The 55708-nt window shown below is 72.6% G+C and carries 50 protein-coding genes and 2 pseudogenes (2 of these 52 only partly in view); 32 read left to right on the top strand and 20 right to left on the bottom strand.

From position 1 onward, the window contains the following. The 4 genes from ACFVWY_RS00775 to ACFVWY_RS00760 form a co-directional block, all read right to left on the bottom strand. Window positions 1-687: the beginning of an NAD-binding protein gene (locus ACFVWY_RS00775; RefSeq protein ID WP_389865709.1), read on the bottom strand. 1350 nt of this gene lie to the left of the window's left edge; the window shows 687 of its 2037 coding nt (coding positions 1-687); the start codon lies at window positions 685-687; its stop codon lies off the left edge, out of view. A 44-nt stretch (window positions 688-731) separates the two neighbouring features. Then, on the bottom strand, window positions 732-5672 hold the full coding sequence (locus ACFVWY_RS00770) for a DNA repair ATPase (RefSeq protein ID WP_389865706.1): 4941 nt from the start codon (window positions 5670-5672) through the stop codon (window positions 732-734). Between the two features lie 238 nt (window positions 5673-5910). After that, the gene (locus ACFVWY_RS00765) at window positions 5911-8043 is read right to left on the bottom strand and encodes a flotillin family protein (RefSeq protein WP_389865705.1); all 2133 of its coding nucleotides are present in this window, start codon (window positions 8041-8043) and stop codon (window positions 5911-5913) included. Window positions 8044-8236: 193 nt separating this feature from the next. Next, window positions 8237-8890 (bottom strand): hypothetical protein, encoded by a 654-nt coding sequence (locus ACFVWY_RS00760; RefSeq protein WP_389865702.1) that lies wholly within the window; start codon window positions 8888-8890, stop codon window positions 8237-8239. Between the two features lie 264 nt (window positions 8891-9154). Between ACFVWY_RS00760 and ACFVWY_RS00755 the strand changes: the two genes are divergently transcribed. Further along, window positions 9155-10225 (top strand): PucR family transcriptional regulator, encoded by a 1071-nt coding sequence (locus ACFVWY_RS00755; protein WP_389865701.1) that lies wholly within the window; start codon window positions 9155-9157, stop codon window positions 10223-10225. A 243-nt stretch (window positions 10226-10468) separates the two neighbouring features. On the opposite strand, the gene ACFVWY_RS00750 is transcribed toward ACFVWY_RS00755, so the two are convergent. Next, a complete protein-coding gene (locus ACFVWY_RS00750) occupies window positions 10469-10924 on the bottom strand; it encodes a tellurite resistance TerB family protein (protein WP_389865699.1) in 456 nt (151 codons plus the stop codon). A gap of 229 nt (window positions 10925-11153) precedes the next feature. On the opposite strand from ACFVWY_RS00750, the gene ACFVWY_RS00745 reads away from it, so the two are divergent. Then, on the top strand, window positions 11154-11684 hold the full coding sequence (locus ACFVWY_RS00745; RefSeq protein WP_389865697.1) for a BlaI/MecI/CopY family transcriptional regulator: 531 nt from the start codon (window positions 11154-11156) through the stop codon (window positions 11682-11684). A gap of 7 nt (window positions 11685-11691) precedes the next feature. Beyond that, on the top strand, window positions 11692-12639 hold the full coding sequence (locus ACFVWY_RS00740; RefSeq protein ID WP_389865696.1) for a M56 family metallopeptidase: 948 nt from the start codon (window positions 11692-11694) through the stop codon (window positions 12637-12639). A gap of 112 nt (window positions 12640-12751) precedes the next feature. Here the strand turns inward: ACFVWY_RS00740 and ACFVWY_RS00735 are convergent, their stop codons facing one another. Further along, window positions 12752-14068, bottom strand: coding sequence for a cation:proton antiporter (locus ACFVWY_RS00735; RefSeq protein WP_389865694.1), 1317 nt, complete (start codon window positions 14066-14068; stop codon window positions 12752-12754). Between the two features lie 2 nt (window positions 14069-14070). Continuing rightward, on the bottom strand, window positions 14071-14541 hold the full coding sequence (locus ACFVWY_RS00730) for a cation:proton antiporter regulatory subunit (RefSeq protein ID WP_389865692.1): 471 nt from the start codon (window positions 14539-14541) through the stop codon (window positions 14071-14073). A gap of 235 nt (window positions 14542-14776) precedes the next feature. On the opposite strand from ACFVWY_RS00730, the pseudogene ACFVWY_RS00725 reads away from it, so the two are divergent. The 3 genes and pseudogenes from ACFVWY_RS00725 to ACFVWY_RS00715 all read left to right on the top strand — a co-directional run. Further along, window positions 14777-14959: pseudogene (locus ACFVWY_RS00725) on the top strand (SUKH-4 family immunity protein); the annotation flags it as partial. A gap of 184 nt (window positions 14960-15143) precedes the next feature. Beyond that, window positions 15144-15650 carry an NUDIX hydrolase gene (locus ACFVWY_RS00720; protein WP_389865691.1) on the top strand — a complete coding sequence of 169 codons (507 nt, stop codon included), beginning with the start codon at window positions 15144-15146 and terminating at the stop codon, window positions 15648-15650. Between the two features lie 21 nt (window positions 15651-15671). Continuing rightward, on the top strand, window positions 15672-16169 hold the full coding sequence (locus ACFVWY_RS00715) for a hypothetical protein (protein ID WP_389865688.1): 498 nt from the start codon (window positions 15672-15674) through the stop codon (window positions 16167-16169). 13 nt (window positions 16170-16182) lie between these two features. Here ACFVWY_RS00715 and ACFVWY_RS00710 read toward each other — a convergent pair whose 3' ends face one another. The 3 genes from ACFVWY_RS00710 to ACFVWY_RS00700 all read right to left on the bottom strand — a co-directional run bounded on the left by ACFVWY_RS00710 (window position 16183) and on the right by ACFVWY_RS00700 (window position 18945). Further along, window positions 16183-16962 (bottom strand): polysaccharide deacetylase family protein, encoded by a 780-nt coding sequence (locus ACFVWY_RS00710; protein WP_389865686.1) that lies wholly within the window; start codon window positions 16960-16962, stop codon window positions 16183-16185. A 162-nt stretch (window positions 16963-17124) separates the two neighbouring features. After that, window positions 17125-17940, bottom strand: a complete 816-nt coding sequence (locus ACFVWY_RS00705) for a calcium-binding protein (protein WP_389866302.1) — start codon at window positions 17938-17940, stop codon at window positions 17125-17127. A gap of 69 nt (window positions 17941-18009) precedes the next feature. Then, complete coding sequence (locus tag ACFVWY_RS00700; protein ID WP_389865684.1) at window positions 18010-18945, bottom strand: alpha/beta fold hydrolase; 936 nt, start codon at window positions 18943-18945, stop codon at window positions 18010-18012. Window positions 18946-19101: 156 nt separating this feature from the next. On the opposite strand from ACFVWY_RS00700, the gene ACFVWY_RS00695 reads away from it, so the two are divergent. After that, the gene (locus ACFVWY_RS00695; protein ID WP_389865682.1) at window positions 19102-19719 is read left to right on the top strand and encodes a TetR/AcrR family transcriptional regulator; all 618 of its coding nucleotides are present in this window, start codon (window positions 19102-19104) and stop codon (window positions 19717-19719) included. Here ACFVWY_RS00695 and ACFVWY_RS00690 read toward each other — a convergent pair. Next, window positions 19716-20294 (bottom strand): hypothetical protein, encoded by a 579-nt coding sequence (locus ACFVWY_RS00690; RefSeq protein ID WP_389865679.1) that lies wholly within the window; start codon window positions 20292-20294, stop codon window positions 19716-19718. The two genes, ACFVWY_RS00695 and ACFVWY_RS00690, sit on opposite strands and share 4 nt — an antisense overlap. Before the next feature lie 326 nt (window positions 20295-20620). Between ACFVWY_RS00690 and ACFVWY_RS00685 the strand changes: the two genes are divergently transcribed. The 12 genes and pseudogenes from ACFVWY_RS00685 to ACFVWY_RS00630 form a co-directional block, all read left to right on the top strand. Beyond that, window positions 20621-21898 (top strand): ATP-binding protein, encoded by a 1278-nt coding sequence (locus tag ACFVWY_RS00685; RefSeq protein WP_389865677.1) that lies wholly within the window; start codon window positions 20621-20623, stop codon window positions 21896-21898. Then, a complete protein-coding gene (locus ACFVWY_RS00680) occupies window positions 21895-22317 on the top strand; it encodes a roadblock/LC7 domain-containing protein (protein ID WP_389865674.1) in 423 nt (140 codons plus the stop codon). Before ACFVWY_RS00685 ends, ACFVWY_RS00680 begins: the two co-directional genes overlap by 4 nt. Beyond that, window positions 22314-22688, top strand: a complete 375-nt coding sequence (locus ACFVWY_RS00675) for a DUF742 domain-containing protein (RefSeq protein ID WP_389865672.1) — start codon at window positions 22314-22316, stop codon at window positions 22686-22688. The genes ACFVWY_RS00680 and ACFVWY_RS00675 overlap by 4 nt, the downstream gene beginning before the upstream one ends. After that, window positions 22663-23253, top strand: a complete 591-nt coding sequence (locus ACFVWY_RS00670; RefSeq protein ID WP_389865670.1) for an ATP/GTP-binding protein — start codon at window positions 22663-22665, stop codon at window positions 23251-23253. Before ACFVWY_RS00675 ends, ACFVWY_RS00670 begins: the two co-directional genes overlap by 26 nt. Window positions 23254-23405: 152 nt before the next feature. Next, the gene (locus ACFVWY_RS00665; protein ID WP_389865668.1) at window positions 23406-24803 is read left to right on the top strand and encodes a cytochrome P450; all 1398 of its coding nucleotides are present in this window, start codon (window positions 23406-23408) and stop codon (window positions 24801-24803) included. Between the two features lie 527 nt (window positions 24804-25330). Then, window positions 25331-26461 carry a cytochrome P450 gene (locus ACFVWY_RS00660; protein ID WP_389866300.1) on the top strand — a complete coding sequence of 377 codons (1131 nt, stop codon included), beginning with the start codon at window positions 25331-25333 and terminating at the stop codon, window positions 26459-26461. After that, the gene (locus ACFVWY_RS00655) at window positions 26458-27249 is read left to right on the top strand and encodes an enoyl-CoA hydratase/isomerase family protein (RefSeq protein WP_389865666.1); all 792 of its coding nucleotides are present in this window, start codon (window positions 26458-26460) and stop codon (window positions 27247-27249) included. Before ACFVWY_RS00660 ends, ACFVWY_RS00655 begins: the two co-directional genes overlap by 4 nt. Window positions 27250-27528: 279 nt before the next feature. Then, entirely contained in the window at window positions 27529-29724 is a 2196-nt protein-coding gene (locus tag ACFVWY_RS00650) for an MMPL family transporter (protein ID WP_389865663.1), read from the top strand. A 92-nt stretch (window positions 29725-29816) separates the two neighbouring features. Next, window positions 29817-31115: a sensor histidine kinase gene (locus tag ACFVWY_RS00645; RefSeq protein ID WP_389865661.1), complete on the top strand. Its 1299-nt coding sequence runs from the start codon at window positions 29817-29819 to the stop codon at window positions 31113-31115. After that, window positions 31112-31792, top strand: coding sequence for a response regulator (locus ACFVWY_RS00640; RefSeq protein ID WP_389865659.1), 681 nt, complete (start codon window positions 31112-31114; stop codon window positions 31790-31792). Before ACFVWY_RS00645 ends, ACFVWY_RS00640 begins: the two co-directional genes overlap by 4 nt. 88 nt (window positions 31793-31880) lie before the next feature. Next, window positions 31881-32678 (top strand): VOC family protein, encoded by a 798-nt coding sequence (locus tag ACFVWY_RS00635; RefSeq protein ID WP_389865657.1) that lies wholly within the window; start codon window positions 31881-31883, stop codon window positions 32676-32678. A gap of 5 nt (window positions 32679-32683) precedes the next feature. Then, window positions 32684-33319, top strand: a pseudogene (locus ACFVWY_RS00630) (phosphoribosyltransferase); the annotation flags it as partial. Window positions 33320-33468: 149 nt separating this feature from the next. Here ACFVWY_RS00630 and ACFVWY_RS00625 read toward each other — a convergent pair. Then, on the bottom strand, window positions 33469-34974 hold the full coding sequence (locus ACFVWY_RS00625) for an alpha/beta hydrolase (protein WP_389865655.1): 1506 nt from the start codon (window positions 34972-34974) through the stop codon (window positions 33469-33471). A gap of 302 nt (window positions 34975-35276) precedes the next feature. Here ACFVWY_RS00625 and crcB (ACFVWY_RS00620) point away from each other — a divergent pair, with 302 nt between their 5' ends. The 4 genes from crcB (ACFVWY_RS00620) (at window position 35277) to ACFVWY_RS00605 (ending at window position 38228) form a co-directional block, all read left to right on the top strand. Next, entirely contained in the window at window positions 35277-35690 is a 414-nt protein-coding gene (gene crcB / locus ACFVWY_RS00620; RefSeq protein WP_389865653.1) for a fluoride efflux transporter CrcB, read from the top strand. Continuing rightward, complete coding sequence (locus tag ACFVWY_RS00615; protein WP_389865650.1) at window positions 35687-36145, top strand: DUF190 domain-containing protein; 459 nt, start codon at window positions 35687-35689, stop codon at window positions 36143-36145. The genes crcB (ACFVWY_RS00620) and ACFVWY_RS00615 overlap by 4 nt, the downstream gene beginning before the upstream one ends. Next, window positions 36142-36516 (top strand): fluoride efflux transporter CrcB, encoded by a 375-nt coding sequence (gene crcB / locus ACFVWY_RS00610; protein WP_389865647.1) that lies wholly within the window; start codon window positions 36142-36144, stop codon window positions 36514-36516. The genes ACFVWY_RS00615 and crcB (ACFVWY_RS00610) overlap by 4 nt, the downstream gene beginning before the upstream one ends. A gap of 947 nt (window positions 36517-37463) precedes the next feature. Next, on the top strand, window positions 37464-38228 hold the full coding sequence (locus tag ACFVWY_RS00605) for an SDR family NAD(P)-dependent oxidoreductase (protein ID WP_389865645.1): 765 nt from the start codon (window positions 37464-37466) through the stop codon (window positions 38226-38228). 27 nt (window positions 38229-38255) lie between these two features. Here the strand turns inward: ACFVWY_RS00605 and ACFVWY_RS00600 are convergent, their stop codons facing one another. Next, entirely contained in the window at window positions 38256-39692 is a 1437-nt protein-coding gene (locus ACFVWY_RS00600; RefSeq protein WP_389865642.1) for a DEAD/DEAH box helicase, read from the bottom strand. Between the two features lie 890 nt (window positions 39693-40582). Here ACFVWY_RS00600 and ACFVWY_RS00595 point away from each other — a divergent pair. The 5 genes from ACFVWY_RS00595 to ACFVWY_RS00575 all read left to right on the top strand — a co-directional run bounded on the left by ACFVWY_RS00595 (window position 40583) and on the right by ACFVWY_RS00575 (window position 44672). Further along, on the top strand, window positions 40583-41068 hold the full coding sequence (locus ACFVWY_RS00595) for a hypothetical protein (RefSeq protein ID WP_389865639.1): 486 nt from the start codon (window positions 40583-40585) through the stop codon (window positions 41066-41068). A gap of 6 nt (window positions 41069-41074) precedes the next feature. After that, window positions 41075-41719: a toxin gene (locus ACFVWY_RS00590; protein WP_389865638.1), complete on the top strand. Its 645-nt coding sequence runs from the start codon at window positions 41075-41077 to the stop codon at window positions 41717-41719. A 98-nt stretch (window positions 41720-41817) separates the two neighbouring features. Next, window positions 41818-43107, top strand: a complete 1290-nt coding sequence (locus ACFVWY_RS00585; RefSeq protein ID WP_389865635.1) for an MAB_1171c family putative transporter — start codon at window positions 41818-41820, stop codon at window positions 43105-43107. 14 nt (window positions 43108-43121) lie between these two features. Beyond that, window positions 43122-43784 (top strand): hypothetical protein, encoded by a 663-nt coding sequence (locus ACFVWY_RS00580; protein ID WP_389866298.1) that lies wholly within the window; start codon window positions 43122-43124, stop codon window positions 43782-43784. Window positions 43785-43826: 42 nt separating this feature from the next. Beyond that, on the top strand, window positions 43827-44672 hold the full coding sequence (locus ACFVWY_RS00575; RefSeq protein WP_389865633.1) for a GNAT family N-acetyltransferase: 846 nt from the start codon (window positions 43827-43829) through the stop codon (window positions 44670-44672). A 92-nt stretch (window positions 44673-44764) separates the two neighbouring features. Here ACFVWY_RS00575 and ACFVWY_RS00570 read toward each other — a convergent pair whose 3' ends face one another. After that, complete coding sequence (locus tag ACFVWY_RS00570) at window positions 44765-46435, bottom strand: SpoIIE family protein phosphatase (RefSeq protein WP_389865631.1); 1671 nt, start codon at window positions 46433-46435, stop codon at window positions 44765-44767. Window positions 46436-46548: 113 nt separating this feature from the next. Then, window positions 46549-46821, bottom strand: coding sequence for a DUF1876 domain-containing protein (locus ACFVWY_RS00565; protein ID WP_389865628.1), 273 nt, complete (start codon window positions 46819-46821; stop codon window positions 46549-46551). A gap of 246 nt (window positions 46822-47067) precedes the next feature. Between ACFVWY_RS00565 and ACFVWY_RS00560 the strand changes: the two genes are divergently transcribed. Together ACFVWY_RS00560 and ACFVWY_RS00555 are read left to right on the top strand one after the other, a co-directional pair. After that, on the top strand, window positions 47068-47577 hold the full coding sequence (locus tag ACFVWY_RS00560; RefSeq protein WP_389865627.1) for a hypothetical protein: 510 nt from the start codon (window positions 47068-47070) through the stop codon (window positions 47575-47577). A gap of 126 nt (window positions 47578-47703) precedes the next feature. After that, window positions 47704-49137 (top strand): flotillin family protein, encoded by a 1434-nt coding sequence (locus ACFVWY_RS00555; RefSeq protein WP_389865625.1) that lies wholly within the window; start codon window positions 47704-47706, stop codon window positions 49135-49137. Between the two features lie 140 nt (window positions 49138-49277). On the opposite strand, the gene ACFVWY_RS00550 is transcribed toward ACFVWY_RS00555, so the two are convergent. From ACFVWY_RS00550 to ACFVWY_RS00540, 3 genes are all read right to left on the bottom strand, one after another. Next, entirely contained in the window at window positions 49278-50063 is a 786-nt protein-coding gene (locus ACFVWY_RS00550) for a DUF5707 domain-containing protein (RefSeq protein WP_389865623.1), read from the bottom strand. Window positions 50064-50274: 211 nt separating this feature from the next. Continuing rightward, the gene (locus tag ACFVWY_RS00545; RefSeq protein ID WP_389865622.1) at window positions 50275-50670 is read right to left on the bottom strand and encodes a nitroreductase/quinone reductase family protein; all 396 of its coding nucleotides are present in this window, start codon (window positions 50668-50670) and stop codon (window positions 50275-50277) included. Between the two features lie 34 nt (window positions 50671-50704). Continuing rightward, window positions 50705-51682, bottom strand: a complete 978-nt coding sequence (locus ACFVWY_RS00540; protein WP_389865619.1) for a hypothetical protein — start codon at window positions 51680-51682, stop codon at window positions 50705-50707. Between the two features lie 408 nt (window positions 51683-52090). On the opposite strand from ACFVWY_RS00540, the gene ACFVWY_RS00535 reads away from it, so the two are divergent. Together ACFVWY_RS00535 and ACFVWY_RS00530 are read left to right on the top strand one after the other, a co-directional pair. Beyond that, complete coding sequence (locus tag ACFVWY_RS00535) at window positions 52091-52303, top strand: hypothetical protein (protein ID WP_389865618.1); 213 nt, start codon at window positions 52091-52093, stop codon at window positions 52301-52303. A gap of 56 nt (window positions 52304-52359) precedes the next feature. Continuing rightward, complete coding sequence (locus ACFVWY_RS00530) at window positions 52360-53952, top strand: oleate hydratase (protein WP_389865616.1); 1593 nt, start codon at window positions 52360-52362, stop codon at window positions 53950-53952. A gap of 115 nt (window positions 53953-54067) precedes the next feature. On the opposite strand, the gene ACFVWY_RS00525 is transcribed toward ACFVWY_RS00530, so the two are convergent. Both ACFVWY_RS00525 and sigJ read right to left on the bottom strand, forming a co-directional pair. Next, window positions 54068-55270, bottom strand: coding sequence for an NAD(P)/FAD-dependent oxidoreductase (locus tag ACFVWY_RS00525; RefSeq protein ID WP_389865614.1), 1203 nt, complete (start codon window positions 55268-55270; stop codon window positions 54068-54070). A gap of 113 nt (window positions 55271-55383) precedes the next feature. Then, window positions 55384-55708: the 3' end of an RNA polymerase sigma factor SigJ gene (sigJ, locus tag ACFVWY_RS00520; protein ID WP_389865613.1), read on the bottom strand. The gene runs 620 nt beyond the window's last position; the window shows 325 of its 945 coding nt (coding positions 621-945); its start codon lies off the right edge, out of view; it ends in the stop codon at window positions 55384-55386.

The following is a 55708-nucleotide window of genomic DNA, read 5'->3' as shown; positions in this document are numbered from 1 at the left end:
GACCTTGCTGGAGCCGGTCAGGACGGTGGCCGCGAGGGCGGGGGCGGCGGTGTCGGCGTCGGACAGCACGGTGGTGGAGGCGTCCAGGGCGGCCCGGTCCAGGCCCGGTGCGGCGACGGCGGCGGCCTGGTCGAGCAGGGTCTCCAGGTGCTGGCCCAGCTTGCGGTTGTAGAGCCGGATGACCAGGCGGAGCCGGGGGTTGATGCGGCGGGCGGTCAGCGCGGCCCGGATGTTGCGTTCGTCGTCGTCGTAGACCAGGGCCAGCGCGGTGGCCGTTCCCACGCCCGCTTCCTCGAAGGCCTCGTCGGACGGCTCGGGGGCCTCCAGGATGCGGACGGGGTCGACCCCGGCGTTGGTGTCGTCGCCGAGCCGGGACGCGCCGCTCTGGGAGTCCGTGTCGTCCGGGCCGCCCGAACCGGCGGCGCCATGGGCGCCGTTCGCGCCGTTGCGGTTCATCGCCGAGGAGACCCGCCCCAGCAGCGTGGCCAGACCCCGCCCGGCGAGGGGCAGTTCGGGGCGGCGCGCGTCGCGGCCGGGCGGCAGGACGAGGGTGACCCGCTCTCCGTACACGTAGCGCAGCTCGACGGCGAGCCGCCGGGCCAGCGCGTCGTCACCGCAGACGACCATGTGTCCGCTGAACGGGGAGCGTTGGGGCTGTTGGGGAAGTGGGGGCACGCGTCCCAGCATGCCTTGCTCCTTCGCTCCGTGGGGGGTTGGCCGGACGGAAGGTTCTACTCCTGTGGCGGGGCCGCGTGCCGGGCCGAGGGGTTGGCCAGGGCGTGGCGGGGCCCGGTGACGCGGACGATCGCCGTCTCGACCGCCGCGATCCGGTCCGCGAGCAGCCCGAGTGCGGCGACGGCCCGGGTCATCGGGTCGCCGTCCGGGCCGCCGAGGGCCTGGGCGCGGACGTAGGAGGCGGTGATCGCGGCCCAGCGCTCGGACTGCCCGGGGGTGAGCCGTCCGCGCAGTGCGGCCAGCTTGAGCAGGTTCGACTCGGCGCCGCTGGTCAGCGTCTGGGCCTCGCCCGCGTAGTGGTCGTCGACGACGGCGCGGAGCTCCGCCTCGTTCATCACCGGCACGATCCGCTCGGCGATCTTGTTCATGTCGCGGTACGAGCCCTGGAGCCGGAACGGCGGCTCGGTGCGCGTCGCGTCGGTCCGCGCCGCCGAGGCGATGTACGCGGAGTTCACGGCCAGCACCGTGTCCCGGGCGGTCAGCAGATGGCGCAGCACCGCCGTGATCCGGTCCGTCTCGGCGGGCGTGTACGGGTGCTCCAGCCGGTCCGCTCGCGCCGAGGGGTCACCGGAGGCGAGCCGGACGAACAGGGCGAGGTCCTCGCGGGAGCGCCCGGCGAGCGGGGCCAGTACCGGGTTGGCGGTCAGCGCGTTCTCCACGAAGCTCAGCGCGAAGACGTCCTCCCGGCCGGTCAGCACCTCGCCCAGGTTCCAGACGTCGGCCCGGTTGGCGAGCATGTCGGGGATGCGGAACCGCTCGCCCGACTCGGTGTACGGGTTGCCCGCCATGCAGACCGCGAACCGCTTGCCCCGCAGGTCGTGGCTGCGCGGTTCGCCGTCGCGGACGCCCTCGATGCGGCGGGTGGCGTCGCAGAGCGGGATGAACTTCTGGAGCAGCTCCGGCGAGGTGTGCTGGATGTCGTCCAGGTAGAGGAGCGTGTTGTTGCCGGACTCCAGCGCGAAGTTGATCTTCTCGATCTCCCGGCGGGCGGTCGCGGTACGGGCCTGGGCGGGGTCGAGCGAGGTCACGTCGTGGCCCAGGTTCGGCCCGCTGACCTTGACGAGGACCAGGCCGAGCCGGTCGGCGACGTACTCCATCAGCGTCGTCTTGCCGTAGCCGGGCGGGGACACCAGCAGGAGCAGGCCCTGCGCGTCGGTGCGCCGGCCGGCGTCGGCGGTGCCGAGCTGCTTGGCCAGGCTGTCGCCGATCAGCGGCAGATAGACCTCGTCCAGCAGCCGGTTGCGGACGAACGCCGACATGACGCGCGGCCGGTGGTCGTCCAGCCGCAGCCGGGACCGCTCGGCGTTCACCAGGGCGGTGCGGCGGCGCTGGTAGGCCCGGAAGCCGGGGACCGTCACGGCACGGAACTCGGCGGTACGGGCGAGGAGTTCGTCGATCCGGACGGTCAGGGTGCCCCGGTCGATGCGGGGGTGGGCGGCGAGCAGGCCGTCCACCCGGGCGGTCAGCGGGGCCTCGTGGTCGTAGCGGTCGAGGACCCCGGCCGGGCACAGCTCCACGGCGACGGCCTCCGCGAGGTCGCCCGCGTCGGTCCCGGCACCGCTCGCGGCGGCGTACGCGCCGAGCCAGCCCTCCACGAGCTGGCGGCGGGCCGGCAGGTCGTCCCCGAGCGCGGCGAGGTCGTCGTCGTACGCCGACGTGCCGGTCGTACGGCGGAACTTGTCCAGGAAGGTGCGGACGGACGCGCTGGTGACGAACCCGTCCGGGCCGCTGGTCAGCTCCTCGAAGAGGTACGCGGCGACGGCCGCCGGGTCCGCGCCCGCCTCCTCGCCGGAGAGCTCCGCAGCCCACTGCTGGCGCAGGGCGTCCACCGCCGTGGCGAGCCCGAAGGTCTCCCGGGCGCGGGCCAGCGAACGGGCCCGCCGGGTCCACGAGACACGCCGCGCCTCGTTCGCCCCGTACGCCCAGAAGAGCTGGGCCGCCGCCCGCACGGTGGGCGGGAAGCGCAGCAGCCCGGCCCCGGAGCGCAGCCGCAGCAGGGTGGCGAGGATCGCGGTGGCGTCCTCGTCGTGGACGCCCCGCTGATACCCCTCGTCGTACGAGGCTGCCGCCGACTCCCGTACGAGCGCGGCGAGTCCGGCCGGGTCCAGGGCGGCCAGGGTGTCCGCCCCGTGCTCGTCGAGCAGCCGGGCCGCCAGGTGTTCGCCCCGGTAGACCAGGGGCGACTCCGAGGGCAGGGTCTGCTCCCAGTACGGGCGGGTCGCCTCGAACTCCGGATCGGCGACCGGGGCCCGGTAGTCCGTGCCGGTCAGCGCGAAGGCGAGCCGGTCCCCGTGCGGGACGAGTGTCAGGTCGAAGGGCTGGGTGTTCACCGCGAACCGGTGACGTCCCAGCCGGATCGTGGCGCCGCCGTCCGCGTACAGCTCGCCCCGGTCGCGCAGCGCCCGGCCGGCTTCCTGACGGGCGGCGAGCAGCCGGCCGTCCAGCTCCTCGGCCCGCACCGGGTCACCGAGTCCGCGCAGTTCGTCGGCGGTGCGGCGGATCTTGGCGACCATCGGGTCGGAGGCGAAGTAGGTGTGGACGGCGTCGGTGTCCTCCAGCGCGAGCAGCCGCCGGGAGACCGTCTCCAGGACCCGGGCCGCCGAGTCCGCCAGCCGCTCGGCGCGCCGGGCGCGGGCGTCCTGGAGGGTCTGCTTACGGGCCGAGAACGCCTCGTACACCTCGGTGCGGCGCTCGGCCAGCTCGGCGAGGAAGTCGTCGAACTCCGCGAACCGTGACTCCAGGTTCTCCAGCTGGAGCAGCAGCCGGGACAGCTGCTCGTCGCAGGCGTCCGGGGTGTCGGCGGCGGCGAGCGCCCCGGTGACGGCCTGCCCGAGCAGCGCGAACTCGGCGGCGAACTCGGCCCGCCCCTCGTGGTCGAGGAGTGCGCGGCGGCGCGCTTCGAGGGTGGCGCGGGCCCGGTTGACGCCGCCGAGGACCTCGGCGATCCGCTCCAGGATGCCGGTGCGGACGGTGGTGTCGCCGATGTCGAGCCCGGTGACGACGTCCGTGACGGTGCTCAGCCCGTCCGTCATCCCGCCCAGCCGCTCGCCCAGGGCCGTCGCGTCGGCGACGGTGGCGAGGCCGGACGCCTCGGTGGTGAGGCGGTCGATGTCCTGGTGGTAGGCGGTGAACGCGTCGTCCCGGCCGAGGAAGGCGACGGCGCGCTGGCCGGCCGATTCGAGGTCGGCGGTGGCCTGGGCGGACAGCTCGGCGAGCCGGTCGGTGTCGGCGTACCGCATCTCGGCGAGGGTGGCCAGATGGCCGTGCGCGCGGCGCAGCGCGGTGAGCTGTTCCACCCAGGCGGCGGCCGAGCGGGGCGCCTCGCCACGGACCCGGCGGACCAGGGCGGTGAGGTCGTCGTCGGCGGCGGCGAGCGCCTCGGCGGCCTGCCGGGTCAGCTCCCGTACCGTCTCGAACTCGACGACGACCTGCTCGGCGGTGGCCCGCAGCTCTTCCAGCGGCTCCTCCAGCGCGCCGAGTTCGGGATCGGCGAGCCAGTGGTAGCGGTCGGTGGCACGGGTGCAGTCGGCGACCAGGCGCGCGTACACGGCGGCGGTCGGTGTCGTGTCGGCGGCGCTGTGTGCCAGGGCCAGGCAGTCGGAGATCCCGCGCACCAGATCGGCGTTGCCGACCCGGGCGAGCGGGCCGGTCCCGGCGGGGCGGGAGGCCGCGTAGGTGTCGGAGACGTACGGGGTGCGCCAGCGCTGCACGGCGTGGACCCGGGCCGGTTCGTCGCCGGTGCGCAGCAGGACGAGGGTGCCGTCGTCGAGCAGGGCGTGGCCCCGGCCCTGGAGCGGGGTGGCGACCTCCTGCCGGATCAGGTTGTACGGCAGGAGCAGGGCGCGGCCGTCGTCGGGGGAGCGGAAGACGTAGAGGACGTCCTCGCCGTTCGGGGAGCGCAGGGCGCCCTCGAAGACCGGGGTGGTGAGCGGTTCGGCGATGTCGAAGGTCTTGGCGGTGCCGGTGGTGAGGTAGTAGCCGCCGGGGAAGATGATCCCCTGGTCCTCGGGGAGGCGGTGACAGGCCGGTCCGATGCCGTCCAGCCGTCGTACGGTGCCGAGCAGCGAGTTGAAGACCAGGTACCGCCAGGTCTCCTCGTTGTACGGGCGGACCCGGAGCAGGATCAGCGGCCCGATCGTGGCGTGCCCGACCTCGGCGTCGGCCAGCGACTGGAGCGGTTCGGCGACCGGTTCCCGGTAGATCCCCTCGGGGGTGTCCGTGTCGTTGACCGCTTTGACGGTGAGGTGGCCGCCGAGCGTGTCGACGAAGAGCGGGGCGTGGTCCGGGCTGTCCCCGCCGACCGCGATGTGCGGGTGGCGGCCGGGCACGTGGGCCTCGCGGCCCGCGACGGTCCAGGTGAAGTCGTGCGAGGGCGGGAAGACGTGGTCGCGGTCGCCGCGCGCGTCGAGGAAGTCCCCCGGCGCACCGTCCGGACCGAGCGCCCAGCGCAGCACGCGGACACCGTCCGCGCTTTCCCCGGTGCGGAAGACGGCGAGCAGTCTGCCATCGGCCCGGCGCAGCCGCAGCAGGCGGGCGTCGCGGTAGTAGCGGTGCAGGGCGGTGAACTCGCGGACGAAGCCGGTGTCGGCGAGCGGTCCGTCCGTGTCCGGTGACCCCAGCTCCGGGCCGTAGCGGGCGAAGACCTCGGCCACCTCGGCCGGGTCGGCCGCCGCTGGTCCGCGTGCGAAGCCGAACAGCAGCCGCCCGCCGACGGCCACCAGGTCGCGGGCGACGGCGGCGTGGGCGGTGCGGATCTGCTCGGTGCCGGTGAGCCGGAGCGCGGTGGAGCCGAACTCCTCGGTGCGCCGGGTGTTCAACCGCTCCGCGCGGCGGGCCAGTTCGGCGGCCCGCTCGCCGAGCCGTCGGCGCAGCACGTCGTACGTCCCCGCGTCCACGGGGCCGCCGGCGGGCGCTGCGGTCGCGGTGTCGGTGTCCATGCGTACGGCTCTCCCTGCGAGGTGGGTGGTGCGGTGCGGTGCGTCGCGTCGCGGTGTCCGGCCGGGGGCCGGTCACGTCGCGCGTGCGGGTTCCGCGCGGGCCCGGAGCGGCTGGGCCGGGCGTGGCCCGGAGCGGTCCGTGGCACGTGCGGACCGGACGCGTCCTGGCGTACGCGCGGGTCCTGTCGCGTCCCGGTGCCGGGCCCGTCCGGTGGTGGGCGGGCCCGGCACGGGCGGGTCAGACGGCCGGGGCCGATCCGTTCCGCGCGGTGGGGACGGGGACGGGGGCGGCCTCCGGGGCGCCGGTGAGCGCGGAGGCCGGGAGGTCGGCGAGGCCCGCTTCCCGGGCGGCGGTCAGCAGCTGCTGGACCTGCCCGGCGGTGGCCCCGGCGCCCGGCGACTTCATCATCCGCATCAGCAGCGCGGACACGGTCAGGTCGCGCACGTCGCCGGTGGAGACCGAGCCGAGCACCCGGGTCAGGTCGTCGGTGAACGACGAGGTGCCGTCCAGCCACGGCCCGGCGAGGGCCTTCGCGGTGTCCGAGTTCGCCATGAACCCATCGAAGCTCTTGCCCATCGAGACCGCCGAGACCAGCCGGTCGAAGAAGACCGACTCCCCGCCGACGATGTCGATGTCGGCGTTCTCCAGGCCGGTGGCCAGCACCGTCGCCTGGGCCTCGGCCACCTGTCGCTGCACGTCGAGACCGGCCAGCCGGATCTCCTTCTCGGCGGCGAGCCGCAGCCGGTACTCCTCGTGGCCGCGCGAGGCGTCGTCCAGCGCCGCCATCGCGGCGGCCTTCTCGGTGAGCCCGGCCGCCTCGGCCTTCAGCTTCTCGCCGATCGCCGCCGCGTCGGCGGTGGCCTGTGCGTGGGTGCCCTCGGCGGTGGCGAGAGCCTTGAGCCGGGCGCCCTCGGCCTCCGCCCTGAGCCGGGCGGACGTGGCCTCGGCCTCGGCGCGACCGGCCTTCTCGATGACGTCGGCCTCTGCTTCGCGCACCTGTATCCCGGCGAGGCCGGGGGCGGCGGTCTCGGCCCGGACGCCCTCGGCGAGCCGCAGCTTGGCCTGCGCGTCCAGCTCCGCGGTCTTCAGCCGGGCCTCGGCGAGCGTCAGCTGCTCGGCGGCCAGGTGGGTGGCGGCGGCCTCGGCGGCCTCGGCCGCCTTGATGTCCTTGACCAGCTTCTCCTGGGCCTCCGCCTCGGCGGCGATGATGACCGAACGGCGGGTGCGCTCGGACTCCTCGACGGCCCGCAGCGTCCTGATGGACTCCTCCTGCTCGGCGACCGTGCGGTCCACCGCGATCCGCTCCCGGATCACATCGGCGACCTCGCGGCGCTCGGCCTCGACCTCCTTGGTCGCGGCGATCCGGTCCAGCTCGGTCTGCCGCTCGCGGCCGATGACCTCGATCAGCCGGTCCTTCTCGATCCGCTCGTTCTCCACGGCGATGACCCGCTCACGGTTCTTCTGCGCGACCGCGATCTCCCGGGCCTGGTTCTCCCGCTGGATGCCCAGCTGCTCCTCGGTACGGATGAACGCGGCCTGGGCGCCGAGCCGCTCCTCCTCCTGGACCTTGGCGGTGGCGGCCTCCTCACGGGCCCGCAGCGTCTCGACCTCGCGGCGCTGCTTGATCTCGGCCTCGGCCTGGCGGCGCTCCAGCTCCAGGATGGTCTCCCGGGCGTCGACGTCCTGCCGGGTGATCTCCTTCTGCTCGCTGCGCTGGAACTCGTTGGTGCGGACGTGCTCGATCGCGGTCAGCTCGGTGATCTTCCGGATGCCCTGCGCGTCCAGGATGTTGGCGCCGTCGAGCTGCTTCATCGGCGTCTGCTCAAGGAAGTCGATCGCCGCGTCGTCGAGGTGGTAGCCGTTCAGGTCGGTGCCGATGACCCGGATGATCCGGTCCCGGAACTCCTCGCGCTTGGTGTAGAGGTCGACGAAGTCCAGCTGCTTGCCGACGGTCTTCAGCGCCTCGGCGAACTTCGCGCCGAAGAACTCCTGGATCGCCGCCTCGTCGCTGGCCCGCCCGGTACCGATGGACTGGGCGACCTTGATGACGTCCTCGACGGTCTTGTTGACCCGGACGAAGAACGTGATGTGGATGTCGGCGCGGATGTTGTCCTGGCAGATCAGCCCCTCGCGCCCGGTGCGGCGGATCTCGATGGTCTTCACCGAGATGTCCATGGTCTCGGCCTTGTGCAGCACCGGGAGGACGACGGCGCCGGTGAAGGTGACATCGACCTTCTTGGTCTTGGAGATGATCAGCGCCTTGCCCTGCTCGACCTTGCGGAAGAGCCGGGTGAGGACGAGGAGCAGCGCTACGGCGATGAGCAGGACGACGGCGACGAGCACACCGAAGCCCAGGGTGATGGCATCCATGACAGTCCTTGACGGCTGGTGAGGAAGGAAGGGGTGAGGGGCGCGACGGCCCCGGCGGCGGCATCCTGCCGCCCGCGCGGCGGGACGGCGGCAGCGACGGCGGCCCGACAGCGGTGACAGCGGTGACGACGGTGATGACGGTGGTGGCGAAGGCGAACGGCGGCCCGGCCCGGCACGTGTGCGGCGCGGACGGTCAGCCGGTGCGGCGCTTCGCCCCGCGTGGTCGGGGCGTCGGCGGGCCCGGGTCCAGGGCCTTGTCGTAGGGCGAGACCCAGAAGAACTCGCCCTCCTCGTCGTACGCGTACAGCAGCCCGGCGCTGCCCGCGGTCAGGGCCGCGGGGTCCGCCGCAGCGAGCAGCCTGACCTGGACGATCGCGGTGGAGCCGTCGTCCGCGGCGACCTCGGCCTGCCCGAAGTCATCGCTGACCGAGCCGGTACGGACCGTGCACACCCGCCCCAGGAAGTCCTGGCGCGATGGCGGAGGCTCGTCCGGGAAGCGGCGGCGGAAGAGGCGCACCAGCACCCGCAGGACGATCAGCCCGAGCAGCAGCGCCCCGACGAGCACGGCACCGGCCAGCACGGCCCGGGTGAGGCCCGTGGCGGTGGAGCGGTGCAGCAGGACCGTACCGGTGAGCGCGGCGAACCAGCCGACGGCCGTGATCACGGACACCGAGACGGTGACCGGCACCCCGCCGGCCCCGGCCAGATCGGTGTCGAGGTCGCCGTCGAAGGAGTGGTGGTCGGCCGTGCCGGCCAGGACCAGGAGCCAGAAGGCGACGACGACGGCGAGGGCGGCACCGAACAGCACGGCGGGAAAGGAAGTTGCCGCGTTCAGGAACTCCCGCATCTTTCGGCCCCCTTGACTGGCGGGGTGGCCGGTGCGGGCCCGGATGCCGCGGCGCAGCCTGAAACAACGCCGCAGCAGCCGGGTCTTCCCCCGTGTCCCCCCGTGTTTCCCCCGGTTGGTGCTGACCGGATCGTGTCATGGGGGGCGAGCCAAAACATTGCCGGAATCCGGCAATATTTACTCCTCGTTGATGCCGGGCACCGGCACCGGAGGGTATGCGTTGAACAGGTGTGTCAATGCCGTGTCAGGACTGGAGGAGAGTGCGTGCAGGAGCCGGTGATTCCTGATGGGGTTCTGGGGGACTATGCCCGCATCCTGGCTGATGTGGCGGCCACCGGCCGCCGTCTGACGCGGGACGAGCTGGAGGGCCACCGGCTGCTGGGCAAGGGGGCCGCGGAGGACGGCTTCCAGCTGCGGGCCCTGGTCTCGCGTCATCTGGTGGAGACCCGCGCCGCCTGGCCGCTCGGTCCCGGGGCCGGTGCCGCGTCCACGGACTCGGTGCTGGCGGCGGTCGAGCAGGCGGTGGACGCCTTCGCGGAGGGCTTCGAGCGGGCCCAGCGGATGACGGTGCGCCGCGAGGAGGCGGCCCGCCGCGAGTTCATCGACGACCTGCTGTACGGGCGGAGCGACCTGGGGCGGCTCGCCGAGCGGGCCACCCGGTTCGGGCTGCGGCTCTCGCGCGCCCACGCGGTCGCGGTGGCGACGGGCCCGGAGGCGTACACGGAGACCGACTCCGTGCCGCGTACGGTCGAGACGGCGCTGCTCACCCGCTTCAGCGGCCGCAAGATCCTGCTCACGACGAAGGACGGGCGGCTGGTCTGCATCGCACCGGGCAGCCAGCCCGACGTGCTGCGGTACTTCGCCAAGCAGTCGCACGCGGCGACGGACGGCGGACGGGTCGCGGTGGGCCGCCCGCACCACGGTCCCGGCGGGGTGGTCCACTCCTACGACGAGGCGCTGGAGGCGCTGGACCTCGCGGAGCGTATGGATCTGGAGGACCCCGTGCTGTACGCGGCGGACCTGCTGGTCTACCCGGTGCTGACCCGTGACCGGCAGGCGATGGCGGACCTGGTGCGCAGCGAGCTGGGTCCGCTCCAGAAGGCCCGGGGCGGCGCGGAGCCGCTGCTGAAGACGCTCAACGTCTACTTCGACGCGGGATGTGTGGCCGCCGAGACGGCCCGTCGGCTCTCGCTGAGCGTGCGGGCGCTGACGTACCGGCTGGAGCGCATCCACCAGCTGACCGGCTCCGACCCCGCCGACCCGATGCACCGCTACGCCCTCCAGACGGCGGTCATCGGCGCCCGGCTGCTGGACTGGCCGACCAACGAGCTCTGAACGACGGACCCGGCGGAAGGGAAGGCCCGGCAGAACTGCAGGCCCGGCAGGGCAACGGGCCCGAGGCCCGGCAGAACGAAAGGTGGCCGGGGACGCGCAGGGGGGAGTCGCGCGTCCCCGGCCTGCCGGGCGCGGACCGATGGTCAGTCGGCCGCGCTTGCTCCGGCGATCCGGGGCCGGACTCGGCGACGGGCCGGTCCGGCGGACGGAAGGAGAAACGGAAGGGGGCGGGTGGGCCGGGGCCTACAGGTCGAACTCGTGCGGAGGGAGGTCGAGCGCGAAGCACGCCTCGCGCACGACGGCCTGCTCCGACTTGTCGAAGTCGCCGTCGGCGCCGCCGATGACGATGCCGATCTGGATGACGGCGCGGGCCTCGGCGGGCTTCTTCTTCGCCTTGCCGATCTCCTGGAGAACGCTGACCTTACCGAAGGCGAAGTCGGCGGTGAGCTTGTCGACGTACTCGTTGAAGCGGCGCTGGAGGTCGTCGGCCGGGAAGTTCCGCAGGACCTCGTTGCCCGCGATCAGGGAGGCGACGCGCTGGCGCTCGGAGGGGTCGACGGAACCGTCGGCCGCGGCGACAAGGGCGCACATGGCCATGCTCGCGTCGCGGAACGCCCCGCTCTTCAGGTCGTTCTTCTTCGCTTCCAGCTGCGACTGCATCGACGAAGCGGATTCCTTGATCCGGTCCCACAGTGCCATGTCGTCTCCATACGTTGCGTTGCGGCTCGCCTTGCGGCGCGGTGCCGGACGGGAGTCCAACTCTACAGACGTGTAGAAGTTAGCAGCAGATGTACCCGCTGTGTTCCCTGACCGGTGGTCAGTAGGATGCTGCGACACCGCGGTGAACGCGGCAGCGCAGAAGGGCGGACCCCCGATGGACTCGGCCAGGCCCGGCCACCCTCCGGACAACGAACCACGACCCGGCCGAGTGCCCGGAGCCCCGCACGGGCTTCCCGGCGCCGCTGGCCGCCTCCCCGCCACCCCGCCCCGGCTCCCCGCCGACGCGAAGCCGCCCCGGCGCGGCCAGGGCGAACTGGAGGCCCAGGTCCTCGCCGTGCTGCGGTCCGCGAACGGACCCGCGACGGCCGGCTGGGTCCAGGAACGCCTGGACGGTGACCTCGCCTACACCACCGTCATCACGATCCTCTCCCGCCTCTACGCGAAGAAGGCCGTGACCCGGACCCGCGAGGGCCGTTCCTACACCTGGACGTCCGCCTCCGACGAGGCCGGTCTCGCGGCCCTGCGGATGCGCCGGGTGCTGGACGGAGAACGGGACCGCGGTGCCGTGCTCGCCCGCTTCGTCTCGGCCCTCTCCCCGGGCGACGAGGAACGCCTGCGCGCGCTGCTCGCGAGGGCAGCCGCCCCCGACGAACCCTCCGCCCCCGACGATCTGCCGGGGCCGGGCGATCTGCCGGGGCCGGACGATCCGTCCGGCCCCCGCGACACGGAAGGCCTGTAGCCCGCCGATGGGTGTCTTCGTCTGTCTGCCGCTGGTGCTGCCGCTGACCGCGCTGCCGATCGCGCGCCTGGCCGAACAGCATCTGCACCCGCGCATCGCGACCCGGCTGCTGGCCGTCGTCGGCGCGCTGCTCGCCCTGTGCAGCACGCTCTGCCTGGGCCTGCTGATGGTGGTGGGCACCGCCCAGCTGCCGGGCAACCCGCTGCCGGACAGCTGGTCGGACCCGGAGGTGCGGGAGGCGGTGCCGTACGAGGAGAAGGCGGGCGTCGTCGCGATCGGGGCGCTGGCCGTGGTGCTGGTGGCCTGCGGACGGACGGTGGTCCGCCATGTGCGGCTGCGGGTGCGGGCGGGCCGGGCGCTGGCCGCCGCGCCCTCCGTCGTCAGGGACGGTGTCGCGGTGCTCCCGGACCCGGAGCCGTACGCCTACGCGCTGCCGGGCGGTCCGGGCCGGGTCGTCGTCTCGACCGCGATGGCCGCGTGCCTGGACGCCCGGGAGCGGCGCGCCCTGATCGCCCACGAGCGGGCCCACCTCGCGGCCGGGCACCACCGCTATCTGCTGGCCGTCCAACTGGCGGCGCGCGCTCATCCGTTCCTGCGGCCGTTGCGCACCGCGGTGTCGTTCAGCACCGAGCGGTGGGCGGACGAGGAAGCCGCCTGCGCGGTCGGTGACCGGCGGGTGGTGGCGATCGCGGTGGGCAAGGCGGCGCTGTACTCCCACCGGGGGCCGGACGTCTCCGCGGGGTTCGCCGCCTTCGCGTCCCCGGCGGGCCCGGTGCCGCGCCGGGTCGCGGCGCTGCTCGCCCCGGTGGAGCCGGTCCGGCTGTGGCCGCCGTCCTCCGCCCATGTCGCCCTCGCGGCGCTGATCGCGACGGTGGGCACGGCGGTCTCGGCGCTGTCCTCGCTGAACGCGGCCGTGACTCTGGTGGGCATCCTGCGCGCGGCGACCCCGCTCTGAACCGTACGGAGACGTACGGCTCGCGGCGGGGTCGCGGCGATGACGCGGGCATCAGACGCCGGGAATCCGGGTCGGGAATCCGGCGGAGAGAGTCCGGCTTCGGTGCCAGGGGTCAGGCCTGGTCGGCGGCGGGAGCGAGATCTCCCTGCGCGGCGACGGGCTCCGGGCGTACGCTCCCCGCCTCGACGCCGGAGTCGCCGGAGCCACCGGAGTCGCCGGAGCCACCGGAACGACCAGAACCCGCGCGGTCCTTCCCCGCGGCCCGTGCCTTCCCGGCGCGCCACGCCTCGATCCGGGCCGCGACCGGCTGGGTCCAGCGGGCCGTGAGCGGTCCGGCGATGACCAGGATGAGGACGTAGGCGGTGGCGATGGGCCCGATCCGGGGCTCGGTCGCCACGGCGAGACCGGCGATGACGATGGAGAACTCACCGCGCGCGACGAGCGTTCCACCGGCCCGCCAACGGCCGCGCGAACCGATTCCGGCCCGCTTGGCCGCGTACCACCCCGTGGCTATCTTGGTGAAGACGGTGGTGATCGCGAGCAGCGCGGCGGGGAGCAGCACCGGCGGGATCTCGGCCGGGTTGGTGGAGAGTCCGAAGAAGACGAAGAAGACGGCGGCGAACAGGTCGCGCAGCGGCGTCAGCAGCTTGCGGGCCCCCTCGGCGACCTCGCCGGAGAGCGCGATCCCGACCAGGAAGGCGCCGACCGCGGCGGACACCTTCAGCTCCTGCGCGACCCCGGCGACCAGCACGGTCAGCCCGAGCACCACCAGCAGCAGCATCTCCGGGTTGTCCGAGGACACCGCCCGGCTGATCAGCCGTCCGTGCCGCAGCGCCAGGTAGAGCACCAGCCCGACCGTGCCGAGCGCGATGAGCAGCGCGACGCTGCCCCCGGCGAAGCCCACGCCCGCCACCATCGCGGTGAGCAGCGGCAGGTAGACGGCCATCGAAAGGTCCTCGATGACGAGCACACCGAGGATGACGGGCGTCTCCCGGTTGCCGAGCCGTCCGAGGTCGGTGAGCACCTTGGCGATGACCCCGGACGACGAGATCCAGGTGACCCCGGCCAGGGCGACCGCCCCCACCGGACCCCAGCCGAGCAGCAGGGCGGCCACCGCTCCCGGGGTCGCGTTGAGTACGAAGTCCACGGCCCCGGAGGGGTACTGGGTCTTGAGGCTGGTGACCAGTTCCGACGCGCTGTACTCCAGTCCGAGCAGGAGCAGCAGCAGGATGACGCCTATCTCGGCGCCGACGGCGGTGAATTCCTCACTGGCCCCCAGCGGCAGGAGCCCGCCTTCGCCGAAGGCGAGCCCGGCCAGCAGGTAGAGCGGGATCGGGGAGAGGCCGACGCGTCCGGCGAACCTCCCGATCAGTCCGAGCCCCAGAATGACGGAGCCCAGCTCCACCAGCAGTGCGGTCGTGTCGTGCACGGTCAGCCCTCCGCGATGATCTCGGAGAGCGTGTCGACGCCCTCACGTGTTCCGACGACTACAAGCGTGTCCCCGATGGCCAGCCGGAAGTCCGGCCCGGGGGACGGGTGCGCGCTGTGGGTCCTCAGCACGGCCACGATCGAGGCGCCCGTCCTGGTGCGCGCCTTGGTTTCCCCGAGCAGCCGGCCGCCGTACGGGGACCGCGTGCCGAGCGGGATGTGCTCGGTGACCAGGTCGATGCCCTCGGTCCGTACGGCGTCGATGGGCGCCGAGTCGATGAGGTGGGCGAGGCCGGTGGCCTCCTGAGGTGTCAGCGGTACCGAGAGCAGGCACGAATCAGGATCGTCCTGGTCGTAGAAGCCGATGAACCGGCGCCCGTCGTGGTGGACGACGACGGAGATGTGCTGGCCCGACTCGGTCGTGTAGTCGTACTGCACACCGACTCCGGGCAGCGTGGTGCGGTGGGTTCCCATGGCTTCCTCCCGAGGGTGCGGCGGCTCTTGACGCACTTGGTGATCTCTTTATCCGCCCATTACCCTATCCGGAGGGTTCCGCCGCCTAAGGGGTGTGGGTCGTACGATCCCGTGTACGGCGGGTTCCATGAGCGTCGCCGGGGCCGGGGCCGGGGCCGTAGCCATAGCCGTGACGGTCGCTGTCGGCGCCGTCGAGTCCGGAGTTCCGGAGTTCCGGAGTTCCGGAGTTCTGCCCGTGCTGTTCGAGGTCACCCGCGGCGAGCTCGTCGGCCTCTTCGGTGAGGACCGTCTTGTGACCCTGCCCGCCACCGCCTTCCCGCCCGCCGCCGCGGACACCGAGGGCGTCCGCCTCCTGCGGACCGTGGGCGTCCCCGCCGGGACGCTCCACCTGCGCGACAGCCCAGGAGCGCGCCCGCTCTGAGGCGGGCCGGGCCGGGCCTGCCCGGCGGGCTCGGGGGCGCGGATCAGCGTGTGCCGCCCCGGGAGGTTCACGCGCCCATCAACTCACTGCTGTACCAATGGACTTGCCTGTTCCCGCTTCCTCCGAACCGCCAGGTCCGCGCGCCCTTTGGTTCGCCGCCTCGCCCGGATACGCTGCCGTCATGTCTGACGGGGGAAGCTATCGCCGAGAATCCGCCCGCGTTCTCCTGACCGACGAACGGGACCGCCTGCTCCTGCTGAAGTTCTGGGTCGACCCGGACGTCCCCGGGGGCGGCCACGGATGGTGCGCGCCCGGGGGCGGCGTCGAGGCCGGGGAGAGCCTGGCGGAGACGGCGGCCCGCGAGCTGCGCGAGGAGACAGGTCTGTCCGTGGAGCCGGGGACGCTGGGCGCGGTGGTCGCGGAGACCTCCGGATACGCGGACCTCGGATGGGCCGAAGGGATCTTCCGGGACGTCTTCTTCCACCTGCGCGTCAGGAGCCACCGGGTCGATGTGTCCGGCCTGGAGGAGGACGAGCGCACGTACCACGCCGGGTACCGCTGGTGGCCGGTCGCCGACCTGGCGGCGACCGATGAGACGGTCTATCCCCTCGGTCTGGCCGGACTCACGGCCGGGCTCGTGGCCGGGCGGATACCGGTGAGTCCGGTCCGACTGCCCTGGCACCACTGAGGGAAGGCTGGTCCGGTCGGCATGGAGTGGGTATCGCCGGTCAGTACGGCGCTCGGTGCGGTGATCGGGGTCGGTTCCACGCTGGTCACCGACCGGTTGAGATGGCGCAGGGACCGGGCCGGGCAGAGCCTCGACGTACGGCGCCAGATGTACGGCGACTACACCGCGGCACTCTCGCGGATACGGACCGCGCTCAACGAGTGCGCGCAGACGGGCGTCCCCGCGCGGGAGCGTCCGCAGCGGGTGCGGGAGCTCTTCCTGGCACCGGGGGCGTACGAGATCCGTCATCAGATGGCCATCGTCGCGCCGCGGGAGGTCGTGGACGCGGCGCGCTCCGCGTTCCTGGTGCTGCGGGACACGCGGGACCTGCTGGCCGAGGGAGTGGACGGGGCGGAAGGCCCGGTGGCTGGCAGCCCCGCCTACCGGGAACTGGAGGGCCGGTTCGACGTCGCGCTGGCCGAGCTTCGCGCCGTGATGCGCCAGGACCTCGGCGCGGCCGATTCGATCACCCGGCGATGAGGCCGGGGTCCGGTCATCGGACCGGGAAGCCGTAGGAGTAGCCCTGCTGCCGCAGCCAGGGGAGGATCTCGCGGAGGGCGGCCACGGTCTGGGAGCGTTCGCCGCCCGCGTCGTGGAAGAGGACCGTCGGGCCGTTGGGTATCTCGCGCTTGACGGTGGCGACCATGACGTCCGCGCCGGGGTGCTCGAAGTCCTTGGTGTCGACGTTCCAGCCCAGCGGGCGCATGCCCCGGGACGCGGCGAGCTGGCGGCTGTACGGGGTGAAGGCGCCGCCCGGGGCGCGGTAGTACTCGGGGCGGACACCGCCGGACGCCTTGGTGATCATGCGCTCGGCGTCCAGGATCTCCTGGGACTGGTACGCCTCGGACTTACGGTCCATCGAGGTGTCGTGCGAGACCGTGTGGTTGCACAGCCGGTGGCCTTCCGCCACGACCCGCTTGACCAGGTCCGGGTACGCCTGGGCCTGCGTGCCCACCATGCAGAACGTGGCCTTCACGTGGTTGTCCTTGAGCAGCTGGAGCACCTGCGGCGTCCAGTTCGGGTCCGGGCCGTCGTCGATGGTGATGTTGACGCCCTTGGCACCCTTGTCCGAGGCGTGCGCGATGTCGGCCGCCACCTTGGCGGGCTGGCCCTGGTGCCGGGCGTCCGGGGACGAGACGCTCGCGTCCGGCTTCTGCCCTGCGGCGGAGTCGGCCTGTGCGGTCCATACCGACGTGGCGGCGGCCAGTGCCGTGACTCCGAGCGCGGCCCCGAAAAGCCGGCCGTGCCATCCCCGTCCCTTGTGCTTCGCCATGTCGCCCGCCCCTTTTTGCTTTCTGTCTCCGCCGGTGCCCTGCACCCATGAAGACATACGAACGCCCGTGCGGGCTCCGCTGTTACCGATCGCGGACGATTCCGCAGGGGATCGGCGACAGTCGGAGCCCGCACGGGACCGTTCGGGACGTGCCGGAGGGACTCAGCGGACGTCGACGAAGTCACCCGCGGCGTTGACGGCCGGGGTGGTGGACGTGCCGGCGAAGCTGTAGCGCCAGTAGCCGTCGGCCGCGGCCTTGACCGTGGTCTTCAGCGCACCGGTGCTGCTGGTCCTGATGGTCTTGACGGTGGTGTAGGTGGAGCTGTTCTTCTTGCGGAACTGGAGCTTCACCGACTGGGTGGCGTAACCGTGGTACGCGTTGTCCTCCCAGTTGGCCCGGGAGAGCTTGCCGGTGACGGTGAGGGTCTTGCCCTTCTTCACCGGCTCCGGCGAGGCGTTGACCGTCAGCTTCGAGAAGCGCTGGACCTTGAACCGGGCCGCCGCGGCCCGGTGGATGTAGTTGGCGTCGTTGGCGGACACCAGAACGCCGAGGTTCCAGGTGGCCGCCGCCTTGTTGTTGACGAAGCCGGTCGACGCCTGCGGGTCGAACGTCAGCGTGCCGGAGCAGGTCGACGTGGTGGCGCTCACCTTGACGCAGGTGATCTCGTCGTCCCAGATCTGCGCGTAGTTGGGGTTCGGGCCGAAGGCGCTGAAGTACGTGGTCTTCGCGATGCCCGAGTTGTCGGACGCGGTCACGGAGACCTTCGCGGACACCGTCTTGGTGGTGCCGACCACGACCGGCTTGCCGCCGTTGACGACGACCTTGTCGATCGTGATGTCGCCCGAGCCGCCGTCCGCCGCCTGGGCGGCGGTGGCGCTGATGCCGGTGACGGCCAGGGCGATGCTGGTGCCGAGCAGGGCGAGCCGGGTGGCTCTGCCGGTGGTGCGGACGGTGCGGGTGTGGTGCGAATCGCGCATGAATCCCCCCAGGAAATTCTTGATCACTCAGGGGGAGCGTACGGTGTTGGCCAAAACTTTGACGCGTAGTTATTGAACCGTGGTCTTCCTCTCTTCCTCGGCGGCGCGGAAGAAGGTGAGCATGCTCGCGTTGACCAGGTCGGGGTGGTCGATCTGGGGTCCGTGGCCGGTCGCGGCGATGATCTCGGCGCGGGCGCCGGGGATCAGACGGGGTACGCGCTCCAGCTGCCGCTGCGGGTGGACGAGCAGGCTGCGGCGTCCCATGACCAGGTAGAACGGCGTCCGGATGGTCGCCAGCTGACCGTCGGTCAGGGGGAGGGGCGCGGGGCGCCTGATGCGGAAGGCCCGTACGCCGGACTGGATCATCGCGCGCAGTTCCGGCACCACCAGGACCGGCTGCTCCAGCCAGGCGGCCAGCCGGGGGCGCAGCGCCTTCGGGGCGAAGGTGGCGAACAGGCTGGCGAAGATCCAGACGAAGAAGCGCAGCCCCACCTTCTCCAGCCCGCCCGGGTCCAGCGCGGTCACCGAGGCGAGCCGGCCGGGCCGGAGGTGGGCCTGGTTGATGACGAGCCAGCCGCCGTAGGAGGAGCCGGCCAGGTGGACCCGGTCCAGGCCCAGCGCGTCCAGGGTCTCGTCCATCCACCGGGCCGCGCGCTCGGGCTGCCACATGGGCTCCCGCTGCACGCTGCGGCCCGGGTCGCCGGGGGTGTCGAGGGCGTAGACGGGGCGTTCGGCGGCGAGCGCCCGGGTGTTGGGGTACCACTGCGCGGAGCAGCCGCCCGACCCGTGGATCAGGACGACCGGGGTGCGGGAGGCGGCGGCCGGGTCGTCGGGACCGTACCGGTAGACGTGCGTGGTGCCGAAGCTGGTCTCGACGTCCGTCTCGGCGACGGCCGGGGCGCCCAGTGCGTACACGGCGTCGCAGGCCGCGAAGTAGCGGTCGCGCAGCCTCTCGTTGACGTAGCGGCCGATGTCGCGGCGGGCGCGGGTGGTGGTCTCGGGCACAGCGGCACCTCCGGTGAGGTTCGTCGGGAAGGGGGGCCGGGACCACCCCCTCGCTTTGGTGATACGACCGTACCATTATGTTGGTACGGCGGTACCATGAAGGCGTCGGGCGGGGTGGAGTACGCGGCACGAGCGATGAGGTGGAGGCACGGGAGCATGCCGAAGCGTGTGGACCACGAGGAGCGGCGGGGCGAGATCGCCGAGGCGCTCGTCCGGGTCGCCGGGCGGCGCGGGCTGCACGCGGTCGGCATGCGCGACGTGGCGGCCGAGGCGGGGGTGTCGCTCCGGCTCGTGCAGTACTACTTCGGGACCAAGGAGAAGCTGCTGCTCTACGGGCTGCGCCATCTCACCGACCGGTTCTCCGCGCGGGTGGCCGAGCGCCTGAGGGCCCAGGGCCCGGACCCCGGTCCGCGGGCGACGGCCGAGGCGCTGCTGCTGACCTCGCTCCCGACCGATCCGGAGAGCCGTACCTTCCACCTCCTCTACACCTCGTACGCGGTGCTGTCCGTGACCGACGAGGCGCTGGCCGCCCAGCCGTTCACCGACCGGCCCGACGCCGCCGAGGACGCCCTGGCCGGGCTGGTGCGCGGGGCCCAGGACGCCGGGCTGGCCGATCCCGGCGTGGACGCGCGCACGGAGGCCATCGGCCTGCTCGCGATGGCGGCGGCCATGGGCACCAGCATCCTGGTCGGCCAGCGCGAGCCGGAGTCGGCCGTCGCGGTCCTGCGCCACCACCTGGACCGCGTCTTCGCGCCGCCGGAGGACCCGTCCTAGAGGACGGCGTACGGGCGCTCGCGCACCCGGTCGTAGATCGCGCGCAGCCACGGCAGGCGCACGGCGGGAAGCCGGGCCAGCGTGTACAGGAACACCTCCGCGCCGGGCCGGAACGGCCCCCAGGGGTGCGGGGGCGGCGGGTCGTCGCGGCAGACCTCGCGGGGCAGCCCGCCCGTCGCCGGGACGGACAGCCGGTCGTCGTGGAACGCCAGGTACGTCCAGACGTCGGCGGGCAGCGGGACGGGCTTCGCGGCGCCCGGCGGCTGCCAGGTCCCGCCCGTACGCGGGTGGACCGGGACCAGGGCGATACCGGGGGCCGGGCCGGGACCGGTCAGGCCGGGACCGGCCAGGACCGCGAACACGCCACGGGCCGCCGCGGCCTCTGCCCCGATCTCGTCCCAGGGCTTCCACGGAGGCCCCGAGGGCTCCGGGGCGACGGCGTACGTGCCCTGCTCCATGAGCGCGGGCAGCAGTTCGTGGCCGTAGCGCTGGTGAACGTGAACGGGCAGCGCGACCCGGGACAGCGCGGCGGTGAGCGCCGCGCCGCACCCCGCGCACACGAAGGTTTCGGCCATCCGCGCTCTCCTCCCCTTGCGCTCCGGATGCCCGGAGCCGTACCAAGGTGCGTCGCGCAGGGCCCGTGGGGTGGTTGTGAATATTCGCGTCGGGATCGCAACTGGCGTGTTGGTCTTGACAATTGCCGGACCGACCGATGTTAAGATCATCTTACTTCCAGTGGGCTGATGGCATATGGGGGCATTCCGGGAGGGATGAATTCCTCGGCTCCACATCCGGAGGGGCTTTCCCCGGGTGGCGCAAGGCGTGGCTGGACCGGCCCGGCAGGCGTGACCCGAAGGAGCGTCAAGCCGTATCCATAGCCATGGCACTTGAAGTGAGTCTCATGACATTTACACAGGGCCCTCTTTTCTGGGCGCTGGTTGTCGTCGCGTTGGTCGCCGTGGGTGCCGTTCTGCGGGCTCGTACGACCAACATCCGGCTGCGCAGACAGAACGCCGAACTGCACCAGCAGCGCGATCTGCTGCAAAGACAGCGGGACGAACTCCACGTCGCCCACACCGGCCTGACGCACCAGCACTCCGCCGAGCTCGCCGAGGTCCGCCGGGACGCGGAGGAGGAGACCAAGGCGGTCCTCAAGGCCGCCGTGCGTACCCTCCAGAGCCTCGCGGACGAGCAGCAGGTGGTCATCGAGAACGCCCAGCAGAAGTACGGCGACGACCCCGCGATCCTCGCCGACCTGATGGCGGTCGACCACGCCAACAGCCAGTTCGGGCGCCGGGCGCAGGGCATCGCGGTGCTGTGCGGCGGCTGGCTCGGGCGGCGCGAGACCGTCGCGTCCGTCTATGACGTGGCCCGCAGCGCCCAGGGCCGCATCCGGCACTTCGACCGGGTCCGGGTCAACGGGCAGGTGAACTTCTCGGTCGTCAGCCGGGCCGTGGAACCCGTCGCGGTGGTCCTCGCCGAGCTGCTGGCCAACGCCACCAACTACTCCGCCCCCGGCACGCCCGTGGAGATCAACATCCAGGCCGTGCCGACGGGTGTCTGCCTGATCGTCGACGACGCGGGTCTGGGCATGGGCCAGGAGGAGAAGGACCGCGCTGCGGCCCTGCTCGCTCCCCGGGCCGCGATCAGCGTCTCCAGCCTCGGCATCCCCCCGCAGTTCGGCTTCGCCGTGTCCGGGGTGCTGGCCGCCCGGTACGGCTTCAAGGTCTCGGTGGACTCGGTGTCCCCGTACGGAGGTGTGCGCGCGGTGGTGCTGCTGCCCGACGAGCTGCTGACCAACGATCTGCCCGCCCCGGCCGCCGTTCCGGCCCCTGCACCGGTCGCCGTCGAGCGGTACGACGCGGAGATCGCGGCGCTGCCCCGGCGCCACGCGCCCGCCCCCGTACCCGCCCCGGCCCCCGCGCCGGTGCCGCCGTCCCCGACCCCGCTGTTCCCCCCGGCCGCGCACTCCGGCGGCGCCCCGCAGCCCTTTGGCCCTCCCACCACCGCGGGCGGCCTGCCCAAGCGTCGTCGCAAGAGTCCGGTGTCGGTGGTGCCGCCGACCGAGGACGGGCCGGTGCGCAGCAATGAGGAGACCGCCTCCCGTCTGGGCGCGTTCCAGCGCGGAACGCGGTCCGGGCGAGACATGACGACGACGGAAGGACCCGAGTTCCAGTGAACCCCGATCTGTCCTGGGTACTCAACGATCTGCTCCAGGTACCCGGTGCGCGGCACGCGATCCTGGTCTCCGCCGACGGTCTGCTGCTGGCCAACTCCAGTGAGATCGGCCGGGACGACGCGGAGACCGTGGCGGCGGCGATGAGCTCCATGCAGTCGCTGAGCCGGGCCGTCGCGCCCTTCATCGGGGCCCAGGCCGCCCCGGGCCGCTGGCGGCAGACCCTGCTGGAGTACGACCACGGCTGGATCTTCCTGATCGCGGCCGGGACCGGCGCCTACCTGGCGGCGGCTGCCGCCGCCGACGTGGACATGGAGGCCATGTCCTTCCGGATGCAGCAGCAGGTCACCGCGCTGGGCAAGGCGATGACCACACCGCCGCGCCAGGACGCGGGGGTCGGCGCACCGGGAACCGGCATATGACGTCGCCAGGCGAGGAACGGGCGGTCAGCAGCGGCTTCGTTCGCTCGTACGTCGTCACCGGCGGGCGCAGCCTGCCCGACGCGGAGGGGCTCTCGCTGGTCACCCTGGTGACCATCGCGCCCGACCGGCAGCCGCCGCCGAACCCGAGCCCGGAGGTCCGGGCGATCTGGGAGCTGTGCTCGGGCGGCTATCTGTCGGTGGCCGAGGTGGCGGGCCATCTCGGCCAGCCGGTCGGGGTGGCGCGGCTGCTGCTGAACGATTTAGCGGAACAAGGTCACCTGATGCGCCGCAAGGCGCCCCCGCCGGCCCAGCTCGTTGACAGGAAGATCCTCGAAGAGGTGTTGCATGGACTCCACGTCCGGTTCGGCTGACAGCATCTACGTGTCGGACGCGGTGCGGCGTGCGGCGAAGATCCTCGTCGTCGGGCACTTCGCCGTGGGCAAGACCACGCTCATCGGCACCCTCTCCGAGATCACTCCGCTGCGCACCGAGGAGCGGATGACCCAGGCCGGGGCGCATCTCGACGACCTGCGGGGCGCGCCGGACAAGGTGACCACGACCGTGGCGCTGGACTTCGGCCGCCTGACCCTCAGCGACGAACTGGTGCTGTACCTGTTCGGGACGCCGGGGCAGCAGCGGTTCGTCGAGCTGTGGGAGGACATGGCGCGCGGTTCGCTGGGCGCCCTGCTCCTCGTCGACCCGGCCCGGCTCGCCGACACCTTCCCGGTGATCGACCTGGTCGAGACGTACGGGCTGGAGTACGCGGTCGCGGTCAACAGCTTCGACCCGGACAGCAGGCACGGCGAGGCGGAGCTGCGCGAGGCGCTCGACCTGCTGCCGGACACCCCGGTGGTGTACTGCGACGCCCGGGACGAGAAGTCGTCCGCGCAGGCCCTGATCACCCTGGTCCAGCACCTTCTGACCCGCGTGGACTGAGGGCTGTCGTCGCACACCCGCCAGGGATTAACGGGACAGCCCTTAGCCCGGCATGATCCGAACGAAAGGCTCCGGACCGCCAGGTCCCGGGGCCCGTTCTCCGTCCACCGTACGGGCCGCTTCCGGCCCGTGTTCACATCGAGGAATCACACATGGACTCGTCGCCGGGATCCACCCCGTACAGCGCCCCCAGCGGATGCCCGATGCGCGGTGAGCGGCAGACCTCGCTCTACGGGCCGGAGTTCGCCGCCGATCCGCAGCGTGTGTACGACACGTTCCGGGCGCACGGGCTCGCCGCACCGATCGAGCTGGCCCCCGGTGTGGAGGCCACCCTCATCGTGCAGCACGAGGCCGCGCTGCGGGTGCTGCAGAACCCGTCGTACTTCGCCCGTGACTCCCGGCGCTGGGCCGCGCTGCGGGAGGGCCGGATCGCGATGGACAGTCCGGTGCTGCCGATGATGATGTACCGGCCCAACTGCCTGTTCACGGACGGCACCGAGCACCTGCGGCTGCGCAAGGCGGTCACCGAGAGCCTGGCCCGGCTCAACACCACCCGGCTCAGCCGGGACGTGGAGCGGATCGCCGACTACCTCATCGACCAGTTCATCGAGCGCGGCAGCGCGGACCTGCTCGGCGACTACGCCAAGCTGCTGCCGCTCCTGCTGTTCAACCAGCTCTTCGGCTGCCCCGGCGACATCGGCGACCGGCTCACCCGCAGCATGTCCGCGATCTTCGACGGTGTGGACGTGCTCCGGGCCAACACCGAGCTGACCGAGTGCCTGATGGAGCTCGTCGCGCTCAAGCGGCGCCAGCCCGGCGAGGACATCACCTCCTGGCTGATCCAGCACCCGGCGGGGCTGCGGGACGAGGAGCTGAAGGACCAGCTCGTCATGCTGATGGGCGCGGGCGTGGAGCCGGAGCGCAATCTGATCGCCAACGCGCTGCTGCTGATGCTGTCCCACGAGACCGCCGCGCCGCAGCGCCGGGGCACCGGGATGCTCGTCGAGGACGCCATCGACGACGTGCTGTGGAACAACCCGCCGATCGCCAACTACGCGGCGCACTACCCGGTCCAGGACATCGACCTGGGCGGGGTGACGCTGAGGGCCGACGCCCCGGTCCTGATCAGCTTCGCCGCGGCGAACAGCGACCCGGCGCTCACCGACGCCCGCCAGACCCTGAGCAAGGGCGCCCACCTGGCCTGGGGCGCGGGTCCGCACGTCTGTCCGGCGAAGTCCCCGGCGCAGCTCATCGCGCTCACCGCGATCGAGAAGGTCCTCAATTCGGTGCCCGACCTCAGCCTCGCCGTGCCGCCCACCGCGGTGGAGTGGCGGCCGGGCCCCTTCCACCGGGCCCTGGTGTCGCTGCCGGTCCGCTTCACCCCGGCCCCGGCCCGCCGGTCGTCCGCGGTCCCGGCGGCGGCGTCCGCCACCCCGGTCCGGGAGGCCGGGCCGGAGCCGGTCGCGTCGGCCTCGTACGACCGGACGGCCGAGCAGCCGAAGAAGACCAAGGGCTGGTGGAGCTCCTTCCTGGACGTCTTCCGGGTGTGACGGACTGTCACCGAAAGAGCGTGGCGACCGTGCGGTGCCGCGCAAAGTAAGGCACTGATCGCGCGAAATCGGACATGAGACGCGCGGAATCGGGCGTAGATAGCGCGGAATCGGGCGCGAGACGCGAGAAACCAGGCTCGGGTGGCGCGGAACCGGAGCTGGTGCGGCTGGCCGATTCCGCGCTACGCGCAATCCTCTTAAATCGTCCTTGTCTGGATATCCCGCCCCCTTTTCCCTGTAACTGGAGTGATTCAAGAGACAGTTGATGCGCGTGTGAGTGATTGACAAGGGGTCAGATGGCACTTTCGTTGTGATACGACCAACAGCGAAGCGCGCTTGGGCGGCATATGCGGAGGGGTAGGTTCTGCCGGTAACCATGAGCCCAGGTCAAGGAACTCTGCGTGAGCGCTATACGTGGCACCGACAGTCACCCCGAAGACCGCCGTGCCCTCATCTCCCTCCTCAGACGTCTCAAATCGCCCGAAGGGCAGGCTGATCCCTACCCTCTGCTGGCCCGGTTGCGGGCCATGGGCGATGTCGTGCGCGCCCCCTGGGACGCGTACTTCGTGACGGGTTACGACACCTGCAGCGAGGTGCTGCGGGGCCGGAACTGGCTGGCACCCGACTTCGCCTGGCAGGAGCGCCAGGAGGACAGCGAGCGGTGGCAGGCCGTCGCCACCCAGGAGATGACCAAGACCCTCTCCCGGCTCAACGCCCCCGAGCACACCTGCCAGCGCCGCAGCCTCGGCAACCTCTTCGACCGGTCGACGATCGAGCGGCTGACCCCGCTGGTCGAGGAGCACGTCACCCGGCTCCTCGACGATCTGGCCGACAAACTGCGCTGGGGTGAGGCCGATTTCGTCAGCATCGTCAGCGAGCAGCTGCCGATCAGCACCATCGGCTCCTGGCTGGGGCTCCCGCCCGAGGACTACGCCCACATCCTGGAGATCACCCACAACCAGGTGCACGCCCAGGAGCTGCTGCCCACCAAGAGCCAGCTCGCCGTGTCCGCCGAGGCCACCGTGCAGCTGCGGGCCTACTTCACCGAGCTGGTGAAGGAGCGCCGCGCCCGCCCCGGCAACGATGTCCTGACCGGATGGATCCACTTCTGGGACGCCCGCGAGCCGGACCGCGCGACGGCGGACGAGATCCTCTACCGGCTCACCATGTTCGTCACCATCGCCTCGCTGGAGACCACGGCGACCCTGCTGTCGGCCATGGTGGAGCTCCTGCTGAAGGACCCGGGCCGCTGGGAGTGGCTGGCGGACAACCCGGGGCACATCGACGCCGCCGTCGACGAGGTGCTGCGCTACGACCCGCCGATCCACATCAACACCCGGGTCGCCGCCGAGGACACCGTGCTGGCGGGCGTGCCGATCGCCAAGGACAGCATGGTCCACGTGCTGTACGGGTCGGCCAACCACGATCCCCGGCGCAACGACGACCCGGACACCTTCGACATCCGGCGCAGGGCCACGCACCTCACCTTCGGCGGCGGGGTGCACTACTGTCTGGGCGCCGCCCTCGCCCGGCTGGAGGCCCGCACCCTCCTGACCCAGTTGCTGAAACGATTCCCCACCCTGCGTACCGTCGCCCCCGCCGACTACGCCTCCCGGCTCGTCTTCCGCCGGATCACCTCGCTGGGCGTGGCGGCATGACGCTCCCGCCGTACGCGCCGCCGCTTCCGCTGTACGCGCCCGCGCTGCGGCCGAGCACCCTGCGCGTCGAGCGCGAGGGCGCCGTGCTCCGTCTTGAGCTGAACTGCCCGGAGACCGGCAACGCCGTCACCGAGGCGATGCTGGACGATCTGCTGAGGGCGCTGGCCGTGCCCGACCCTGACGTCCGGGTGCTGGTGCTCAGCGGGGCCGGGGACGATTTCTGCCTGGGCGGCGACCGGGGCGAGTTCGCCGACTGGCTGGACGAGGACCCGGCCGGGCGCGGCATCCGGATCGCCGGTGAGAAGGCCCGCCGGGTGTGCGAGGCGATCTCCGCCAGCCACGCCGTCACCGTCGCCCGTGTCCAGGGCCGGGCGATCGGTGCCGGACTCGCCCTGGCCCTCGCCTGTGATCTGCGGGTGGGCGCCGACACCGCCGGATTCCGGTTGCCGGAGCTGGCGCTCGGGCTCCCCACCGCCTGGGGCGGCGTCCTGCCCCGGCTCATCCACGAGGTCGGCGCCGCCCGCGCCCGCGAGCTCATCCTCACCGGACGCGCCTTCGACGCCACCGAGGCGCACGAGCTGTCCGTCCTCCAGCGCGTCGTGCCCGAGAGCGAGCTGGACCAGGCGGTCACCGCCTGGACCAAGCCCCTCGTGCGCCGCCCCGAGGCCGCCCTGCGCGTCACCAAGGCCCTGCTCAACTCGTACGCCGCACCGACCCGGCTGGCCGACCCGTCGGTGCTGGACGCGGAGCTGATGGCCACCGTGGCGGCGGCGACCCGGCGCCGGTAGGACCCGGCGCCCGCACGGCTCCGGACGCGGTACGGCGTGCGGAGCCGCGCGGTCCGGTGCCGTGCGGGCCGGGCCGGATCGCGTACGGGCCGGTCCGGCGTACTGCACCAGCCGTAGGCACGACTGCCTGCAGCCGCACGACGACACGGCTCCCGTTCTCACGAAGGATCGAGGCATCCCTCCGGCCCCGCCGAGCCCCGGCGCGGTCCCGGCACGGCCGGAGCGCGGCACCACGCCGCAGCCCCTCCGCCCGATCCCGAGAAACCGGAGCGCCCTTTCGTGGCCACCTTCCTCTACCGGCTGGGCCGTCTGTCCTTCCGGAGGCGCCGACTCGTCGCCCTGCTCTGGGCCGTGCTCCTGGCCGCCTGCGCGTTCGCCGCGGTCAAGGCACCGACCGCCCCCGAGGACGCGTTCTCGATGCCCGGAACCCAGTCGCAGAAGGCGTTCGACCTGCTGGACCGGCGCTTCCCCGACGGCAACGCCGACGCCGCCGACGCCCGGATCGTCTTCGTCGCCCCCGAGGGCCAGAAGATCACCGCGGGCCCGAACCGGGAGGCCGTCGAACGCGTCGTCGCCACCGTGGCCGACGGCCCCCAGGTCCGGGCCGCCCTCGACCCGTTCGACCTGGCCGGGGCCGTCAGCGAGAACGGCACGACCGCGTACGCCACCGTCTCCTACACCGTAGGGAGTACCGAGCTCACCGACGCCGCCATCGGCACCCTGAAGAACGCCGCGAAGGACGGGCAGCGGGCCGGGCTGACCGTGGAACTCGGCGGCAGCGCCCTGGCCCCGGAGAGCGAGCTGGGCGGCGCCACCGAGGCCATCGGGCTGGCCGCCGCCGCGGTCGTCCTGCTCGTCACCTTCGGCTCGCTCGTCGCGGCGGGGCTCCCGCTGCTCACCGCGCTCGCCGGCACCGGCATCGGTGTCGCCTCGGTCGTGGCCGTCGGGATGTCCACCACGACCGTCACGCTCGCCCTGATGCTGGGGCTCGCGGTCGGCATCGACTACGCCCTGTTCATCGTCTCCCGCTACCGGACCGAGCACGCCGAGGGCCACAGCGCCGAGGAGGCCGCCGCCCGCGCCGTGGGCACGGCGGGCTCCGCCGTCGTCTTCGCCGGGCTCACCGTCGTCATCGCCCTGGCGGGCCTGTCGGTGGTCGGCATCCCCGTCCTCACGAAGATGGGCCTCGCCGCGGCGGGCACCGTCGTGGTCGCCGTCCTGGTCGCGCTGACCCTGCTGCCCGCCCTGCTCGGCCTCTGCCAGAAGGCCGTACTGCCGCGCGCCGCGCGCACGGACCGCCCGCGCAAGGACCGGCCGGGCCACGCCAGCCGTCCCGCCCTGGGCGTCCGCTGGGCCCGCGCGGTGGTCCGGCGCCCGCTCGCCGTCCTGGTCCTGGCCGTGCTCGGCCTCGGACTGATCTCCGTACCGGCGCTCGACCTGCGGCTCGGCATGCCGGGCGACGAGGCGCAGCCCACCTCCACCACCCAGCGCCGCGCGTACGACGCCCTGGCCGACGGCTTCGGCCCCGGCTTCAACGGACCGCTCACCGTCGTCGTCGACGCGAAGGACGCCGCGGCCCCGAAGGACGCCGCGGCACGGGCCGGGCAGCGGATCGCCGCCATCGGGGGCGTCACCGCCGTGACCCCCGCCGCCTTCAACGAGGCCGGTGACACCGCGGTGATCACCGTCGTCCCCGCCACCGGGCCGAGCTCCGGGGCCACCGCGGAGCTGGTCCACGACATTCGCCACGGGGCGCGCGGACTGGCCGCCGACACCGGCGCGACGATGCTCGTCACCGGCACCACGGCCGTCAACATCGACCTGGCGCAGAAGGTGAACGACGCCCTGCTGCCCTATCTCGCGCTCGTCGTCGGCCTGGCCTTCCTGCTCCTGATGATCGTCTTCCGCTCGCTGCTGGTCCCGCTCAAGGCCGCGCTCGGCTTCCTGCTGTCGGTGGCGGCGGCCTTCGGCACGATCGTCGCGGTCTTCCAGTGGGGCTGGCTGGCCGACGTCTTCGGCGTCGAGCAGACCGGGCCGGTGGTGAGCCTGATGCCGATCTTCCTGATCGGTGTGGTCTTCGGCCTGGCCATGGACTACGAGGTCTTCCTCGTGACCCGGATGCGGGAGGCGTACGTGCACGGGGAACGCCCTGGCGCGGCGATCGTCACCGGCTTCCGGCACAGCGCCCGGGTCGTCGGCGCCGCGGCGGTCATCATGATCGCGGTGTTCGCCGGGTTCATCGGGATGACCGATCCGATGATCAAGATGGTGGGCGTGGGCCTCGCCTCGGCCGTCTTCCTCGACGCCTTCGTGGTCCGGATGACGCTCGTCCCGGCCGTGCTCGCCCTGCTGGGCGACCGGGCGTGGTCGCTGCCCGGGTGGCTGGCGAAGGTCCTGCCCGAGGTGGATGTCGAGGGCGAGGCGCTGAACCGCACCGCCCCCCAGAAGCCCGCGGCCGAGCCCGTAGGCGTGTGAGCCCGGCCCGTGCGTGGAGGAGCCGGGCCGGGCGAACCGGGAGAATCTAAGAAAGCCGGGACGGACCGGACCGGAAGAGGGAGAGAGTCCGCATGTTCACCGAAGGGCGCCCGTGGCTCCGACGCCACCCGCGCACGGCCGGCGTGATGGTGGCGGTACTGCTGTGGGGTGTCGCGGTCTTCGCCAGCACCCTGGCCGACGGCCGGATCATCCGGGCGCCGAGGCCCGAGTTCGTGCTGGCCGCCCTGGTGCCCTCCGCCATCCTGCTGCTGGGCCACCGCCGTTACCCGCGGCTCACGGTGGTGGCGACCACGGTGATCGGCGGCGCTCTCGGCCTCATGGGCGGCTCCGGCTCCGGTGCCGCCTTCGACCCGAACACGAGCGTGGTGGGCGCCGCCCTGGTCGCCCTCTACCTGCTGGCCCAGCGCACCACCCTGCGTACGGCCGCGGTGTACACCGTCGGGACGACCGTGGCCCTGCTGCTGTTCTCCACCGGCTGGGGCCACACGGCGCTGCTCAGGACCGACCAGCTCGGCCTGGTCTCCTCCGTCCTGCTGGCGGGGGCCCTCGGCGAGCTGGTACGGAGCCGGCGCGACCATCTGGCGGCCGTGGAGGCGCGCGCCGAACTGGCCGAACGCACCCGTGAGGAGGAGGCCCGGCGACGGGTCGGCGAGGAGCGGACCCGGATCGCCCGCGAACTCCACGACATCGTGGCCCACCGCATCACCCTCGCCCACGCCCAGGCGGCGACCGCCGCGTACCTGCTGCGCAGCAAGCCCGACCAGGCGCAGCGGACCCTCGACCAGCTGGCGGGCACCACCTCCTCCGCGCTGCGCGAGATGAAGGCGACCGTGGGGCTGCTGCGCCGCGAGGGCGATCCGGAGACCCCGTTGGAGCCCGCGCCCGGACTGGACCGGCTGCCGGAGCTGATCGCCTCGTTCGAGCAGGCGGGCCTGGCGGTGTCGGTCCGGGTGGAGGGCGAGGCCCGGCCGCTGCCGCCGGGGGCCGACCTGACCGCGTACCGGGTCGTGCAGGAGGCGCTGACCAATGTCACCAAGCACGCGGGCGGCGCGAACGCCTCGGTCCGGCTCGTCTACGCGCACCGGGTGCTCACCCTGACGGTCTCCGACGACGGGCACGCGCCACCGGCCACCGGCACCCCGGGCTACGGCACCCCGGGCCACGGCACCCCGGGCTACGGTCTCATCGGCATGCGTGAACGGGCTCGCTCGGCGGGCGGGCGGCTGGCCGCCGGGCACCGGCCGGGCGGAGGCTTCGAGGTGTCCACGGAGCTTCCGCTGGAGGAGCCGGCCGGGCCGGAGGAACCGGCGGAGCGGGGCGGGCCGTTCCCCGGACCGTCCGGGGGAGACGACGAGAGGACGGCACGGTGACCATCAGAGTGCTGCTGGCCGACGACCAGGCGCTGCTGGCCGGTACGTTCAGGCTGCTGATCGAGTCGACCGACGACATGGAGGTCGTCGGCGTCGCGGCGGACGGCCGACAGGCCGTGGAGCAGGCCCGCGCCACCGTCCCGGACGTGGTCGTGATGGACATCCGGATGCCGGGTACGGACGGTCTCGCGGCCACCGAGGAGATCTGCCGCGACGAGACGCTGCGGAGCACCCGCATCCTCATCCTCACCACCTTCGAGATCGACGAGTACGTGGCCCGCGCCGTGCGCGGGGGCGCCAGCGGCTTCCTCGGCAAGGACGTCGGCCCCCAGGAGCTGCTGGACGCCATCCGGACGGTGGCGGCGGGCGACATGCTGCTGTCGCCCGCCGCCACCCGGTCCCTGATCACCCGCTACCTCGCCCGCCCGGAGGGCCGGGTCGCCGCCCCCAAGTCCCTGGACGTCCTGACCGCCCGCGAGCGCGAGGTGATGGCGCAGGCCGCCGAGGGGCTGTCGAACGACGAGATCGCCGCGCTGATGCACGTCAGCCCGCTGACCGTGCGCACGCACATCGGGCGCGCGATGTCGAAGCTGGGCGCCCGGCACCGCGCCCAGCTGGTCGCCATCGCCTACCAGTCGGGCCTGGTCCGGGTGGACCCGCCGCAGAACCGGGGATAGCGCCCCGCCCCGCTCGGCGCGCGGGACGGCGGGGTGCTGGCTAGCGTGAGGAGCCGGACCACCCCACCGAGCGGGAAGGAGTCAGGCCATGGCCGCACTACCGGAGGGCACGCCCTGCTGGGCCGACGCGATGTTCGCCGACCTGGACGGGGCGAAGAGCTTCTACGGCGATGTGCTGGGCTGGACGTTCGGCGAGTCCTCGGCGGAGTTCGGCGACTACACGCAGGCCTACGCCGACGGCAAGGCGGTCGCCGCGGTGATGCCTCCGATGCCCGGCCAGGAGGCGCCCTCGGCCTGGTGCCTGTACCTGGCCTCCGAGAACGCCGCCGCCACCGCCGGGAAGATCCGGGACAACGGCGGCGAGACCCTGATGGACCCGATGCGGGTCGGCGACTTCGGCACGATGCTGATGGCCCGCGATCCCGGCGGCGTCACCTTCGGGGTGTGGCAGGCGGGCACCCACGAGGGCTTCGGCGCGCGCGGGGTGCCCGGCGCGTTCTGCTGGGCCGAGGTCTTCACCCGGGAGCCCGCGAAGGCCGACGCCTTCTTCCCGGCCGTCTTCCCGTACTCCCTGCGCGAGATGCAGGACGAGCACATCGACTTCCGGCTCTTCAACCTCGGCGACGAGACCGTCATGGGGCGGATGAAGATGGGGGACGAATTCCCGCCCGAGGTCCCGGCGCACATGAACGTGTACTTCACCGTCGCCGACTGCGACGCGGCCGTCGCCAGGGCCACCGAGCGCGGCGGCGTGCTCCGCTTCGGCCCGGTGAGCATGCCGTTCGGCCGCTTCGCCGCGCTGACCGATCCGCAGGGCGCCGCGTTCTCCGTCATCGACGTGCACACCACCGAGGGCGACGTGCCCACGACCGTCCCGGCCTCCTGACCGCCGTGCTGTTCGTCGACCGCGCCGACGCGGGACAGCAGCTGGCCGAGGCACTGCGCCGCCTGGAGCGGGAGAACCCGGTCGTGCTGGGCCTTCCGCGCGGCGGCGTTCCGGTGGCCTTCGAGGTGGCGCAGACCCTCGGTGCCGAGCTGGATGTGATCGTCGTCCGCAAGCTCGGGGTGCCGCACCACGAGGAGGTGGCGTTCGGCGCGCTGGGCGAAGGCGGGGTACGCGTCGTCAACGAGGACGTCGCCACTGCGCTGCGGGCCGGACGGCAGGACCTCGCGGCGGTCGAACGCGTCGAGCAGGCCGAGCTGGCCCGCCGGGCCCGGGTGTACCGGGCGGGCCGGGCCCGGATTCCGCTCGCCGGCCGGACGGTGATCGTCGTGGACGACGGCGTCGCGACCGGCGCCACCGCCGAGGCCGCCTGCCGGGTGGTACGGGCCCAGCGCCCGGCCCTGCTGGTGGCGGCCGTACCGGTCGCGCCGCCGGAGGCGCTCGTACGGCTGCGCCGGGTCGCGGACCAGGTGGTGTGCCTGTCGGTGCCCCGGATGTTCCACGCGGTCGGCGAGTGGTACCGGGACTTCTCGCAGACCCCCGACGACGAGGTGATCTCCCTCCTGACCCGGTCCCGCAACGACGGCCACCCGACACCGGGCTGCGACTGACGTGGCGGCCGGGCGGCCCGGCGGCCATCCGGCCATTCGGCCACGTAGTCACACGGCCGTCCGGCCACGTAGTCACACGGCCGTCCGGCCACGTAGTCACACGGCCGTCCGGCCGGGCGCGGTCAGTCCGTGCAGAGGATGTCCCGCTCCGGCCGCTGGCCCGTCGTCAGGAAGGCGGTGACGGCGCGGTCGCCGCAGGCGTTCCCGTTGTCCAGGTACATGCCGTGGCCGCCCTGGTCCACCGTGACCATACGGGCCCGTTCGCCGAGGGCCGCGCGCATCCTCAGGGCGCCGGAGTAGGGGGTCTCCGGGTCGCGCAGGCCCTGGATCAGCAGGATGTTGGACGGACCCTCGCCGGTGATCCTGGCCGGCTCCTCAGCGGGGGCGTCCTTCCAGAAGGAGCACGCGGTGACGTTCACCGGCGCCCCGGCGGTCAGCGGGTGCGCCACGCGGTCGGCGGCGACGGCCCGCCGGTGTGCGGCGACGGTGCCCCGCCAGCGCACGTCGTTGCAGACCACGCCCATCGCGACCGCCGCGTCCGCGTCCGGCAGCGGCCCGCTCAGCGCACCGGGCAGGACCGGCTTCGCCGTGGCGTCCCCGGCGGCCCGGACCAGCGCCGCGAACCCGGCGAAGGAGCCGTCGGAGGGCATCGCCATCTGGAGCGCCTGGAGCAGCCGGCTGCCGGTCAGCGGAACACCCGGGGTGGTGGTCTCCTTCGGCTCGCGGTCCAGCCTCGCCGCCAGCGCCAGGACCAGCGGCCGTACGTCCTGTTCCCGCTGGGCGAGCCGCAGCCCCTCCGCGTCCCGGGCCGGGGCGGAGGCCCAGCGCGCGAAGTCCGGGAAGCGGTCGTCCACGCCCACCGACATGTTGGCCAGCCAGCCCTGCGCGACCCGCGCCGGGTCCGGGTCGCCGTTGCTGTCCAGCACCCAGCGGTCCGTGTGCCGCGGGTACTTCTGCGCGTACACCGCTCCCACGTAGGTGCCGTACGAGCGGCCCCACGCCGAGAGCTTCTCCTCGCCGAGGGCCTGCCGGAAGAGGTCGATGTCCCGTACCTCGTTGGCCGTGGTGAGGCTCCGCAGCAGGGCGCCGCCGTTACGGGCACAGGTCTCGGCGACGCGCCGGGCCCGGGTCACGTTCTCGGTGACCGAGCCGTCGGGGCCGGGCCAGGACCGGATGTTCACCAGCTCCCGGTCCTCCGGTCCGAGGCCGCAGGCCGCCTTCGTGCTGCCGCCGACCCCGCGCGGATCGAGGCCGACGATGTCGTACCGCCCGCCCGTCGCCCGTTGCAGGGCCCTGCCCGTCTGCGTCACCTGCCGCACCCCGGAGCCACCCGGGCCGCCCGCGATCACCAGGAGCGTCCCGCGCCGTTCGTCCGGCCGGTCGCTGCGGACCCGGGTCACGGCGAGGGAGAGCCGCGGCCCGTCCGGGGCCCGGTAGTCCTGCGGTACGGCCAGCTCGGCGCACTCCTGCCCGGCGGGCCCGCCCTCCTGGGCGCAGGACCGCCAGGAGAGCGCGGGTACGGACCCGGTGGAGGCGGCGGCTCCCGGCGGCGCGGCCCCGGTGAGCACGGCGGCGGTGACGGTGGTGGACAGGGCGACGAACGCGGCGGTCTTTCGGTAACTCCTCATGATCCAAGCCTGGTTGGGCGTGACGCGCCACTCCATCCGGCAGGCACGCCGAACCGGTGTGGGGCTGTCCCCCGCGTGTCCCCCTAAGGGTCCGTCGGCTCCCGCGGGCGGGCGCACGCCCCGGGACACGAGCCTTTGGCCGGCTCCCGCGGGCGGGGCGGGAATCACGGTGTGTGCCGAGAGGTGTGTGACAGGTGAGCGTCGGGAAGGCCGCGACGACCGCGAGCGGAGGAGGACGTGGCCCGTACCGCCCGCTCCACGGCGCTAGCCTGGTGTTTGTAGCAGGCAGGAGATCTGTGTTCATGGGAGCAGCCCCGAATCCGCAAGGCCCTGTTGTCGCGGTGGTCGCGCTCGGCGGGGTGATCGGCGCGTGTGCCCGGTACGGGGCGTCGTCGCTCTGGCCCACCGCCCCGGTCGGCTTCCCGTGGACGACGCTGCTCGTGAACGTCACCGGATGCGCGGTGATCGGCGTGTTCATGGTGGTGCTCAGCGAAGCGTGGTCGGCGCACCGGCTGGTCAGGCCGTTCTTCGGGACCGGGATTCTTGGCGGGTTCACCACCTTCTCCACGTACGCGGTGGACATCCAGCGTCTCGTCGAGGGCGGGCAGGTCCGTATGGGCCTGGAGTACCTGGGGCTGACCCTGCTCGCGGCGCTCGCCGCGGTATGGGGTGCGGTGTGGGCGACCCGCCGCGTACTGGCCTGGAGGCAGCCATGATGTCAGCGGTCCCGCAGACGGACCAGACGGACCAGACGGACCAGACGGACCAGACGGAACGGGCCCTGCGCCTGACGGTCCTCGTCGGTGAGTCCGACGGATGGCACCACCGGCCGGTCTTCACCGAGATCGTGCACCGCGCCCACCGGGCGGGTCTCTCGGGCGCCAGTGTGTTCCGTGGGATCGAGGGCTTCGGCGCCTCCTCGATGATCCACACCCAGCGGTTGCTCTCGCTGAGCGAGGACCTGCCGGTCGCGGTCGTGATCATCGACAGCGAGGAGCGGATACGCGCCTTCCTGCCGCTCATCGAGGAACTGGTGGGGACCGGCGGACTGGTCGTCCTGGAAGAGTGCCGGATCGTCCGCTTCGGAGCCGGAGCCGGAGCCGGAGCCGGAGCCGGGGACGGGGACGGAGCCGGGGACGGCAGCAGCGGTGAGGGGGAGCGGAGCCGGTGAACTGGCTGCTGGTGATCATCGGGGCCGCGGTCGGGGCGCCGCTGCGCTATCTGACCGACCGGGCGGTGCAGTCCCGGCACGACAGCGTCTTCCCGTGGGGGACGTTCACGGTCAACGTGTCGGGTTCGCTGATCCTGGGCCTGCTGACCGGCGCGGTGGCGGCCGGTGCGGCCTCCTCGCACCTGCAGCTGCTGATCGGTACGGGGCTGTGCGGGGCGCTCAGCACGTACTCGACGTTCAGCTACGAGACGCTGCGGCTGGCGGAGGACGGGGCCCGGTCGTACGCCGTCGCCAATGTCGTCGGGAGCGTGGTGGCGGGGCTGGGCGCGGCGTTCGCGGGCATCGAGCTGGCGCGGGTCCTCTGGGCGTAGCGCCTCGGAGCGGTCGGCGTCCCCTGCCACCGCAATGCGAGACGATGGCAGGGGAACGCCGTTGAGGAGGAGCCGTCTGCGAGCGCCGGGCGATTCAACCCGTGGTGCGCCGAAACGGTCCGTCAGGCGCCGACGCTAGGCAACCGCGCGCGCCCCGCACCCGCCACCACGCCGCGCCCCGGCCCGGCGCCACCCCAACGGCGGCCCTTCGGCACCCCCGGTCGGCGTCCCTCCCCGGTCAGCGGCTCCTGGGGAAGGCGGTACGCGGCGCGGCACCCCGGGTGAGGGGGCGACGCGGGCGACGGGCCGCACGCGGAGCGTCCGCGCCGCGGCGTACCGGAGCGGGCGGACGCCCGGGACCAGACCGACGCCGACGATCGCGACCGGCATGGCCCCGGCGAGGGCGTTCGGACGTCCGACGGCCTTCCGGGACCGCTGGAGGCCAGGACCCGGGCCGCCGCCTGCCGCTCTCCGACGGCACACTGGAGATCGTCGGCCCGCCGGTCGGCCTGGCCCGAGCGAGGAGGGCGGTGCCCTGCGATGCGTCGTAGCCGAGGACCGCTGCCCGCCGCCCGCCGCCCGCTGCGCGTGTCCGAGGCCGACCGGTTCATCGCCGCCCCGGAGCGCGTCGCGGACGGCGGGAGCGCCATGGACCCGGCCGTCCTCGCCGGACTCCTGGCGGGCCACGCGCCCGACCGGCGGCGGGAACGGCTTGTCGGCCGGGAGCACTCCGCGCTGGCCTTCCTGGCCGGGGCACTGTCCTGCCAGGCCGTCGCCCGTCGGCTCGTCCTCAGCGACAGCGCCGTCCGTACGTACACGACCTCCCGGTCCGGCGAGCCCGGCAGCACCGGTGAACCACGACACCAGCCGCCGGGTCCGCGCCGTCCTCGCCCATCTGAAAGCCTCCTGACCTCGCCCCGCCCGTGGGCCGACCGAAAGGACCTCCCGTGCCGGACAGCAGCACCCCCGACTCCCCGCGCCCCGTCACCCTCGTCACCGGCGGCAGCCGGGGCATCGGCGCCGCGACCTGCATCCGCCTCGCCTCGGAGGGGCACGACCTCGCACTGGGCTACGTACGCGACGCGGAGGCCGCCGAGCGGACGGCGGCGGCGGTGCGGTCCGCCGGGGCGCGCTGCGTCACCGTGCGGGCGGACACCGCCGAAGAGGCCGATGTGGAACGGCTCTTCGACACCGTGGCCGAACGGCTCGGACCCCTCACCGGGCTGGTCAACAACGCGGGGGTGACCGGCCCGCTCGGGCGGCTCGCCGACACCTCCGCCGAGACCCTGCGCCGGGTCGTGGACGTGAACCTGCTCGGCTACCTGTTCTGCTGCCGCCGGGCCGCGAAGGACCTGGCGGCGGGCGGGGGCGGCGCCATCGTCAACCTGTCCTCGGTCGCCGCCACACTGGGCAGCCCGGGGGACTTCGTTCATTACGCGGCCACGAAGGCGGCGACGGACGCGCTGACGGTCGGGCTCTCCAAGGAGCTGGGGCCGGACGGCATCCGGGTCAACGCGGTCGCCCCGGGCATGATCGACACCGAGATGCACGCCATGGCGGGCGACCCCGACCGCGCTCTGACGGCCCTCCCCACCATCCCGCTCGGCCGGGTCGGCGCCGCCCCGGAGATCGCCGCCGCGATCAGCTGGCTCCTGTCGGCCGAGGCGTCGTACGTGACCGGTGCGGTGCTGCGGGTCTCGGGCGGGCGGTAACGGCCCGGCTCCCGGAGCGGGCGCCGCTCAGCCGCCCCGGTTGGTGCGGCGCTGCTTCGCCGCGGCGCGCGCCTGAGCCGTGGGCAGGTCCGGGCGGCGCGAACGTCCCGGCTTGGAGGGACGGCTGCCCAGGCCCCGGAACGGCGTGCTGCCACCGCTGCCACCGGTTCGCTCCCGCGTGGGGGCGGCGCCCTCGGCCGGTACGCCGGAGGGCTTGCGCGCCCCGGTGATCCGGCTCAGCTCGGCATCCCCGGGGTGGACCCGGGTGGTCTGCGGGGTGATCCCGGCCTCGGCCATCAGCCGGACCGTCTCGCGGCGTTCGGCCGGGAGGACCAGGGTGACGACGGTGCCGGACGCCCCGGCGCGCGCGGTGCGCCCGCCCCGGTGCAGATAGTCCTTGTGGTCGTTCGGCGGATCGACGTTGACGACCAGGTCCAGCTCGTCGACGTGGAGGCCGCGTGCCGCGACGTCCGTGGCGACCAGCGCCGTGACCTGCCCGGTCCTGAACTGGTCGAGCGTACGGGTGCGCTCCTGCTGGGACTTGCCGCCGTGCAGCGCGGCGGCCCGTACGCCGCTTCCGAGCAGATGGGCGGTGAACCGGTCCGCGGCGTGCTTGGTGTGCAGGAACAGGATCACCCGGCCGTCGCGGGCCGCGATCTGCGTCGCCGTCGCGTACTTGTCGGCGGGCCGGACCAGGAGCAGGTGGTGCTCCATCGTCGCCACCGCGCCCGCCACCGGGTCCGCCGAGTGGACCACCGGGTCGTGCAGATAGCGGCGTACGAGCTGGTCGACGTCGTCGTCCAGGGTCGCGGAGAACAGCAGCCGCTGGCCCTGCGGCCGTACCAGGTCGAGCACTTCGGTGACCTGCGGCAGGAATCCCATGTCGGCCATCCGGTCGGCCTCGTCCAGGACGGTGACGGCCACCCGGTCCAGCCGGCAGCTCCGGCGCCCGACGAGGTCCCGGAGCCGGCCCGGCGTGGCGACGACGACCTCGGCGCCCTCGCGCAGCGCGGCGGCCTGCGGTGCCGCGGGCACCCCGCCGAACAGCGTGGCCAGCCGCAGCCGCAGCGCTCGGGCGTACGGGGTGAGCGCCTCGGTGACCTGCTGGGCCAGCTCCCGGGTGGGCACCAGGATCAGGGCCAGCGGGCGACGGGACTCGGCCCGGCTGCCCGCGGTGCGTGCCAGCACGGCGAGGCCGAAGGCGAGCGTTTTGCCGGAGCCGGTCCGGCCCCGCCCCAGAATGTCGCGTCCCGCCAGGGCGTTCGGCAGGGTGGCCGCCTGGATCGGGAACGGAGTGGTGATGCCCTCGGCGGCGAGCACCGGCAGCAGCGCGGCGGGCAGCGGAAGTTCGGCGAAGTCCGTGACGGTGTCCTGGACGGAATTCCCGGAACGCTGTCCGGATGCGCCGGAGTCCGGGGAATTACGGTCGTTGGAATGCGTGGTGAGGTCGCGGTCGCGGTCCATGGAGGAACCCTTCCTGCAAGGGGTCGGGGGCGGCTCGGGCGAACCGTCCGGAGCCGCCTGGTCCCGGGCGACCAGCCCCGCACCCCACAGCGAACCGCGAATCGGCCCCCTGAAGAATAACACGTGATAATTCCGTCGCGAATAGCGTTCGATCGGCGTGAAGAATGCGCGGGAGATCTCCGTAATGCTTTGGGAAATCGACTGGGAATCGACTGGGAATCGCCTGGAAAGCGTCGGGAAGGCGCCGGAAAAGTGTCAGGGAAGGTGAGAGGCGAAAGGGGAGGGAAGGTGGGATGGAAAGCGGAAGGAAAACTGGAAGGGAAACCGGAAGGGAAGGCGGAAGGAGAGGTGCTCGAAAGGCCGCCGCGGGATGCGCCTGGAAATTCCTTCGAGGGTGGCGCGGGTGGAAGGGAGTGGCATCCCGTCCCGGTGGTCCGGGAGGGGAATCCCTTGCCCCGGCGCACGGTCCCGGCCGCCCGCCCTCGCCGCACCTCCGTGCGCCCACCTTCGGGCGCGCCGCGCCGGACGCCAGTTGATGATGGCCTGACCAGCGGTCATAATGCAGGTGTAGCCCTTCACGCATCCCCCGTCGTGAAGGGCTACACCTATGCCCGCGCACCGAGGTCCGGCCCACCTGTGTGCGTAATGCACCTTTTGTCCGTAGTGAATTCGCGCACGGCTCGTTTTCACGGGCAGGGGACTCCCCTCGTGGTCCCCTGCCCGTGTTTTTTCGAGTTAACAGTGACGTTGCGTGTTTGCGCAAGTCCGTTCCCGTACCGCCTACCGCTTCGGGTACGCCGCGTCAGTGTTCGTTACAGTACGAGTCCGTTGGCCGAATCGATGACCGCGAACACCGATCGGACGGAAGCGGCGGATACGTGGGGGGCCCGATGGACAGCGCCGAGGAACGCGCACCGGAGCTGCGGACCTTGCAGCAGAAGGTCGAGTACATGGTGGAGAAGACCTTCCCCGGCCAGAAGATCTCGGGCCGCTTCTTCGCCGACCTCGTCAAGGAACGCGGCGGCTCGCTCTCGCACAGCTACTTCTCCAACATCCTGGCGGGCAAGGTCACTCAGCCCTCCGAGGACATCCTGAAGGCACTCGGTCTGGGCTTCGGTGTGGACTGGCGGTTCTTCAAGGAGGAGTCCGAGGTCGTCGACGACGTCGTGGCCGGGCTCCAGTTCCTCGCGATGCGGCGGACCGGGGAAATCAGCGGGGTGGCGGGACGCGGCCTCGATGAGGACGGACTCCCCCCGGAACTGCTGCAGTTCGCGCTCTCCCTGCTGGAGGAGTCCAAGGGTCAGCCCCCGGGCCGCTCCGCGCCTCAGCCGGGAGCGTCGGACGGCGGCGGTACGCCCGGCGAGCCGGAGGCGTAGCCCTCCATGTCATTGCGCCAACTAAGAAAGGAGTGCGAGGCCGGGCTGGCCGACCTGCCCATACCCGCACCCTTCTCCATCGACGCGCTGGTGGCGAACATGGAGGCGGCCCGGGGCCGCACCATCGTGCTGCACGAGATGCCCGACCGGCTGGCCCGGGTCAACGCCGCCTGCGGGCTGCGCCTGAAGACCGGCGGGACCAGCTTCGTGCTCTACCGCCGTCGGCCGACCGCGTACCAGACCCAGCACGTGATCCTGCACGAGCTGTGCCACGAGTGGTTCGACCACGGCACCTCGCTCGATCCGGAACAGCTCCGCCGTCTGCTCCCGGTCTTCGACACCTCGCTGATCAGCCGGGTCCTGGGCACCGGCCCCGCGCCCTCCCCCACCCCCTCTCCCTCCCCGTCGGCGCCCTCCGCCCCGCAGCCGCCCGCGGTGGCCGATCTCGCCGACGCGATCCGGTCGGGGGACGGAACCGTGCAGGCCCGCGCGCAGTACGACACCCACGACGAGCGGATGGCCGAGCTCGGCGCCTCGCTCATCCCCCGTCTGGCCCTGGACGTGACGAGCGACGACATGGTGGGGCGGCTGGCCAACTCCCTCTCCCGCCCGGTCGCCAACCGCCGCCGCGGCCTGTTCCGCCGGGACTGACCCCCGTCCCGTTCCCCCCGCCCCCGTTCCCTCCGCCCCCTGTCTCCTGCCTCCTGTCCCGTTCCCCGTCCTGTTCCCCCACCCCCAAGGACCCCGCCGTGACCCCGCTCGACCTCGCCGGCTACCTCATAGCCGTCCTGATGACGGCCGTCGCCCTGTGGCGCATGCCCTCGGCCCTGTGGGGCGACGAAGAAGACAAGCGCCGCCGGGCCCTCTGGGGCTGTTACGCGGGCTTCGCCGCCGCCCTGTGGACCAAGACCCGGGCCGTGCGCATCGCGCTCAACGACAGCGCCGTCACCGACCTCGCCGTACTGATCAAGCACTACACGGCGACGATCGCGATCCTGGCGATCCTCAGCTACATCGTGGCGATCTACGGCCGCTACCCGGACGCCGGGGCCGTACCGCGCCACGTCCGGTTCGCCCGCGCCATCCAGCAGGTGGCGGCCAAGGCGTCGATCGCCACCCTGATCCTGCTCACGGTGCTGTTCTTCACCGTCGTCGACCGCTCCGTCCCCTCGGACCGGTTCGTCTCCGACCACGCCGGGCAGTGGGGCGCCACGCTGTACATGAGCGTGTTCTACCTCTACCTCGGCGCCGCCTCCGCCGTCTGCGCGTACCAGTGGGCGCTGGCCACCGCCGGGGCCGGGATGCGCCATCTGCGCGTCGGCCTCGGGATGATGACGTTCGCCATGGTCATCGGCGTCGGCTACACCGTCAGCCGGACGCTGTTCCTGTGGGTCAGTGTCATCGACACCCCGAGCGAGTCCTTCGCGCTCCGCTTCGACGAGGTCACCGAGGCCGCCCAGCTGGTGCTGTTCGCCTTCTTCGCCGTGGGCGCCTCGATCCCGGCCCTCAGCAGGGGGCGGCGGCGCGCGAAGCTCTGGCGTGCCCAGGTCCAACTGCACGGGCTGTGGCGTGAGTTGATGGTCGCCTTCCCCGAGCAGCCCTTCGACCCGCCGGCCTCGCTGCCCCGCGAGATCACCCGCTTCGGCACCCCCGCCGACCTGCGCGTCGACCGCTGGGCCGCCGATATCGCGGACGCGGTGGAGAAGCTGCGCCACTACGTGCCCGACACCCTGCTGCCCGCCGCGAAGGCCGCCGCGGCGGCGGACGGCGTCACGGAGCCGGACCGGGCGGGGCCGCTCACCGAGGCGTACTGGATCAAGGCGGCGCTCACCGCCCGGAACAACGGCGCCCCCGCCACCACCGCGGCGGCCGTGGAGGCCCAGCACGCCACCGACCAGGACGGCGAGGTGACCTGGCTGGTCCAGGTGGCCGCCGCGTACCGGACGGTCGCCCAGGACCGGGCGGCACAGGTGCTGGCCGACGCCACACCAGCCCCGGCCACCCCCTCCGCCCCGGCCATCCCTGAGGAGACCGCGTGACCCCCGCCGACGCCATGGGCCCCACCGACACCGACACCGACACCGATTCCATCGGACTCACCGACACGCACACCGACACCGACACGGACACCGAAGCCGCCGCCGTCGGTACGACCGGCATCGCCCGGACCGTCACCGACGTCTTCCAGCCCCGCAACGTCCTGCTGGTCGGCATGCTCGGCATCGGTCTGGCCGCCGCCGGTCACTGGACCGGTCTGCTCTGGGGCTTCCTGGGTGCCCTGTGCGCGGGCCTGATACCCGCCGGGTACATCGAGTGGGAGCGCGGGCGCGGCACCTGGGGCGACCGGCATGTCGTCGACCGCACCAAGCGGGCCCCGATCTTCTTCGTCATCCTCGGCTCCATCGGCACCGGTTCGGTGCTGATGGTGCTCGGCCACGCTCCGAACGGCATCCTGCGGGCGATGCTGGCCCTCTGGGCGATGACCGTGGTCCTGCTGGCCGTCAACACGGTGTGGAAGATCTCGGTGGACGCGGCGGTCGCCTCGGCCGTCATCGCGCTGCTCGCCGCCGTCCACTCGCCGTGGTGGCTGCTCGGCTACACGATGACGGTCGCGGTGTGCTGGTCGCGCGTCGCGCTCCGGTACCACACGGTCGCGCAGACGATCGCCGGAGGGACGCTGGGCGCCACCACGGCCGCCGTGTTCCTGCTCGGCTGAATCCCGCCGCTGAACTGGGTGCCCGGGGGGTACAGCTTGCCCGTGCCGAACTTCGAGATCACCATCGCAAGCGCCGACGACCTCACGATGCTCACCGAGTGGGCCCATGAGGAGAGCTGGAACCCCGGGCTGACCGACCGTCACGCCTTCCACGCCGCCGACCCCCGCGGCTTCCTGATCGGACGGCTCGACGGCGAGCCCGTCTCCTGCGTCTCCGTCGTCCGCTACGGCTCCGGCTTCGGTTTCCTCGGCTTCTACCTCGTCCGGCCGCGCCTGCGCGGCCAGGGGTACGGAATCCGGACCTGGCAGGCCGGGATGGCCCGGCTGGAAGGCCGCAACGTGGGCCTGGACGGTGTGGTGGCCCAGCAGGACAACTACCGTAAATCCGGCTTTCGTCCGGCCTGGACGACGATGCGGTACGAGGGGCTGCCGCCCGCCTCGCCGGTCCCGGCCGGGGTCGGACTCGTCGACGGGCGCTCGGTGGCCTTCGACCGGCTCGCCGCGTACGACCGCCGCTTCTTCCCGGCCGAGCGCGACAGCTTCCTTGCCCCCTGGATCGCCCACCCCACCCGTGCCTCGCTCGTGGCCGTACGCGACGGGGAGCTGTGCGGGCTGGCCGTGACCCGGCCCTGCCGGGCCGCCTCCCGCATCGGCCCGGTGTACGCGGAGTCGCCCGAGGTGGCCGGTGCGCTGGTCGGCGCGCTGGCGGCGGCCGATCCCGGAGTGCCGGTCGCGATCGACGTACCCGACGTCAACCCGGCGGCGGTGCGGCTCGCCGAGCGGCTGGGCCTGACCCCGTCGTTCGAGACCGCCCGGATGTACACGGGCCCGGTTCCGGAGTTCGACCGCTCCGGACTCTTCGGCATCACCAGCCTGGAACTGGGCTGACGGCGGACAGGACCGGAACAGGCCGGAACAGGCCGGAACATGCTGGAACGGGCCGGAACGGGCCGCAACGGACCGGCCTCGCGCGGGCGGGGTCAGGTGGCGTCGAACGCCTGCTCCGGCGCCGGGGGCCGTGGCCGGGTCCGGGAGGCGAGTACGGCTATGTCGTCCTCGGCGCCCGGACCGAACCGTTCCAGGACCTCGTCCAGCAGGCCGTCGAGGCTGCCGTCGGCCGGCAGGGTCAGCTCGCGCAGCCGGCCGACCGAGGTGTCGATGTCCTCGTCCCGCCGTTCCACCAGCCCGTCCGTGTACAGGAAGAGCACCGTGCGGGGATCGAATTCGAGCCGGGTCGTGCGGTAGCCGCCGAACCCGGTGCCGAGCGGCGGCCCCACCGCTATCTCCCCGCACACGCGGGCCCCCGCGCGCGGATCGATCAGGACCGGCGGCAGGTGCCCGGCGCTCGACACCTCGCAGGCTCCGCCGTACCGGTCGACCACGGCCAGCAGACAGGTCGCCGCCCGGTCGAGTCCGGACCGCTCGACCATCCGGTCCAGCCGTTCCAGGATCAGGTGCGGCGGAAGATCGTCGTCGGCGAACATCCGCAGCAGGGAGCGGTAGTGGCTCATGGCGACCGCCGCCTCCACCCCGTGCCCCATCACATCGCCCATCGCCTTCAGATGGCGTCCGTCCCGCAGCGGGATGACGTCGAACCAGTCGCCGCCCACCATCACGCTCCGGTCGGCGGGCAGGTAGCGGGTGGCGATCTCGATGTGCGGGTGCGGCGGGCGCGGTTCGGACAGCAGGGAGCGCTGGAGCTCCAGGGCGATGGTGTGCTCGTGCGCGTACCGGCGGGCGTGGTCGAGGTCGACGGCCGCCCGCGAGGCCAGTTCCCGGGCTATCAGTACGTCCTCGTCGGTGAAGACCGGTGAGTCGCCGGACCGGATCAGCCCGAGGACGCCGAGCGGTCCCCCGCGCACGGCGACGGGCACGATGACCGCCGAGTGCAGTCCGAGCGCGCGGTAGGAGGGGAGCCGTTCGGGGGCGGGGGCCGAGCGCAGCAGCTGTTCGTCGGTGGTGAGGTTCTCCACCACCGGCTGGTTGGCCGCCAGGCAGCGCTGTACGGCGGCGCCCTCCTGGTAGTCGATGTACTCACCGGCCAGTCCGAGGCCGAAGGCCACCAGTTCCCCCTCCAGCCCGGCTACCGCCCGCAGCGCCGCCCGCCGCAGCCGCAGGACCCCCGCGGGCGCGGGCCGGACCCGTGCGGCGACGTCCGGCGGGAAGACCTCCACCGTCGCGATGTCCGCCAGCCCCGGCACGACCAGCTCGGCCAGTTCGGCGCAGGTGGTGTCCATGTCGAGGGTGGTGCCGATCCGGGTGGCCGCGGTGTCCAGCAGGTTCAGGTGGCGCCGGGCCTGCTCCAGTTCGCGCTGTCTGCGGTCGGCGGCCATGACCTCCAGCACGATCCCGGCCACGCCGAGGATCCGCCCGCCGGCCTCCAGGCGGTGGAAGACGCCTTGCCAGTACCGCCGGACGGTGGCGTCGCTGGCGGTGAACCCGCTGACGGTGATCTCCCGGGGCCTTCCGTCGGCCAGCACCGCCCGGATCATGTCCTCGCGCGCGTCGAGCCCCGGCAGCGCCTCGTCGATGGTGCGGCCCAGGTGTTCGGAGGCGGGGATGCCGTTGATCCGTTCGAGGGCGGGGTTGACGTAGAGGTAGCGCAGCTGGTCGTCGAGGACCGCCACGCCCGCCATGGTGCCGTCCAGCAACGCCGCCAGCGTCTCCAGCGCGAGCGGCGCGGGACGCCCCGCGTCCGCGTCAGCCCGGCCCGGGGCGTCGGCCCGGTGCGGATCGCGGGCCGGGCTCGGATCGTCGGGCCGGTTCAGGTCAGCGGGTGCGAGGTCCGGCCGGACGCCTCGTCGATCTCGTCGTGCGCCTTCGTCAGCATCTTCATCGCCAGCTCATTGAGGGCTCTGGCCCCCGCGATCTCCTCGCCCACCCGTGGCTGGGACCGGTCGGAGGGGTGGCGGCTGGCGTATCCATGGGCCCGCACCTCCGTCCCGTCCGGAAGCCGTACGAGAGCGGCCGCACGCGTGCGGTGGGCGTCCTCCTCGAACTCCAGCTCCACGTGCCATCCGACGGTTGTCATCACCATGACGATCACCTCCCTCCCAGGGTGCTCCCGTTCCCCTGCCCACGCACCACGGCAGACGTTGTCCACACCCTGTGGACAACGCGGCCTGGCGTGCAGTCCCGGCATAAAGGGCAGGTAAGAGATTGCCGGAACCCGGCAGTGACCAGAGCGCGCACGTATGGGACCATCCAGCCAGTTCGACGGAATTGCGCGAGGGATTCCGGAGACCGGGACCGGGGACCGGGGATCGGGGAGGGTGATGATCGCATGAACGTGTTTCTGGGTCTCGGTATCGCCGGGATCGTGCTGCTCGTCCTGTCCCTGATCTTCGACGGGATCCTCGAAGGTCTCTTCGGCGGCGTGCTGGACGGGCTGTTCGACGGTCTTCTCTCGCTCCCGGTCATCGCCGGGTTCCTCTCGATGCTCGGCTTCGGGGGCGCGATCGTACGCGGTACGACCGGCGCCGGTGCGGCCGTGGCGACCGCCGCCGGAATTCTGGCCGGGCTGGTCGCGGCCTGGCTGACCTGGAAGTTCAGCCGGGCCCTGATGCGGGACCAGACCAGCGTCACCCCGCGCGGCGACGACCTCGTCGGCACCTCCGGCTCGGTCGTCACGGCCATCCCGGCCGAGGGGTACGGCGAGGTACTGCTGCGCCTCGCGGGCCAGCCCGTGAAGCTGGCGGCGAAGAGCGCGACGCCGGTCGCCCGCGGCACCGAGATCTGGGTGGAGGCCACGCTGTCGACCACCTCGGTCGCGGTCCGCCCCGTCGAGCACTGACCCCGCACGCCGACCACCCTCACCACGCCGACCACCACCGCGCCCGAGTGCACACACCCTCGCCCGTGCGCGGCGCACTGCCCGAAACCTAGCTGCCGCCCCGAGAGGCGGCAGGGGGGACACCTCATGAGCCCAGTCGTGACCGCGGTAGCCGGAGTCGTCGTACTCCTCGTGCTGCTCGCCCTCGTCGTCATCACCCGCTACAAGGTCGCCGGGCCCAGCGAGGCGTTCATCATCACCGGCCGCCGCGGCAAGAAGTCGACGGACCCGGTGACCGGCCGGACCAGCATCGACAACAGCGGCCAGAAGGTCGTGGTCGGCGGTGGCGTCTTCGTCGTCCCGTTCGTCCAGCAGAAGTTCACCCTGGACCTCTCCAGCCGGCACATCCCGATCGCGGTGCGCGGTGCCGTGACCCTGCGCGGGGTGAAGTCCAACCTCGAAGGTGTCGCGATCGTCAAGGTCGGCGGCAGCGAGGAAGCGATCCGCGCCGCCGCCCAGCGCTTCCTCCAGCAGCAGGACGGCATCGTCGGCTTCACCCAGGAAGTGCTCTCGGGCGCCCTGCGCGCCATCGTCGGCCGGATGTCGGTCGAGGACATCATCCGCGACCGCGCCGCGTTCGCGGGCCAGGTCGCGGAGGAGGCGGAGGCCAGCCTCTCCGGCCAGGGCCTGATCCTGGACGCCTTCCAGATCCAGGACATCACCACCGAGGGCTCCTACCTGGAGGACCTCGGCCGCCCCGAGGCCGCCCGCGCCAAGCAGGAGGCGGACATCGCCGAGGCGAACGCCACGCGCGCCTCCGAGCAGGCCCGGCTGAAGGCTGCCGAGGAGATCGCCATCGCCGAGCGGACCTTCTACCTCAAGCAGGCCGAGATCAAGGCCGAGACGGAAGCCGCGTCGGCCAAGGCCAACGCGGCCGGTCCGCTCGCCGAGGCGGCCCGGCAGCAGGAAGTCCTCGCCGAGCAGGAGAAGGTCGCCGAGCGCCAGGCCGCCCTGACCGACCGCGAGCTCGACACCAAGGTCCGCAAGCCCGCCGACGCCGCCCGCTACCAGGCCGAGCAGGAGGCCGAGGCCCGCCGGATCGCCCAGGTCAAGGAGGCCGAAGCGGACGCCGAGCGAGCCCGGCTGACCGGTCAGGGCGAGAAGCTGCACCGCTCGGCGCTGGCCGACGCGGTCCGCATCGAGGGCGAGGCGGAGGCCGCCGCCATCGCGGCCAGGGGTGCCGCCGAGGCCGACGCCATGCACAAGAAGGCCGACGCCTTCGAGCGGTACGGCGACGCGGCCGTGCTCCAGATGCTCGTCGAGGTGCTGCCGCAGGTCGTCGCCAAGGCGTCCGAGCCGCTGAGCGCGGTCGACAAGATGACCGTGATCTCCACGGACGGCGCCAGCCAGCTGTCCCGTACGGTCACGGACAACGTCGCCCAGGGCATGGAACTCCTCAGCTCCACCACCGGAGTCGACCTCGCCGCCCTGCTCCAGAACCTCCAGTCCAAGTCCGGCAAGAAGCCCGAGGCCCCGGCCACGGCTCCGGCCGCCGAGACCCCCATAGAGATCACCGACTGACGCGGCGGCCACCGCACCACCCGCACCGTGTGCCCGGACGGAAGCCGACCCGTCCGGGCACACGCGTACGGGCCGGGGCCAGCGCGGGCGGCCTCATGGGTGCGGAGGTCCGGGAAGACCCGGCCGAAGGCCCCTGGGGGTCACCTCACGTCGACGTAGTCCCCCGCGGCGGCGACCGCCGGGGTGGTGGGCGTCCCCGCGAAGGAGTAGCGGAAGTAGCCGTCCGCCGTGGTCTTCGTCGTCGTCCGCAGGCTGCCCCTGCTGTCCGTCGTGACGGTCTTGAGGGTCTTGTAGGTGCTGGTGCCCTTCTTCCTGAACTGGAGCTTCACCGGCTGCCTGGCGTACCCCCCGTACGTGTAGGTCACCCAGTTGGCGCGGGTCAGGGCGCCCGTGACGGTGACCGTCCGGTTCTTCTTCACGGGTTCGGGCGAGGCGTTGACCGTCAGCCTGGAGCTGCGCAGCACCTTCGCCTTCGCGGCGGAGTTCCTGGTGTAGTAGTCACCGTCGTTGGCCAGGGCGTGGGCACTCACCGTCCAGGTTCCGGCGGTGGTGTTGTCGTGGGGGTGGACGCGCGGGTTCATCTTCATCGTGTAGGTGCAGGTGGTCGTGGTGAAGCTCTGGACCACGCACGTGCCCGCGATGTCCGCGGGCGTCACGAGACCGAGGGCGTCGCCGTTCGCGAGGAGCGTGTGCCACATGACCGGGAAGGTCTTGCCGGTCTCGATGCCCGAGTCGTCCGTGGCGGTCACCGCGATGCTGAACGTCTTCACGTCCGTGGTCCCCAGGACGATGTCCTTCCCGCCGTTGACGACCACCTTCGTGATCCTGATGTCGCCCGAGAACTCATCCGCCCCGGCGGCCGGGACCGTGAGCGCGGTCAGGGCGAGGGCCCCGGCGAGTCCTGCCACGGTGGTGCGGTGATGCATAAGCGTTTCCCATGGTCCCTGGCCTCGGGAACGGCCCGAGGCGGAGCTGACGATGCCCGCCCGGCAGGCGGGCACAGACATGACCATCGGGCCGCGGGAATGGTTGCCCACCGGCCGCACGGCCGCACGGCCGCCGGGGCGGGTGCGGGACCGGCCCCTCACCCGCGGTCAGCGGCACCGGACTTCATGCCGGACTTCATGCCGGACGCTCTCAGTCCGCCAGATCGACCCGCACCGTCAGCAACTGCGTACCGACCGCCCTGACGACGGCGCTGTTGTAGCGCGGCAGGGTACGCAGCCGGGCGCGGGCGTCGTCGTCCGGCAACGGGTGCGCCGTGCCGGTGTACCAGCGCCCGGCGATCCGCACCCGGACCCGGGGATCGGCCAGGATGTTCTGGACGTACTGCGACTTCGTGCCGTACTCCGAGACCAGCCAGAACTCCCGTCCCGCCTTCCGGCCGCCGACCGGCGTCCGGCGAGGGCGGCCGGAGCTGCGGCCCGTGGTCTCCAGCAGGGTCTGCGCCTTCGACCGTCTGGCCAGCGGGTTGACGACGTTGCGCTGAAGTGCGGTGACCGCCTTGAACTTCAGCTCCCGAAAGTCCGCCATCGCGTGCCCCTTCCGTGGCTCCGTGGCCGCGAGCCTACGACCCCGCCCCCACCCCCGCGTCCGGGGCGCGGCCGTTCTCCGCCGCGAACCGCTCCCGCCACGGCAGCGGCGGGGGCTCGTTCCTCGCCCTCTCGCGCTCGCGCGCCCAGTAGGCCGCGCGTGCCTCCCGGTCGCACGGTCCGCACACCGTCTCGTCCCCGACCGGCCGGAACACGTGTTCCTCGCCCGCGCCCGCCGCCTCGCAGAGGACGAACTCCCGTACTGGCGGCGGCGCGACGGCTGGCGCCGGGGCGAGGGGCGGGGCCGGAAGCTTCTGGACGAGCCGGTGCCGCAGGAATCCGACGGCGGACCGTACGCCCTCCCGGGGCAGCTCGCTGGTCAGCGTCCGCCGCAGATCGCCCCCGCTCACGCCCCGCCGCAGCCACTCCGCCGCGGTCTCGGCCAGCCCACGGGCCTCCCGGACCCCGAGGTGCAGCTGCGGATGCGCATGCCGCAAGGAGAGCAGCAACCGCTCGCCCTCCACGACCTCGGGGGTGTCCGCAGGCGCTTGGGAGGGTGGGTGGGAGTAGTTCTCCCCCAGTTCTTCGTCTACCGGTCCATAGCCACCGGCCACCGGGGCGCCCGGCTCACCGACGGCCGGCGACTGCGCACCCGGATCGACGGCGCGCACCACGGCCCCCACCCGTTCGTCCCGCAGGGCGACGGCCTCTTCGGCCGTCAGCGGCACGTTGGCGAAGAGCTGGTCGGTCACCCAGAAGCCCCGGTCGCCCTGCCGTTTCCACTCGTGCACGAATCCGAGCTGGATCAGCTGCCCCTTGGCCCGCTGATAGGCCCGGCCGGTGATCCCCAGCTTCTTGGCGTGCTCGCTGAGCGCCTTGTCGGCATCTTGTTCGGGGAGCCCTTGTACGTACAGGAGGAGGATCTTCGCGTCACTGTTCAGACGCAGATGCCGCACGACATCGTTCGAAGCCTTCGTGAAGCGCCGGGAGGGCGAGATAACATGCCAAAGCATCCCAGTGGACCTTCTTCCACTCGCGGTTGAAGGCCCTCGGACCGGTGCTGTAACACCCCCGGGGGCCGCTCCGTGTGCACATGGGTACACGGAGCGTGATGACGTGATCACCGTACCGCATGAAAACGTCCGCTTGCGCCGCAATCGCCCGGCACCGGTCCGCGCGCGAACCGCCCGTTCAGGGTGCGGCCCAAGGCGCCCGGCCGAAGGCGGACTTGCCCGCGGAACGGGCCGCCCGCCGCCCCCCGTGTGCCCGCCAGGAGTGCCCATCCCCGGGTGTGAGGGGCGGGTTTCATCGCGCGGGGCTCCCGTGGTGTGCCGTGCGCTGCCGTACGCCCGCGTCCCACCGGTATCCACACGGTCACCGCTCCGGAGACCGAGCTGCCCCTTCCCGTAGGGACGCCCCGCGTGACCCTGGAGATACGCGTCACCTCCAGCGGCCCGTACCGGGCCGGACCGAAGACCGCGTACACGTACACCGTCACCGAGGACAGTGCGGACGGCTGCGAGAAGGGCGGCAAGAAGGGGTACGGCGGTGGCGATCGCGCGGGCCTCCGATCGCGGCGGACGCGCATCCGGGGCAGGCTCGTGAGCGTGCGCTCATGGCGTCGGTGCCGCTGACCGGAACCGACGCACCCCGTACCCACCGCGCACCACGACGTACCGGAGGCCCGCCCGTGCCGGCATCGAAGAACTCCACGGTCTACCTGGTCGGCGGCGGCATCGCCTCGCTCGCCGCGGCGGCCTTCCTCGTACGGGACGCGGGAGTCCCGGGGGAGAACGTGCACATCCTGGAGCAGCTGCCGATCGTCGGCGGCTCGATGGACGGCGCGCCCGCGCCCACGGCCGAGGGCGGGTACGTCACCCGGGGTGGACGGATGTTCGAGGAAGAGCACTACGTGTGCCTGTGGAACCTCCTGGAGACGATCCCGACCCTGGACGACCCGGCGGTCTCGGTGCGGCAGGAGATGCTCGCCTTCAACATCGAGCACCCCACGAACGCCAAAGCCCGGATCATCAACGGCGACCGCACCATCGCCGACGCCTCCCGGCTCGGTCTGGACACCCGCGACCGCGCCGACATGACCCGGCTGCTCGCACTACCCGAACGGCTCATCGGGGCCCGCCGCATCGACGACTTCTTCCAGCCGCACTTCTTCACCACCAACTTCTGGTGCATGTGGCGCACGACCTTCGCCTTCCAGACCTGGCACTCGGCGATCGAGCTGAAGCGGTACTTCCTCGCTTTCGTACAGGAGTTCGACCGTATTCACACCCTGTCCGGGGTGCGGCGCAGCAAGTACAACCAGTACGACTCCGTCATCCGGCCGGTCCAGGAATGGCTGACCGCCCAGGGCGTCCGCACCGAATTCGGCGTGACCGTCGCCGACGCGGAGTTCTCCGGCCCCGCCGCGCGCCGGATCACCCGGCTGCACCTGGAGCGGGACGGCGCCGAAGCCGGGACGATCGAGCTGGGCGAGGACGACTACGCGTTCCTGACCATCGGGTCGATGACCGCCGACGCCACCTACGGTGACCGCACCACCGTCCCCGAGCTGATCCGGGACAAGCGCGACGGCTCCTGGCGGCTGTGGGAGTCGATCGCCAAGAAGGCGCCGGACTTCGGGCGCCCGACCGCCTTCTGCGGCAACATCGACGAGACGAAGTGGGAGTCCTTCACCCTCACCATGACCGGCCGCACCCTCCTGGACCGCATCCAGGAGTACACCGGCAACGTGCCCGGTGAGGGCGCCCTGATGACCTGGAAGGACTCGCGCTGGCTGCTGTCGGTCGTCGTGCCCGCCCAGCCGCACTTCCGGGACCAGGAGAAGGACACGTACACCCTGTGGGGATACGCGCTGTTCGGGGACGTCCCCGGGGACCACGTGCCGAAGAAGATGGACGACTGCACGGGCGCCGAGATCCTCGACGAGCTCCTCGGACACCTCGGCTTCGACGACATCGCCGACGAGGTCCGCGCCACCACCAAGGTCACCACCGTCCAGATGCCGTACATCGACGCCCAGTTCCAGCGCCGCGTCGTGGCCGACCGCCCCCGCGTCGTTCCGGACGGCGCCGAGAACTTCGCCTTCCTCGGCCAGTTCGTCGAGATCCCCGAGGGCGTCGTGTTCACCGTCGAGTACTCGGTCCGCGCGGCCATGCTCGCCGTCTACCACCACTTCGGCGTCGACAAGGAGATCCCGACGATGTACCACGGCCTGGCGGACCCCAAGATCGCCTGGTCCGCGCTGAGGACCGCCTTCGCCTGACGGCGGCCGGTCACGCCGTCCAGCAGGGGTGAGCCGATCTGCCGGACGGCGGTGGCCGGAGGGGGCGGCGGTGGCCGCGCTCGGGACGGACGGCCCGTGCGGGACGGCGGCGGGGTCAGGCCCCAGTACGCGCCCGCGTGAGGTCCCGGCTCTCCCGTCGTACGACACGGCGCCGCCGTGCCGGCATGCCCAGGGTCGGCCTGCCGACGCCCCAGGCCGCGCCCTTGCAGACCAGTTCCTTGTAGCGGGCGGCGAGACGGCCGGTCAGGGCGCGGTCGACCGCCTGGTCGTCGGCGGTGACGAACTGGATCAGACCCTCCTTGCGGCCGAGGGAGACGCACTGCTGGAAGTAGCGGATGGAGAGGTGGGGGACCTTGACGCCGGTGAGCCGGGCGGCGATGGCGTCGGCGGCCTGCCAGGCCATGGGGGTGCCCGAGGCGCAGGACATGCGCAAGGGCCTGCCGTGGGGGCCGATCGCCATCGCCGCGTCGCCCACGGCGTACACCTCCGGGTGGGAGACCGAGCGCATCGTGCTGTCGACCACGATCTGACCGCGGTCGGTGAGCTCCAGAGCGGTGGCGCGCGCGAGGGGGTGGACGGCGAATCCGGTGGTCCAGACGGTGACCGCGGCGGGAAGGCACCGGCCGTCGGCGGTCATGACCCGGTCCGCCTCCACGGCGTCGACCGGAGTGTGTTCGTGGACCGTGACGCCCAGCTTGTCCACCACCTTGCGCAGGTGGGCGCGCCCCTTCGCCGAGAGCCAGTCGCCGAGGGCGCCGCGGGCGGTCAGGGCGACGTCGAGGTCCGGGCGGGCCTCGGCGATCTCGGTCACCGCCTCCAGCCCGGTCAGGCCGCCGCCGACCACGACCACGGACCGGCCGGGCTCCAGGGCGGCCAGGCGGTCGCGGAGGCGGAGGGCGCCGGGTCGGCTGGAGATCTCGTGGGTGTGCTCGGCGGCGCCGGGGACGCCCCCGTCGTTCCAGCCGCTGCCGAGGGCGTAGACCAGCGTGTCGTACGCCAGTTCCTCCTGCCCGGAGCCGTGCGGGGCGGCGACCGTCACCGTCCTGCGGTCCACGTGCACGGCGGTGACCTCGGCGAGCCTCAGCTCCACGCCCGTGCCCGCGAACATCTCGCCGAGCGGCCGGGGGCTGAGGTCCTGGCCGACCGCGAGCTGGTGCAGCCGGACGCGCTCGACGAAGTCGGGTTCGGCGTTGACCAGGGTGAGGGTGACGTCCTCGCGGCGCAGCCGCCTGGCGAGACGGCCTGCGGCGACGGCACCGGTGTAACCGGCTCCGAGGACGACGATGCGGTGCTGCATGTCCGTGCTCCTGTCTGGGCGGGGTCCGCCGTTGTCCGGCGTGGTGTCGCCTCTTGAACCGGACAGCGCCCCGTTTCCTGACAGGACGGGGATGAGACCCGCGTCACACCTCGTCAGAGGGTGTGGAGCGGGCCCTCCTCGTGATCCGCGGCGGCCCACCGCGCGGTCGCGCGGACGAGCTTGTCGGGGTTGGCCTGGCTGCGGACCGCCGCGATGCCCTCCGGGCCGATCTCCAGACAGGCGATACCGGCGACCCGGCCGTCGACGACCATGACGACGGCGGGTTCGCCGTTGGCGGTCGAGGCGTAGATCTCGGGTGTGCCGCCGACGAGGGCCCGCTTGGCCTTGCTGGGCTTGAACAGGCCGCGCAGGAACCTGGCGACGGCGAGCGTGCCCTCGAACCCCTTCGCGCGGGCCGGGACCTTGCCGCCGCCGTCG

It is taken from the genome of Streptomyces sp. NPDC058195, assembly GCF_042883525.1.
GTDB lineage: Bacteria > Actinomycetota > Actinomycetes > Streptomycetales > Streptomycetaceae > Streptomyces.
This window is presented reverse-complemented; position numbering and strand designations above follow the sequence as displayed.

What these genes read in the sequence shown, in the direction of transcription:
- ACFVWY_RS00770 (WP_389865706.1), bottom strand. Translation starts at nt 5,672, where the DNA reads ATGGACACCGACACCGCGACCGCAGCGCCCGCCGGCGGCCCCGTGGAC.
- ACFVWY_RS00765 (WP_389865705.1), bottom strand. Translation starts at nt 8,043, where the DNA reads ATGGATGCCATCACCCTGGGCTTCGGTGTGCTCGTCGCCGTCGTCCTG.
- ACFVWY_RS00760 (WP_389865702.1), bottom strand. Translation starts at nt 8,890, where the DNA reads ATGCGGGAGTTCCTGAACGCGGCAACTTCCTTTCCCGCCGTGCTGTTC.
- ACFVWY_RS00750 (WP_389865699.1), bottom strand. Translation starts at nt 10,924, where the DNA reads ATGGCACTGTGGGACCGGATCAAGGAATCCGCTTCGTCGATGCAGTCG.
- ACFVWY_RS00740 (WP_389865696.1), top strand. Translation starts at nt 11,692, where the DNA reads ATGGGTGTCTTCGTCTGTCTGCCGCTGGTGCTGCCGCTGACCGCGCTG.
- ACFVWY_RS00730 (WP_389865692.1), bottom strand. Translation starts at nt 14,541, where the DNA reads ATGGGAACCCACCGCACCACGCTGCCCGGAGTCGGTGTGCAGTACGAC.
- ACFVWY_RS00720 (WP_389865691.1), top strand. Translation starts at nt 15,144, where the DNA reads ATGTCTGACGGGGGAAGCTATCGCCGAGAATCCGCCCGCGTTCTCCTG.
- ACFVWY_RS00715 (WP_389865688.1), top strand. Translation starts at nt 15,672, where the DNA reads ATGGAGTGGGTATCGCCGGTCAGTACGGCGCTCGGTGCGGTGATCGGG.
- ACFVWY_RS00710 (WP_389865686.1), bottom strand. Translation starts at nt 16,962, where the DNA reads ATGGCGAAGCACAAGGGACGGGGATGGCACGGCCGGCTTTTCGGGGCC.
- ACFVWY_RS00705 (WP_389866302.1), bottom strand. Translation starts at nt 17,940, where the DNA reads ATGCGCGATTCGCACCACACCCGCACCGTCCGCACCACCGGCAGAGCC.
- ACFVWY_RS00695 (WP_389865682.1), top strand. Translation starts at nt 19,102, where the DNA reads ATGCCGAAGCGTGTGGACCACGAGGAGCGGCGGGGCGAGATCGCCGAG.
- ACFVWY_RS00690 (WP_389865679.1), bottom strand. Translation starts at nt 20,294, where the DNA reads ATGGCCGAAACCTTCGTGTGCGCGGGGTGCGGCGCGGCGCTCACCGCC.
- ACFVWY_RS00685 (WP_389865677.1), top strand. Translation starts at nt 20,621, where the DNA reads ATGACATTTACACAGGGCCCTCTTTTCTGGGCGCTGGTTGTCGTCGCG.
- ACFVWY_RS00675 (WP_389865672.1), top strand. Translation starts at nt 22,314, where the DNA reads ATGACGTCGCCAGGCGAGGAACGGGCGGTCAGCAGCGGCTTCGTTCGC.
- ACFVWY_RS00670 (WP_389865670.1), top strand. Translation starts at nt 22,663, where the DNA reads ATGGACTCCACGTCCGGTTCGGCTGACAGCATCTACGTGTCGGACGCG.
- ACFVWY_RS00665 (WP_389865668.1), top strand. Translation starts at nt 23,406, where the DNA reads ATGGACTCGTCGCCGGGATCCACCCCGTACAGCGCCCCCAGCGGATGC.
- ACFVWY_RS00660 (WP_389866300.1), top strand. Translation starts at nt 25,331, where the DNA reads ATGGGCGATGTCGTGCGCGCCCCCTGGGACGCGTACTTCGTGACGGGT.
- ACFVWY_RS00655 (WP_389865666.1), top strand. Translation starts at nt 26,458, where the DNA reads ATGACGCTCCCGCCGTACGCGCCGCCGCTTCCGCTGTACGCGCCCGCG.
- ACFVWY_RS00645 (WP_389865661.1), top strand. Translation starts at nt 29,817, where the DNA reads ATGTTCACCGAAGGGCGCCCGTGGCTCCGACGCCACCCGCGCACGGCC.
- ACFVWY_RS00635 (WP_389865657.1), top strand. Translation starts at nt 31,881, where the DNA reads ATGGCCGCACTACCGGAGGGCACGCCCTGCTGGGCCGACGCGATGTTC.
- ACFVWY_RS00625 (WP_389865655.1), bottom strand. Translation starts at nt 34,974, where the DNA reads ATGAGGAGTTACCGAAAGACCGCCGCGTTCGTCGCCCTGTCCACCACC.
- crcB (WP_389865653.1), top strand. Translation starts at nt 35,277, where the DNA reads ATGGGAGCAGCCCCGAATCCGCAAGGCCCTGTTGTCGCGGTGGTCGCG.
- ACFVWY_RS00615 (WP_389865650.1), top strand. Translation starts at nt 35,687, where the DNA reads ATGATGTCAGCGGTCCCGCAGACGGACCAGACGGACCAGACGGACCAG.
- ACFVWY_RS00600 (WP_389865642.1), bottom strand. Translation starts at nt 39,692, where the DNA reads ATGGACCGCGACCGCGACCTCACCACGCATTCCAACGACCGTAATTCC.
- ACFVWY_RS00595 (WP_389865639.1), top strand. Translation starts at nt 40,583, where the DNA reads ATGGACAGCGCCGAGGAACGCGCACCGGAGCTGCGGACCTTGCAGCAG.
- ACFVWY_RS00590 (WP_389865638.1), top strand. Translation starts at nt 41,075, where the DNA reads ATGTCATTGCGCCAACTAAGAAAGGAGTGCGAGGCCGGGCTGGCCGAC.
- ACFVWY_RS00580 (WP_389866298.1), top strand. Translation starts at nt 43,122, where the DNA reads ATGGGCCCCACCGACACCGACACCGACACCGATTCCATCGGACTCACC.
- ACFVWY_RS00565 (WP_389865628.1), bottom strand. Translation starts at nt 46,821, where the DNA reads ATGGTGATGACAACCGTCGGATGGCACGTGGAGCTGGAGTTCGAGGAG.
- ACFVWY_RS00560 (WP_389865627.1), top strand. Translation starts at nt 47,068, where the DNA reads ATGAACGTGTTTCTGGGTCTCGGTATCGCCGGGATCGTGCTGCTCGTC.
- ACFVWY_RS00555 (WP_389865625.1), top strand. Translation starts at nt 47,704, where the DNA reads ATGAGCCCAGTCGTGACCGCGGTAGCCGGAGTCGTCGTACTCCTCGTG.
- ACFVWY_RS00550 (WP_389865623.1), bottom strand. Translation starts at nt 50,063, where the DNA reads ATGCATCACCGCACCACCGTGGCAGGACTCGCCGGGGCCCTCGCCCTG.
- ACFVWY_RS00545 (WP_389865622.1), bottom strand. Translation starts at nt 50,670, where the DNA reads ATGGCGGACTTTCGGGAGCTGAAGTTCAAGGCGGTCACCGCACTTCAG.
- ACFVWY_RS00540 (WP_389865619.1), bottom strand. Translation starts at nt 51,682, where the DNA reads ATGCTTTGGCATGTTATCTCGCCCTCCCGGCGCTTCACGAAGGCTTCG.
- ACFVWY_RS00525 (WP_389865614.1), bottom strand. Translation starts at nt 55,270, where the DNA reads ATGCAGCACCGCATCGTCGTCCTCGGAGCCGGTTACACCGGTGCCGTC.